The sequence below is a fragment of the Psychrobacter sp. APC 3281 genome (assembly GCF_030407815.1).
Lineage (GTDB): Bacteria > Pseudomonadota > Gammaproteobacteria > Pseudomonadales > Moraxellaceae > Psychrobacter.
The window spans coordinates 230,687-283,226 of the sequence record NZ_JASDCS010000005.1 but is presented as its reverse complement, the minus strand read 5'-3'; the positions used below and the strand labels follow the sequence as shown (position 1 = coordinate 283,226).

38 protein-coding genes and 1 pseudogene are annotated in these 52,540 nt (G+C 43.8%); 19 read left to right on the top strand and 20 right to left on the bottom strand.

The features are described 5' to 3' along the window. The 4 genes and pseudogenes from QL886_RS05540 to hppD form a co-directional block, all read right to left on the bottom strand. Positions 1–583: pseudogene (locus QL886_RS05540) on the bottom strand (Na+/H+ antiporter NhaC); the annotation flags it as partial. Between the two features lie 97 nt (positions 584–680). After that, positions 681–1,022, bottom strand: a complete 342-nt coding sequence (locus tag QL886_RS05535; protein ID WP_102092724.1) for a 4a-hydroxytetrahydrobiopterin dehydratase — start codon at positions 1,020–1,022, stop codon at positions 681–683. Between the two features lie 149 nt (positions 1,023–1,171). After that, a complete protein-coding gene (gene phhA, locus QL886_RS05530) occupies positions 1,172–2,122 on the bottom strand; it encodes a phenylalanine 4-monooxygenase (protein WP_290177911.1) in 951 nt (316 codons plus the stop codon). 132 nt (positions 2,123–2,254) lie between these two features. Next, a complete protein-coding gene (hppD, locus tag QL886_RS05525) occupies positions 2,255–3,355 on the bottom strand; it encodes a 4-hydroxyphenylpyruvate dioxygenase (protein ID WP_057759888.1) in 1,101 nt (366 codons plus the stop codon). A gap of 178 nt (positions 3,356–3,533) precedes the next feature. Between hppD and QL886_RS05520 the strand changes: the two genes are divergently transcribed. The 5 genes from QL886_RS05520 to QL886_RS05500 all read left to right on the top strand — a co-directional run bounded on the left by QL886_RS05520 (position 3,534) and on the right by QL886_RS05500 (position 9,372). Beyond that, positions 3,534–4,481, top strand: coding sequence for a LysR family transcriptional regulator (locus QL886_RS05520; protein WP_290177910.1), 948 nt, complete (start codon positions 3,534–3,536; stop codon positions 4,479–4,481). Positions 4,482–4,638: 157 nt separating this feature from the next. Next, positions 4,639–5,835: an amino acid aminotransferase gene (locus tag QL886_RS05515; protein WP_191115225.1), complete on the top strand. Its 1,197-nt coding sequence runs from the start codon at positions 4,639–4,641 to the stop codon at positions 5,833–5,835. A 296-nt stretch (positions 5,836–6,131) separates the two neighbouring features. Further along, complete coding sequence (gene fahA, locus QL886_RS05510; protein WP_290177909.1) at positions 6,132–7,433, top strand: fumarylacetoacetase; 1,302 nt, start codon at positions 6,132–6,134, stop codon at positions 7,431–7,433. Positions 7,434–7,606: 173 nt separating this feature from the next. Then, positions 7,607–8,182 (top strand): VOC family protein, encoded by a 576-nt coding sequence (locus tag QL886_RS05505; RefSeq protein WP_290177908.1) that lies wholly within the window; start codon positions 7,607–7,609, stop codon positions 8,180–8,182. Between the two features lie 137 nt (positions 8,183–8,319). After that, complete coding sequence (locus tag QL886_RS05500) at positions 8,320–9,372, top strand: TRAP transporter substrate-binding protein (protein ID WP_290177918.1); 1,053 nt, start codon at positions 8,320–8,322, stop codon at positions 9,370–9,372. Between the two features lie 45 nt (positions 9,373–9,417). Here the strand turns inward: QL886_RS05500 and QL886_RS05495 are convergent, their stop codons facing one another. Further along, a complete protein-coding gene (locus QL886_RS05495; protein WP_290177907.1) occupies positions 9,418–10,275 on the bottom strand; it encodes a helix-turn-helix domain-containing protein in 858 nt (285 codons plus the stop codon). Positions 10,276–10,432: 157 nt separating this feature from the next. On the opposite strand from QL886_RS05495, the gene maiA reads away from it, so the two are divergent. Then, entirely contained in the window at positions 10,433–11,083 is a 651-nt protein-coding gene (maiA, locus tag QL886_RS05490) for a maleylacetoacetate isomerase (RefSeq protein ID WP_290177917.1), read from the top strand. Positions 11,084–11,431: 348 nt separating this feature from the next. Continuing rightward, positions 11,432–12,610: a hypothetical protein gene (locus tag QL886_RS05485; RefSeq protein WP_290177906.1), complete on the top strand. Its 1,179-nt coding sequence runs from the start codon at positions 11,432–11,434 to the stop codon at positions 12,608–12,610. A 171-nt stretch (positions 12,611–12,781) separates the two neighbouring features. On the opposite strand, the gene QL886_RS05480 is transcribed toward QL886_RS05485, so the two are convergent. The 3 genes from QL886_RS05480 to QL886_RS05470 form a co-directional block, all read right to left on the bottom strand. Further along, positions 12,782–17,188 carry a YadA-like family protein gene (locus tag QL886_RS05480; RefSeq protein WP_290177905.1) on the bottom strand — a complete coding sequence of 1,469 codons (4,407 nt, stop codon included), beginning with the start codon at positions 17,186–17,188 and terminating at the stop codon, positions 12,782–12,784. 429 nt (positions 17,189–17,617) lie between these two features. Next, positions 17,618–19,255, bottom strand: coding sequence for an ATP-binding protein (locus QL886_RS05475; protein WP_290177904.1), 1,638 nt, complete (start codon positions 19,253–19,255; stop codon positions 17,618–17,620). A 14-nt stretch (positions 19,256–19,269) separates the two neighbouring features. Next, positions 19,270–19,956: a response regulator transcription factor gene (locus QL886_RS05470; RefSeq protein WP_057759848.1), complete on the bottom strand. Its 687-nt coding sequence runs from the start codon at positions 19,954–19,956 to the stop codon at positions 19,270–19,272. Between the two features lie 365 nt (positions 19,957–20,321). Here QL886_RS05470 and QL886_RS05465 point away from each other — a divergent pair, with 365 nt between their 5' ends. Then, positions 20,322–20,849: a Spy/CpxP family protein refolding chaperone gene (locus tag QL886_RS05465; protein ID WP_227676836.1), complete on the top strand. Its 528-nt coding sequence runs from the start codon at positions 20,322–20,324 to the stop codon at positions 20,847–20,849. A 105-nt stretch (positions 20,850–20,954) separates the two neighbouring features. On the opposite strand, the gene QL886_RS05460 is transcribed toward QL886_RS05465, so the two are convergent. Genes QL886_RS05460 through QL886_RS05450 form a run of 3 tightly spaced genes read right to left on the bottom strand, consistent with a single transcriptional unit; the run spans position 20,955 to position 25,685 of the window. Beyond that, complete coding sequence (locus QL886_RS05460) at positions 20,955–21,833, bottom strand: exonuclease domain-containing protein (protein WP_290177903.1); 879 nt, start codon at positions 21,831–21,833, stop codon at positions 20,955–20,957. Positions 21,834–21,877: 44 nt separating this feature from the next. Next, the gene (locus tag QL886_RS05455) at positions 21,878–23,470 is read right to left on the bottom strand and encodes a hypothetical protein (RefSeq protein ID WP_290177902.1); all 1,593 of its coding nucleotides are present in this window, start codon (positions 23,468–23,470) and stop codon (positions 21,878–21,880) included. 55 nt (positions 23,471–23,525) lie between these two features. After that, on the bottom strand, positions 23,526–25,685 hold the full coding sequence (locus QL886_RS05450) for a hypothetical protein (protein WP_290177901.1): 2,160 nt from the start codon (positions 25,683–25,685) through the stop codon (positions 23,526–23,528). 339 nt (positions 25,686–26,024) lie between these two features. Between QL886_RS05450 and ggt the strand changes: the two genes are divergently transcribed. From ggt to cysE, 5 genes are all read left to right on the top strand, one after another. Continuing rightward, on the top strand, positions 26,025–27,983 hold the full coding sequence (gene ggt, locus QL886_RS05445) for a gamma-glutamyltransferase (protein ID WP_290177900.1): 1,959 nt from the start codon (positions 26,025–26,027) through the stop codon (positions 27,981–27,983). Between the two features lie 294 nt (positions 27,984–28,277). After that, a complete protein-coding gene (dnaE, locus tag QL886_RS05440; RefSeq protein WP_290177899.1) occupies positions 28,278–31,997 on the top strand; it encodes a DNA polymerase III subunit alpha in 3,720 nt (1,239 codons plus the stop codon). Between the two features lie 72 nt (positions 31,998–32,069). Next, positions 32,070–32,450, top strand: coding sequence for an Hpt domain-containing protein (locus tag QL886_RS05435; protein ID WP_290177898.1), 381 nt, complete (start codon positions 32,070–32,072; stop codon positions 32,448–32,450). Continuing rightward, a complete protein-coding gene (locus tag QL886_RS05430) occupies positions 32,450–33,331 on the top strand; it encodes an RNA methyltransferase (protein WP_290177897.1) in 882 nt (293 codons plus the stop codon). The genes QL886_RS05435 and QL886_RS05430 overlap by 1 nt, the downstream gene beginning before the upstream one ends. Positions 33,332–33,520: 189 nt before the next feature. Next, the gene (gene cysE, locus QL886_RS05425; RefSeq protein WP_290177896.1) at positions 33,521–34,429 is read left to right on the top strand and encodes a serine O-acetyltransferase; all 909 of its coding nucleotides are present in this window, start codon (positions 33,521–33,523) and stop codon (positions 34,427–34,429) included. Between the two features lie 168 nt (positions 34,430–34,597). On the opposite strand, the gene QL886_RS05420 is transcribed toward cysE, so the two are convergent. The 6 genes from QL886_RS05420 to pheA form a co-directional block, all read right to left on the bottom strand. Further along, positions 34,598–35,131, bottom strand: a complete 534-nt coding sequence (locus QL886_RS05420; protein WP_290177895.1) for a 2-amino-4-hydroxy-6-hydroxymethyldihydropteridine diphosphokinase — start codon at positions 35,129–35,131, stop codon at positions 34,598–34,600. Beyond that, the gene (folB, locus tag QL886_RS05415) at positions 35,121–35,558 is read right to left on the bottom strand and encodes a dihydroneopterin aldolase (RefSeq protein WP_290177894.1); all 438 of its coding nucleotides are present in this window, start codon (positions 35,556–35,558) and stop codon (positions 35,121–35,123) included. The genes QL886_RS05420 and folB overlap by 11 nt, the downstream gene beginning before the upstream one ends. A 42-nt stretch (positions 35,559–35,600) precedes the next feature. Next, positions 35,601–36,563 carry an EamA family transporter RarD gene (rarD, locus tag QL886_RS05410; protein ID WP_290177893.1) on the bottom strand — a complete coding sequence of 321 codons (963 nt, stop codon included), beginning with the start codon at positions 36,561–36,563 and terminating at the stop codon, positions 35,601–35,603. A 226-nt stretch (positions 36,564–36,789) separates the two neighbouring features. Next, positions 36,790–39,123 (bottom strand): bifunctional prephenate dehydrogenase/3-phosphoshikimate 1-carboxyvinyltransferase, encoded by a 2,334-nt coding sequence (locus QL886_RS05405; protein WP_290177892.1) that lies wholly within the window; start codon positions 39,121–39,123, stop codon positions 36,790–36,792. Between the two features lie 110 nt (positions 39,124–39,233). After that, positions 39,234–40,376 carry a histidinol-phosphate transaminase gene (hisC, locus tag QL886_RS05400; protein WP_290177891.1) on the bottom strand — a complete coding sequence of 381 codons (1,143 nt, stop codon included), beginning with the start codon at positions 40,374–40,376 and terminating at the stop codon, positions 39,234–39,236. Between the two features lie 119 nt (positions 40,377–40,495). Continuing rightward, positions 40,496–41,668 carry a prephenate dehydratase gene (pheA, locus tag QL886_RS05395; protein ID WP_290177890.1) on the bottom strand — a complete coding sequence of 391 codons (1,173 nt, stop codon included), beginning with the start codon at positions 41,666–41,668 and terminating at the stop codon, positions 40,496–40,498. Between the two features lie 475 nt (positions 41,669–42,143). On the opposite strand from pheA, the gene QL886_RS05390 reads away from it, so the two are divergent. Both QL886_RS05390 and QL886_RS05385 read left to right on the top strand, forming a co-directional pair. Further along, positions 42,144–43,088 carry a transaldolase gene (locus tag QL886_RS05390; protein WP_290177889.1) on the top strand — a complete coding sequence of 315 codons (945 nt, stop codon included), beginning with the start codon at positions 42,144–42,146 and terminating at the stop codon, positions 43,086–43,088. A 110-nt stretch (positions 43,089–43,198) separates the two neighbouring features. Next, the gene (locus QL886_RS05385; protein ID WP_057759809.1) at positions 43,199–43,666 is read left to right on the top strand and encodes a hypothetical protein; all 468 of its coding nucleotides are present in this window, start codon (positions 43,199–43,201) and stop codon (positions 43,664–43,666) included. A 151-nt stretch (positions 43,667–43,817) separates the two neighbouring features. On the opposite strand, the gene QL886_RS05380 is transcribed toward QL886_RS05385, so the two are convergent. Further along, complete coding sequence (locus QL886_RS05380) at positions 43,818–44,384, bottom strand: adenine phosphoribosyltransferase (protein ID WP_290177888.1); 567 nt, start codon at positions 44,382–44,384, stop codon at positions 43,818–43,820. 365 nt (positions 44,385–44,749) lie between these two features. Between QL886_RS05380 and QL886_RS05375 the strand changes: the two genes are divergently transcribed. Together QL886_RS05375 and QL886_RS05370 are read left to right on the top strand one after the other, a co-directional pair. After that, complete coding sequence (locus QL886_RS05375; RefSeq protein ID WP_057759803.1) at positions 44,750–44,914, top strand: rubredoxin; 165 nt, start codon at positions 44,750–44,752, stop codon at positions 44,912–44,914. A gap of 27 nt (positions 44,915–44,941) precedes the next feature. Then, on the top strand, positions 44,942–45,991 hold the full coding sequence (locus QL886_RS05370) for an alpha/beta hydrolase (RefSeq protein ID WP_057759800.1): 1,050 nt from the start codon (positions 44,942–44,944) through the stop codon (positions 45,989–45,991). Between the two features lie 271 nt (positions 45,992–46,262). Here the strand turns inward: QL886_RS05370 and QL886_RS05365 are convergent, their stop codons facing one another. Continuing rightward, positions 46,263–47,285: a WG repeat-containing protein gene (locus QL886_RS05365; protein ID WP_290177887.1), complete on the bottom strand. Its 1,023-nt coding sequence runs from the start codon at positions 47,283–47,285 to the stop codon at positions 46,263–46,265. A 481-nt stretch (positions 47,286–47,766) separates the two neighbouring features. On the opposite strand from QL886_RS05365, the gene QL886_RS05360 reads away from it, so the two are divergent. Beyond that, complete coding sequence (locus tag QL886_RS05360; protein WP_290177886.1) at positions 47,767–48,699, top strand: DMT family transporter; 933 nt, start codon at positions 47,767–47,769, stop codon at positions 48,697–48,699. Positions 48,700–48,844: 145 nt separating this feature from the next. Here QL886_RS05360 and QL886_RS05355 read toward each other — a convergent pair whose 3' ends face one another. Beyond that, positions 48,845–50,269 carry a solute carrier family 23 protein gene (locus QL886_RS05355; RefSeq protein ID WP_191115201.1) on the bottom strand — a complete coding sequence of 475 codons (1,425 nt, stop codon included), beginning with the start codon at positions 50,267–50,269 and terminating at the stop codon, positions 48,845–48,847. Between the two features lie 801 nt (positions 50,270–51,070). On the opposite strand from QL886_RS05355, the gene QL886_RS05350 reads away from it, so the two are divergent. Further along, complete coding sequence (locus QL886_RS05350; protein WP_290177885.1) at positions 51,071–52,504, top strand: L-serine ammonia-lyase; 1,434 nt, start codon at positions 51,071–51,073, stop codon at positions 52,502–52,504. Positions 52,505–52,540: the final 36 nt, after the last annotated feature.

Here is a 52,540-nt window from a genome sequence, read left to right as displayed (position 1 = left end):
ACATCATATTGCGAATGTGCTCAAACAGATCGATACCAACAACAGAGGACGCAATGGTACAAGTATCAGACAATGGCGACATCTTATCGCCAAAGAACGCGCCTGATACTACTGCTCCCGCCGCTATCGCCACATTGGCATCAAAGGCATTGCTCATACCAATAAAGGCAACACCCAATGTGGCAGCGGTCGTCAAACTACTGCCTAGAGCAATACCGATAATAGAGGTTAAGATAAAAGCAGAGATATAGTAGTACTCAGGTGAGATCAGCTGAAAGCCTACATACATAAGCGTAGGTATAGCACCTGACATCATTAAAGCCGCAACCATCAGTCCAATAAAGAAGAACAAATAGATAGCACCAATACCGCGCATGACACCTGAGGCCATTTGCGCTTGCATGTCATCAAAGCTGAGTCCTTCGTACATACCGATAGCCAGTAGCACACAGATAGCCAAGATAAGAGATAGATGAGGCACCCAGCCAAAGCCGATCATGGTGATACCCATGATACCGATGACTATGGCGGATATGATAAAGGCGAGCTTAGCACTGATTAATGTGAGCGGTTTTGGTGGCATGACACATCCTTAAAATGCCAGTAAATACTGGCACTAAATTGGGTTTGATTTTAATGGTAGAAGTATGGTTAAAGTGATTTGCTAGTGAAGCAACTTATTACTTACCCAGTAAGTCATCGGTCTTAGCTGCCATGACGAAATCATTGCGATGCAAACCCTTGATACTATGCGACCACCAAGTGACCGTAGCCTTACCCCACTCTACCAATATCCCCGGATGATGCCCTTCTGCTTCAGCGATTTCTGCCAGTTGATTAGCAAATGCCATTGCTGAGACGAAGTTTTTAAATTTATACTGACGCTGCAACTGCTGAATACCATCCACCTCAATTAATGACCAATCAGGAATTTGCGGTAATAATTCTTTTGCTTCGGCTTCATCAACTTTCGGTGCGCCAATGCGACAAGCTTCGCAGCTGTTTTGTGATAGTGCTGTCATAATAAAATCCTTTTATAATGGCTGTTGCTAATGGTTGTTTTGATAGCTATTTTCTAATACTTGTACATTGATGTTGATATAGCTGTATTGCTATCTCAATACTTCGTACTGAAGCGATAGTTTTCATGTTTAATTTTGAATTAACGTTTTTAACGGGTTTTTTCTGGATAGGTCGGCTCAAATAGTCCAAGCGACATTGCCTTTTTGACCGCTCCCATAATGTCACTATTGACGATATCAAATAAGGTATCTAATTCATCAATGACATAGTAGATCGGCTGTATCTGATCAATACGATAAGGCGTACGCAACACATCAAGCAAATCAAACGCTCGGTGCTCAGGTTGAGACTGAGGTTGAGACTGCGGCTTATTTTGAGCGATTGAAAGCTCTTGCGGCGTCCGATCAAGTGCATAGACCGTTTCAGAAGGTGAACTTAATATACCGCCGCCGTAAATCCTACGATTTTCTATGCGACTGCCGACCAATCCAAACTCAATGGTAAACCAATATAGTCGTGCTAAAAACCAGCGCTCCTCTTTTGTTGCGCTAAGGCCAAGCTTACCATATGTTTCATTGAAGGCTGCAAACGCAGGATGGGTCAATAGCGGACAATGTCCAACGATTTCATGAAAAATATCAGGCTCTTCAATATAGTCCATGTCATCGAATCGACGAATAAACGTCGCCACAGGAAAGGATTTATTGGCGAGCAGTTTAAAAAATTTACCGAAGCTGATTAATGCAGGCACAGCAGCAGTCTGCCAACCTGTGGTCGCTTGCAATACCTCATCGATATCGTGCAACTGTGGGATATGCGTCGTCGGTAAATTTAACTTGGTCAAACCCTCTAGATATGCATTACACGCACGATTGGGTGTTTGCTCTGCTTGACGTGCCAGCAGTGCTTGCCACATCGCATGCTCATCATCACTATAGTGAATATGACCATTGCTATCTGGCTGGTGTGAGATATAGGGTTGTTTTTTATTTGTCACATTAGAGTGACTGGACACATCGTTGCTTTGCTTATTATTAGTAGCAACGCTATTGGTACCGATGGCAGTATTAAGAGAATCTATCTGTGATAGGCGTTCCATGCCTGTATTCCTTTTATCGCAATGAGAGCATTACCTTTACAGTTGTGCTTGTAGGTAATGCACCTATTAAGGACAACACAAACTCCTTTTGTCTTGTCCAATTGTTAGATGTGGTCTAAGCGTTAGATAATATTATAGGGTTTCAGTCTCTGGCTGACCGACTGTGCCGCGACGTACTTGGTCGCGCTCTATCGATTCAAACAACGCTTTAAAGTTACCTTCACCAAAGCCATCGGCGTAATCGCCTTTACGCTGAATAAACTCAAAGAATACTGGGCTACCCAAGATGGTTTCAGAGAAAATCTGTAGTAGCAGACGCGGTGCACCGCCTTCTGTCGTACCATCTAATAAGATACCGCGCGTTTGCAAGTCGGCGACATTTTCACCATGGTTTGGTAAACGCTCGCTCAGCATTTCATAGTAAGCAGCATTTGGAGCGGTCATAAGCGGAATACCAGCCGCTTTTAGCTTATCGATACTGGCAAACAAATCATCACTGGCTAGCGCAATATGCTGAATACCCTCACCATTGAAATGCATTAGGTACTCTTCGATTTGACCACCGCCCTGTTTGGCTTCTTCATTCAGTGGAATACGGATTTTGCCATCAGGTGCGGTCATGGCTTTACTGGTTAGTCCTGTGTACTCACCTTTGATATCAAAGTAACGAATCTCGCGGAAATTAAAGATACGCTCATAGAATTTTGCCCAGTACGCCATGCGTCCACGATAGACGTTATGGGTTAGATGATCGATAACTTTGAAGCCATAGCCGACAGGGTTTCTGTCGATATCTGCAAAGAACTCAAAGTCGACATCATAGATAGATTCGCCGTCTTTATAGCGGTCAATCAAATAGATTAATGAGCCGCCAATGCCTTTAATAGCAGGCAACCTAAGCTCCATCACCCCAGTTGGTACGTCAACTGGCTGCGCGCCCATTTCAACCGCACGCTCATACGCTTTTTTGGCATCTTTTACCCGAAAGCCCATGCTACAAGCACCAGCGCCATGCTCTTCAACGAAGTAACTGGCTTGGCTTTTTGGCTCGCGATTTAGGATAAGGTTGATATCACCTTGACGATATAGAGCAACGTCTTTCGAACGATGATTGGCGACATGGGCGAAACCAAGCTGCTTAAACAATGCGTCGACTGCATCAGGTTGCGGAGAGGCGAACTCGACAAAATCAAATCCATTTAGTCCCATTGGGTTGTCAAATAAATCTGCCATTGTAATTATCCTTAATTTCAATTGGTAATAGAAAATCGATGAGTAGTAAAAGTCGATTAATAGTAAAAGTCTATAAAACGATTAATAATCAATCTTTATTGTTGACGTTGTATTTATATTAGATTAGCTTTATTTATAAGACTAATTGTTTTTTATGATTTATTTATCAGGTTTTCTTATGAATATCAGTATTCGCCAATTGACCGCATTTATCAAAGTCGCTGACAACGGCAGCTTTACTCGTGCCAGCGAACAGATGTATTTGACTCAATCTGCTGTTAGTGGATTGATTAAGGAATTAGAGACTAGCCTCGGTATCGTGCTGTTTGATCGAACCACTCGCCAGTTGTCTCTGTCAGCAGTAGGACGGCATCTACTACCGCAAGCGCGGCGTATCTTGAATGAGATGCAGCTGTTTGAAAATGAAGCGAGTAGCTTGACCAGCTTAGCTCAAGGTCAGGTGCGCTTGGCGGTATCACAGTTTGCAGCATCTTCCCTACCCGCAGTCATTGCTCAATTTGCCAAAGAATACCCAAATATCGGCGTCTCACTATTGGACTGCTCAGCCGAAAATTTGCTCAAACATATCCAAGATATCGAAGTCGATTTAGGCGTTGGCACCGAGCTTGGTTTTATAGAAACTGATGATGACATCAGGGCTGACTTGTTATATCAGCTACCATTTTGCGTGGTTATGCCAGACAATCATGCACTGGCACAAAGAGACGAAATTACTTGGCAAGATTTATTAGAAACGCCACTAATTACCTTACAAGGTCCGTTCCTTGAGCAAGTAACCGCAGAGCTCGACGACTCTATCTCCGCTCATGTTCAACAAGCCCGCTACAAAGTGAACTTTATGTCTACCGCGCTTGAGATGACGCGCCAAGGTTTTGGTATTACCTTATGCCTACCCTACATGCCTGAGGTGATTGACTGGGTCAGTGCCAATGGTCTACTGATGCGCCCGCTCACACAACCGGTCAAAATGCGGCAGTTCTTTATCTATCAGCGTGCTTCACGGGCGCTCTCTCCGGCGACCATTGCTTTTAAGCAGTTTTTGCAAACGTATTTTGCGTCTCATTATAACGACCTACATCACTCTGACTCATCATCTAGCGAATGACGTATAGCATGTCAAATGCGCTTGATAGATGGATAAACAATCTATTTGGCTATTTATTTTATTAATTGCCGCATATAACCCACTCTCGTGTTGAGTTCAGCCGCGATTTGCTCTATGATTTTCGGCTGCTCGATTTATATTTTTATAAGGAAATGGCATGTTTGAACGTATCGATTATTACGCTGGTGATCCAATCTTAGGTCTTATGGAAAAATACTCAGCAGATAGCAATCCTAACAAGGTCAATTTAGGCATTGGTATTTATTATGATGAGAATGGCGTATTGCCTGTACTCGACTGTGTAAAAACAGCCGAAGAGCGTATTGCTGATCCTATCGCCCCGCGTCCATACTTGCCAATGGCAGGTCTACCAGGCCACCGTAAAGGCTGTCAGGAATTACTATTTGGTAAAGACGCCCAGATTTTAAAAGACGGCTTGGTCGCTACTATCGCTACAATCGGTGGTTCTGGCGCGCTAAAAGTTGGTGCTGAATTTATTCATGACTGGTTCCCACAAGCTAAGTGCTATGTGAGCGATCCGACATGGGGCAACCATATTGCTATCTTTGAAGGCTCTGATGTAGAAGTCGGTAAATACCCGTACTACGACAAAGCCAACAGCAGCATCAAATTTGATGAAATGATTGCGTTTTTTGAAACATTAAACAAAAACGACGTCATTTTGCTACACCCATGCTGCCATAACCCAACCGGTATGGATTTGACCCAAGCGCAATGGGACACTGTACTCAACGTCGTGAAGGCGCGTGAGCTGATTCCATTCATGGACATCGCTTATCAAGGGTTTGGCGAAGACATGGACAGCGACGCTTACGCTATTCGTAAAGCAGTTGAGATGGGTCTCCCATTGTTTGTCAGCAACTCATTCTCTAAAAACTTGTCGCTATACGGTGAGCGCGTCGGCGGCCTATCAGTTGTCTGCCCAACCGTAGACGAGACCGAGCGCGTATTCGGTCAGCTAAATGCGACCGTACGCCGTATCTACTCAAGCCCGCCATCACATGGTGGACGTGTGGTCGATATCGTTATGAACGATGAAGCACTACATGAGCAGTGGGTTGGCGAAGTTTATGCCATGCGCGACCGTATCAAAGCGATGCGCCTAAAGCTAAAGTCAGTGTTAGAGGCTAAAATCCCTAACCGTAACTTTGATTACATCACCCGTCAAAACGGTATGTTTAGCTTTACTGGCTTGACGCCTGAGCAAGTCGAGCGTTTACAAACTGAGTTTGGTATCTATATGGTTTCTAACTCACGTATGTGTGTAGCTGGCCTAAATACCAGCAACATCGACTATGTGGCCAATGCCATGGCAGACGTCTTAAAAGACTGATTGAGCCAATTTACTTAATACGTTACTCAATATGTAACTTGATAAAAAATGAACGCGGATAAGAAAGGCTGAGCGCTTGCTCGGCCTTTTTTTGTGCCTAGCATTTAATCAAAATTATTTCGTCATAACCATCTTGTCAGAGTCGTTTATTCAAAATAGTAGCAACAACTTTTAAAGTAGCCTTTTCACAAAAGACGTTGCATAAAAAACTTGCAATCCATATATCAATAAATTACATTATACGTAAGTAATTAATTATAACGTAATTCATAATTTATATTAGCAAGGAGCAAATCATGTCAACGACTGACAGCACCCTCACCTCTTTTATCGATATCGCTGCTGACTCTGACTTTTCTATTCACAATCTTCCTTATGGCATCTTTAGCGAGACCAAAGACGCTGCTGGTGATAAAAATCGCCGTGCAGGCATTGCCATCGGTGAGCATGTACTGGATCTATCTGTATTCGAAGCCGAAGGTCTATTAAGTTTGGAAGGTGGTCCGTATTTTGACCAATCCACTCTAAATGCTTTTATTGATTCTGGTCGAGACAATTGGACGCAGGCACGCACGACCATTCAAACACTGCTGTCTAGCGACACTGACACCTTACGTGACAATGCAGACTTGCAAAAAAAGGCGCTATTTAAGCAAGCAGACGTCACCATGCATTTGCCAGTGCAAGTACCGGGTTTTACCGATTTTTACTCATCGAAAGAGCACGCGACCAACGTCGGCACCATGTTCCGCGATCCAAACAACGCCCTACTGCCTAACTGGACCGAAATGCCAGTTGGCTATAACGGACGCGCCAGCACCGTTATCGTTAGTGGAACTGATATCGTACGTCCATCCGGTCAGCTAAAGCCTAGCCCTGATGAGCGTCCTATCTTCTCAGCCTGTAAGCGCTTGGATTTCGAACTAGAGACCGCCTTTGTCGTTGGTAAAGGTAATCATATCGGTCAGCCAATCGCCGTAGATGATGCCGCTGATCATATTTTTGGCATGGTGTTGCTCAATGATTGGTCAGCACGAGATATCCAAAAATGGGAATACGTGCCTTTAGGTCCATTTAATGCCAAGACCTTTGCCTCTGAGGTTTCTCCTTGGATTGTCACTATGGATGCGTTGGCTCCGTTTAAAACAGCTTGTCCAACGCAAGAACCCAAGCCACTTGCGTATCTAAACGAAAAAGCGAGCGACAACAGCTTTGATATCAATCTATCGGTTGAGTTACTGCCTGAAAATGCGGAAACAGCGACAGTCATTTGCGAGACCAATTTTAAATACATGTACTGGTCAATGGCACAGCAGCTTACCCACCACACCATCACTGGTTGCAAAGTTGAAGTCGGCGACATGATGGGCTCAGGCACGATTTCAGGGCCAACAGCTGACTCTTATGGCTCAATGCTAGAGATTGCTTGGAACGCTACCAAACCAGTCACGCTTGAAGGCGGTGAGACGCGCAGCTTTATTGAAGATGGTGACACGGTCATTATGAAAGGCTATAGCGAAAAAGACGGCATCCGTGTTGGATTTGGTGAAGTACGCGGCAAAGTATTACCAGCGCTTAGCTTTGATTTTGATAAATAGCATTTGGAAAATAGTGACTAATAAACAGTATTTAAAAAATAACACAGACAAAGAAATAGCAAAATAGGCGTGAAAATTCTCATGCAGGCGGATAGGAAGACAAACGCATTCACCTATTATCGTTATGTGAATACAGCCAAATGAGTGACACGCCTTATCAAAAGGAGTTTGATATGAGCTTTACCATTGAAAAGATTCATCATGTGGCTTACCGCTGCAAAGATGCCAAAGAAACCGTTGAATGGTATAAAAAAAATCTAAACATGGATTTTATTTTGGCATTCGCAGAAGACCATGTGCCTTCGACCAAAGCCTTTGACCCCTATATGCATATCTTTTTGGACGCTGGTAATGGAAATGTCTTAGCATTTTTCGAAGTACCCAACCAACCTGAGATGGGCTTTGATCCTAATACTCCAAGTTGGGTGCAGCACTTAGCGCTAAAGGTTAAGGACCGTGACGAGCTAATTGTTGCCAAAGAGCATTTAGAAAATGCCGGCATCGATGTCATTGGCGTGACTAATCACGGCATCTTTCACTCGATTTACTTCTTTGACCCCAATGGTCATCGTCTAGAGCTGACCTATGATGATCCAACTTCAGAAGACAAAGTATCGATGATTACAGATGCTATCAAGCAAGACATGCTAGACGAGTGGTCTCGTACCAAACGCGCGCCAGCACATACACAGTTTTTGCATAGTGATGAGTTGGCTGAAGCACGCGAAGTTGCTCCTGTCGGCGAGTAACTCCCCTATCATTCTGTATACTGCCTTTTTAAATGATCAGTTAATCATCGCTTTAATTATAAAGTAGCTAATTGACGACATACTCTAGGTAGCAATAAATAGCGAACCATATATCACCATCATGAAAGGATTCTATGATGAAAATAAGAACCCCGCTAGGAATACTTCTAGCTGCCACGATGGCAGTAACTGGCTGCTCCAATAACGACCAAGCAGCAGGCGCGTCTACAGATGCAGGTAAAGTGACGACGTTACGGTTCTCGCATTTCATGACTGCCACTGACAATATAAATACCGAAGCGTTAGAGCCATGGGCAAAGAAAATTGAAGCAGATTCAAACGGCCGCTTAAAGATTGAGATCTACCCTTCTGCAACGCTTAGCAAACCAGGGGCTACCTATGACGCTACGGCGAAAGGTAGTGTGGATATTGGTATGCAAGCGCAAGGATATACAGCAGGACGTTTTCCTTTGACTCAAATTGTAGAGTTGCCAGGTATCACAAATACCGCACAGCAGCAGAGCTGTATACTTCATAAGCTATATGATGATGGTGTCATTAAAGATGAGTATGAAGACACGCACTTGCTCGCGCTGATAGGCACTGGACAAGGTGCACTTCATACGGTTGATAAGCCTATTCGCACGCCAGCTGATATGAAAGGTCTGCGTATTCGCCAACCTTCTGCGGTTGCTAGCCACATTATCGAGGCCACTGGTGCTGCACCTGTCGGCATGCCTGCCAGTGATACTTATACCTCTCTGCAGCGCGGTGTCATTGACGGGCTCAGCTTTACTTGGCAACCCATTCAAGCGTTTCGCCTTGATGAGCTGATCAATACGCACACCAATATTCCTTTTTATAACTCCACCTTTGTGATTAGCATGAACAAGGATAAATATAACCGTTTGCCTGACGACCTCAAAAAAGTAATCGATGATAATTCTGGCGCAGAGCTGGCAGCGCATATCTCTAAAGTATTTGACGTCAGCAATGCCAAAGCAATGGCCGCTGCCAAAGAAAAAGGCGATATTATGATTGATATCCCTGATCCACTTAATGATCCAGATTGGAGAGGCCCATTAATGGAAGGTTCTCAACATTACCTTGATGAAGTGAATGCGACTGGCCTAGACGCTGACAACGTATACGAAAAAGCAAAAGCGGCCAGTAGCGCCTGTATGGTTTAGAGGATGAATTGAAGGCACGCCCTAGCTTATAGCACCACATACTGGCTAGGCAATTTGATAACGCTGTGCTATCGCCAGTATTTGCTTAACCACGTTATGTTGCTCACTCATAGGCAGTTGCTCTGTGGTTCCAATGATAGTGATGGCATATTCTAGCAATAGATCTTCACTAGCAATTTTATCACTACTCGTGGATGGTTTAGCAGTACTATTGGCAAGCTGTGGCAATATAACAGGAATTGTAATGGCATTAATCCCCATAAGCATATCGCCCGTCACTGTCGCATAGCCTTGAGTACGTATTTTGGCCTGTAGCTGAGTAAAGTGCTGCCACTTCTCGGCCATATCTGCGGCGGTATTACTCGTATGCCATTCAGCTGTGACCAATGGCTGAATGACGGCTTCAGATTGATAACTGGCAAATAACTGCCCTGTGGCCGATGTCGTCAGCGGCATACGTGAGCCAATGCGAGTAATGATGCTAATCGGACTGTCTGGCTCAACAGACTGAATGATAATTGGGCCTTCGCTAAACCATTTGGCAATTTGCACACCGCAATTTAAGTTGTCTTTGATTTCATTAGCCACTTGCGTGAGACGTGCCAAAAGATTGTTTTGGTTGAGTTCCGTATGTCCTAGTGATGCCAATGCATTGACTCTATCGCCAAGCCCATAGCGCCCATCATCAAGCTTACGCGCATAGTTTTTGCGGATGAGACTGACCAAGTAACGATGGGATTTTGCTGGATGCATTTGCATGGCTTCAGCGATGTCCTTTAGCATCATAGGTTCATTGCGGTCGATAAGCACATCTAGTATCGACAGCCCAATCTCAAGCGACTGAACTCCACTTTGGTTTTTACTGGTAATAGAACTGTCTACAAGGGTTTTGTCTGCTGGCATGATTTGCTCGATTCTGGTGTGCTTGGTTATTTTTTAATTTTTCTTGTTAGTGGTTTGTTCAATAATGACTTGCCCGATCAAATAACACTGAGATACAGACCCTACTTCATAATATTTATCTTTATAAAAACACATCTACATAAGGACATGAATCATGATGACACTTTATGGCTACTTTCGTAGTAGCACGTCTTACCGTACTCGTATCGCTATGAACCTAAAAGGCTTAGATTACGATGATATCACGATCAATCTGGCACAGGATGAACAGTTAGAATCTGCCTTCAAAGCGATTAATCCGCAAGGATTGGTACCTGTCCTACAGACTGACGATTTATTATTATATCAAAGTCCAGCTATTTTGGAGTGGTTAGAAGAGGTCTACCCTGAGCATCCATTATTGCCTAACGATGCTGCTGGGCGTATGCAGGTACGCGCGCTGAGCGCCATGATTGGTTGCGACATCCATCCAATTAATAATCGCCGCATTTTACAGTACCTACGCAATGAGCTGTCAGTAGACGAGGAAAATGTGATTGCATGGTGCAACCGCTGGATCAGTGAAGGATTTGCTGCTTTAGAGACACGCTTGGCGGCGGATAACAATCGCGGACAATTCTGCTATGGGGACAGTCCTACTCTCGCAGATTGTTATTTGATTCCGCAAGTCTCTTCTGCTCGCCGCTTCAAAGTAGATTTGAGCGCTTATCCCAATATCGTCGCCATTGATACTCATTGCCGTACACTAAAAGCGTTCGCAGATGCCGATCCTATGATGCAGCCTGATGCGCCGAAACGTGATGCCTAATTTGAGACAGTTTTTATAGGATACTTATCTTTATAGAATATTTATTTTCTCGGCCAAATATTAAGTGACTTAGAATTAACACTTAATATTTGGTCGAGCTTTATTCTTCGCTATTCTTTACCCCTACCTATTTTTACAGCTTGATTTCTAGCTTTATCGCTAAATTTAGCCTCATTGATTATTATTTATTCAATTTTTACAATATAATTTTTAATATATTCATATTAACGGTTGTATGGTGGGCAGCTGTTGGTTATTCTTTATATAAGCATTTGTCATCGCTCAAATTTGTACTTTATTAGCTATAGAAAAAGTACTGTCTTATTCATCACAATAAGGTTGAACAATATGAATGATATATCCTCAGCAGAGATAACCACCCTACCATCCGATGCAGCAAACAAGATTTATGCATCAGCAGTCATGTTTAGAGATGAAACAGAAAGCGCTAGAAAAATTGCACCCGTGGTAGTCAATAAACTTTCAAAATTTGCATTATTTAGAATGGGGCTGCCTAAATCGTTAGGAGGATGGGCAGGAAACCCAGTAGAAACGCTAAAAACTTATGAGACTTTGGCCAGTGCTGAGGCCTCCGTTGCTTGGATCGTTTGGAACAACCATTTGGCCTGTACGTTCGGTCGATTTTTGGATGAATCCAGCATGAAAGAAGTATATAGCGACCCCTCTCATATTTATGCCAATTCCGCACGTCCTGAAGGCGTGGCACAAACAGTAGATAATGGCTATATGGTATCAGGACAATGGACACTCGTCTCTGGATGCCAATTGGCTGACTGGTTTGTGTTACGTTGTCTCGTTATCTCCGAAGGCTCTCCTACGACCCTTGGTCCAGGTGCAAATTTAAAGCTATTTTTTATTCCCAAGAAAGATGTAAAAATCATTGATACGTGGGATGTGGGCGGCCTAAATGGCACAGGTAGCCACGATATAGTCGTCAAAGACGCTTTTGTCAAAGAGGCTTATGCAGTTGACTTTGATAGTCCTGTGGCTGTCGATACTGCCTACAGTCGTCTGCCTATCGGTTGTATCAATGCTGCTGGCTGTGCGGCGATGGCGCTAGGCGTATTAAAAGCCGCTATGGATGACTTGGTTGATATATGCCTTGAAAGAGTAACACCTGGTAAGAGTCCAGATCTACGCGACCGTGCAACGGTACAAGCTACCATTGCTAAGAGTAAAACAATACTAGCATCGAAACGCGCCCAACTGCATCACAGTGTAGATATATTATGGAAAGAATCTCAGCAGAAGAACACCTTTACTGATATACAGCTTGCCGATGTGTGGGCAGCGTCTTGTGAAGGCGCAAGAGAAGCTCGTGACATGCTATCTGAAATTTACGCAGTCGCAGGCACAGCCTCCCTATACAAAAAGCATAAGATAGAAAGGGCGCATAGAGATATTCATGCGATTTTGCAGCATGGCATTATTCAACCTCACTGGATGAATCAAGCAGGTATGGCCTATGTTGGACTGAAACCGAATGGCGCAATGTTCAGAATATAGAAGCCCTTAATTAGAAATAATAAGCGCTTGTAAGACACAATTTACAAGCGCTTATTTTGATTTATCGATAGCTTTATTACCTTAATTGTTTATCTTTAAACCGTAAAAAAGCAAGACATCCAATGTCTTGCTTTTTTATAGTCTATCGATAACTACAATTGAGAAGCTTTGTTAGTCAAAATGGAAGCCTGCACCAACTGCACCGCCTACGTTGCCTTGAGTATCTGCTGTACCATTTACCTTAATGACCCAACGACCGTCATTAGATAATTTAGAGAAACCAATTGCTACAGCGCTCTCTCCATTATAGGTACCAACACCGCCACCGATCAATGACTTACCTGCGATATAAGCTTGAGGCATTGCCGACATTGCCATCGCAGCGGAAATACCTGCGTTTGCATCGTCTTCTACTTCGTCGATTTTGTAGCCAAGATCGCTCATATTGTTATTGAGTCGACTATCAAGCGCGCTAAGCTGACTATAATTGACGGCGTCTGTTGCTTCGACCCCATCGGCGACACCGGTCATGCGTTGGTTACCAGCATATAGACCTTGAGACGTCATACTTGGCCCATCTTGCATACTGATGCCCTCACTATTGATAACCGTCGTCCCAACTGTGACACTATCAACGCTGATATTACCGTTTAGATCAAATTTAATACTACTACCATCTGCTGTGGTGGTGATGTTATTGCCACCAGTGAAGCTTAGGACACTACCATCGCCAATTGGTTTGTTGATATTGGCACCACTGTCTGCACCAAAATTGAGTCCAGCATTTAGCTTGTCCGTGTTGGTTTCGATATTCGTAGTATTGGTCGTGATATTGCTGGTATTCGTAGCAATATTTGTCGTATTGGTCGCGATATTGGTTGTATTAGTGGTAATGCTCTCTGTGTTAATTTGCACATTTTCACTAATTTCAATCGTGCCTTGTCTGATAGAAGCAATCGCACCATCGATATTGCTTTCACCCGTTCCACCAATGTCACTGTTGATGAAAGTACCATCTTCGGCATTGTAAACAGTGTCACCACCGATAATACTGCTGATACCAGTTCCTTGGGCATAAAGCTGACCACCATTTATAGCGTCCTGACTTGTCGCCGAAACTTCCCCATTTTGAACGTTGGTAATTTTGGTATTAGCGGCATCAATACCACTTTTCGTGATGCTTGGGCCACCTGCAATGGTCAGTCCATTATCATTCATAACCGTACCACCAGTGGTTACGCTATTCAAAGTAATATCTGGGTTCAAATCAAAGCTAATGTCATTAGCATTGGTAGGTATGGCTACAGCTTGTAGTGATGGACTACTATCGAAAGCAGCCACATCACTCACTGATTTCCTAGATACCTTGATATTACCGTCTTTACTACTGAGGTCGACAGCATCTCCTTGTTTTACCATCGTAGCGATATCACCTTGAGCGGTGATGCCCCAACCTTGATCTAAGGCAATGGCGACATCTTTTAACTGCCCAACATTGACAGCATCCGTATTTAGCACACCTTCCCCAACGTTGCGAATGGTGTTGCCTCCATTGTCTAGACCACGGCTACTCAATGAGACCTGCGAAACCATTCTATTCACGCCATTTCCAACGAAGGTAAAGCCTGCATCACTCATGATGCTATTGCCTATCTGTATACTGCCATCATCTCCGAGGTCTAACTGATTATTCAGTTTCACTTGGACGCCAGTCGCAGAAGCGACAGTAGTCAGATTGCTATCTCCTGTGACATTGATGGTATCGCCTAGCGAAAATTGCTGATCATTGGCACTATTGCCGTCACCAATTTTGATGCCTTTAGCGATTTCGTTATTGGTCGTTGTGAGCTGTGCGAAGTTTACAGCATCACTTGGTGCGACCCCTTCGCCAACTTTGATAATTCTATTATTACCATTATCAAGACCTTCTTTGCTCAAGGTAATAGTTTCATTAGAACCATCAGTAATGGTAATACCTGCATTATTGAGAACTGTGTTTACCATTCTCACGCTACCATTTTTACCAAGCATGACATCTTCAGCCAATCTAACGTTTAGATTGCCCTCTTCATCAGCGATCACACCAATATTGTTTTCAGTTAACTCTGTCGCGCCTCCTTGGAGTGTCAACGTTTGACCCAACTTGCGATTGACGACAACGGTTGTATCATCTCCTGTGAAGTTCAGTCCTAGGTCCACTGTATTGTTGGTTGCATTTAATTGTCTAACATTGACGGCATCTGTATCTCCCTGACCATCATCTACATTGACGATTCTATTGCCACCATTATCAAGACCTTCACCACTCACACGAACTGTACTATCAGCAAAGCTAGCACTAGTAAAAGTGACATCCTCTGCTGTAGCGATTTTAATACCACCATCCTCGGCACTAAGAACAATGTTATCTCCCGTTAGGAAATTAGCCGTATTATCAGTTTGGTTAAGCGTTTTGACATCAACGCCATCTATTTGAGCATAAATAGTCTGCATAGCACTATCTGCTTTAACTAGACTGGCTTTACTATCGGCACTTAAATCAACAGCGTAATCGGTCGTATTAGTTGTATCATCTTTTTTACCTGCTGTGACAGTGACGGCATCAGAGCCTGCTGAAGCAGTCACGCCATCCGCATTAACAGTATAGACATCTTGACCGTTACCACCTGTAGACTTTACAACGTCAGCCACGTTAGTACCTGCGGCGACCTCTGTTTTAGCGGCAGCAGAGGCACTGCTGAGCTGACTGACATTGACAGCGTCATTTGGATCTTCACCGTTATCAACATTGACAACCCTTCTATTACCAGCGTTGATACCACCAGACCTTGTTACGCTTGGACCACCGATAATTGTTAAACCATCCATGGTTAGAATAGTACTAGGAATACCTAGTGGACCATTTACTATAATACCTGCACCAGTAACCGCTGTACTGCCTAGCCAATTACCTGTCAAGACACCTAGGCTATTAGCAGTTGTTACAGGACCTAAGCTATAAGGAAGGCTACTACTACTTCCCATTTTTACACTTCCATTAGTACCAAGGTCTACGTTCTCAGCTAACTTTACAGTTAGGGTATTAGTACTAGCATCAGACTCTACCCCAATGTTGCCTGTAGTTAAAGCAGCAGTGGCTTCTGCACCACCTTTGATATTAAGTGTCTCACCAAGCTTACGATCCACGGGAGCTCCTCTATCACTCGCAAAGGTAATCTTGCTTTCTGATAAATCTTCAATAGATTGATTAGTAGCGTGTAGCTGACTACCATTGATAGCATCAGTACTGTCTGTATTGACTGCTCCAGCAGCAACGTGCTTGATCTGACGCTCATGTTCTACTGAACCAACAGATACTTGTGCTCCTTTATCACTTGTTACACCAGCGTAATTATAGATCTTGTTGCCGATAATAAGGTTCTTTTCCTCAGTAGCTTCACTAAGCGTAGTTGATCCTGCACCTAAAGCTACCGAACCATCTCGACTTGCTGACGCCCCCATGCCAAAAGCAGAGGATGCTGCACCTACTGAGCTTGAACGGACACCGACAGCAGTAGAAAGATTACCTTCGGACCGTGCTTTAACACCAACTGCTAAGGATGCAGCGCCGCCTGCTTCAGTATGCCCATATGGATTATTTGGATCCTCTATAAGATCACTACCAGTATATGCATTGAATAAGTCGTTAACACCATCAACATTTGCAGCAGCATCTAAATCATCACCACCAATAGCAATAGATGAATGTCCTTTTGAGACAACATTGGCACCAATAGCAATAGACTGCTCGCCACTTGCCAACGTTTGTTGTCCAGATTCCGAGCTACCAATAGCAATAGTTTGACTGCCAGTCGCCTTTGCGTTGCCACCCATGGCCATAGCGTTATAACCTGTTGCGCCATCGTTGTTGGCATTGCCAATAGCTTCAGAGTCAACACTATAATATTTAGTTTTGTTATCCTTGACTATGTTGACCAATCTGTGTAGCTGCGAGCCATTAACTGCATCTTTACTCCCTGCCATCACAGCACCATTGGATACATTGGTGATTTTGTTATTACCATTGTTTAGGCCACTATTGCTCAAAGTGACACTATTGGCTGGATTTATGGCTGTAATCTTAATGCCTGAATTATCAACTAAAGTATCACCCGTTTTGAGACTGCCATCAGCGCCTAAGTCGACATTTTCATCGAGCTTTATCGTTAGCGCTTTATCACGCCTACTAGCAGTCACGCTGATATTTTTGATATTGGGATCGCCAGAGACTGTCTCTCCACCCTGCACCGTTAGTGTTTGATGAAGGAATGAATTGGTATGTATTCTAGGTGTTGGGTCGTCTCCAACAAAGTAAGTACCCAATGCATTTGCCTGCATGCCAAAGCCAGCAGTTAGTAGCCCAAGCGCTATGGTACTCAGACGTATCGTACGGATAACGGACAGGTTAGACGCTGTATTGATGGTAGCGTTAGAGCTAACGCTAGATTTGGAAGATTTGCCACGTCCCTTCGCGTATTCACCAACGGCGGTAAAACAACTTAAGGCTTCATTCCAGATGACTTTATAGATGCGGTTCATGATGCGTACTCCCTTACAGACTTGTCAGATTTAAAAAATCAGAGATAAGATCTATGTCAGAGAGACGATGTGACAAAATAAAACGGGTTATAAGCTTATAATAACGAGACCTTGTTCAAATAATAGTTGTAATAGTCTTTAAGGAATAAGACGTTCTGTTTTGTATAATCTTTATCACTCTCTGTATATATTAGTATTACCGAATATATACAGAGAGACAATACCGTTCATCCGCGTTTTTATACCGTTCGTCTATTATATTCATATAAACGAATATAAATACTTTTAATTTTTGTCTATTTATAATAAATTACGTCGGTTTTAAAAAGAGTCAGCTTTTATCTACTACTAAATATGCGCTTATACACATTACAAATACAGGATAAACGCATATTGGTTACATAAATTATTTCTGCATTATTTATCTTTTTATCTGCTAGGTAGCACGATTTGAACCACCAACCCTTGAATACCATCTTGCCGGTTATGAGCATTGATATATCCTTTATGCGCCATGACTACAGCGTGAACAATAGCCAATCCAAGACCATAGCCGCCAGTATCACGATGCCGAGCAGTATCGAGCCGCACAAAGGGATGGAAAATACGTTCTAAGTCCTTGTCTGCCACACCGCCACCTTCGTCTGTTATATTAATTTGAACAGCTGGTACCTTATTGTCCATTTGTATTGCTTTGATTTCCGCAATCACTGTCGAACCCGCTGCCGTGTGCATAAAAGCATTGCGAATGACATTTTCAAGTGCACTATACAACTGCTCTGCATTACCTTGGACTGTCCAAAATCCTTCCAAACCATCTAGCGCTGAGGCTTCAGGCGGTTGCCATTGCCAATGTACGTCTTTATGTTGAAACTCAAAGCAGACATCCTCTCCGATATTGCTAATGATGTCAGATATATCGACTGCCTCACTCTCCAAATTATCGACGGTATATTGCTGCATTTGTAGGGACTGAATATGAATGATTTGCTCAATCAGCTCATTCATTCGTGTAGATTCTTTATCGATACGGTCTAGATAACGATTGGCATTGGGCGCAAAGTCTCGAGTCAGCTCAGTCGCGACATCCAGACGAGCAAGCGGCGAACGCAGCTCATGTGAGATATCACTAAGCATTTGCTTACGTGCAAGCTCACTATCGACGAGCCTCGTTGATAGATGGGCAACGTCTTTGGCAAGTAGCCCCAACTCATCATCGCCCATCTTGGACAGTTCTGGATTGGCTTGATAATTACCATCGATCATACGGTGTACGGTATTTTGTACACGGCCAATCCGCTGGGTTAACGTGCGACTGAGCCATATGCAGACCAATACACTAAAGATAACGATCAATAGCAAACGTATTGGAAAATTACCGTGCTGTATCTCTACCACGTCTGAAAAACGCAAGTGCGGACGCAACTGTATGATGATTGACTGACCATCAGGTAGTTCAATAGACATATCGGCCAGTTCAGGACGAGTATCGATATCAGCCACTGCTGCACTACTTGCCGTTCTTGGTGTTAGGAATTTTTGCCAAAAAGACGGCTCATCTTTTGGTATCTCATTATCACGTTCACGCAGTCTATTGTCAGCATTACGACCTTCTACACCATAAACGTTATTCTCTACTCTAGGTGGTCTAGGCGACACCGGTCGCACCGGTTGTATCGCACGATCCATTAGCTGCCGACCACTTTGCAGTTGTCCTTGCGCGCGATCGTCTTTGTCACGGTAACGCGGGAATATAATAGCGCCTTGCTCATCATAGACTCTGATTTGATTCATCAGCTGACGGTCTTGACGATACATCTGCCTGACAGACTCTACATCACCAGCCCGTAGTGACGCGACCATCTCTTCACGCTTTATCAATAGGCTATCGATTTGCACATCCATACGAGAGGTCAGCTCTTTTTCAGCCAACCAGCGCTCTACCACGATGGACAGTACAGAGGTGATTAAAATCGTCAGTAATAGGCTCAGAAACAGACGCCAAAACAGAGTAATGCGCACCTTAAACTTAGGTGCTTTTTTGAGATTCTGCTCAGCAGCTTTCATCGATATGTCCGTCATTACAGCACCAGTTGATAACCTTTTCCACGCACCGCTTTTATTGGCTCATCGTGGAAAGGTTGAAGTTTTTTGCGTAAGCGAGATACATGTACATCGAGGCTACGGTCAAATGGCTGTAATTCACGCTGCAAGACATTTTCTGACAGCCATGCTTTACTTACCACCTCCCCTTTTTGTTTGAGTAGAGCCACGAGCAGATCAAACTCTGTACCAGTGACTTGTAGCGTTACCCCATCTATCTGACAGGCGCGTTGGTTCTGATCGAGATGCAAACGACTCTCTGGCAACGGAGTATGCTCTGATGCGGTCGTATTGGTGCGTTTAATCACTGCATTGATACGCGCTAGCAGCTCTCGAGGGTTACAAGGTTTGGTAATATAATCATCAGCACCAAGCTCTAGACCAATAATACGGTCAATCTCTTCCCCTTTTGCTGTCAGCATAATGACTGGGATATCGATAATATTTGGTAATTGGCGCAGCACACTTAACCCATCTAGTTTTGGCATCATAATATCGAGCACGAGTAAATCATAAACCGTATCTTCGTGTGCCACCGCTTTGAGTCGTTGTATGACTGCTGCACCATCATGTACGCAGTCACAGCGAATGCCGTGATTGTCTAAGTACTCTTGCAATAACTGAGTCAACTCTTCGTCGTCATCGCCTATCAGGATGTTTGGCATGCTTCTCTCCTTTAATTTTTATTTATCTCTATTTACTCAATCTATAATAATCATGGCGCAATAAGTCCACGTACAAATGTCACTGTAGTATGGTTAGCGAAATTGCCGCCGTGGCATTTTTATTGCCGGTAGACTGTAGTTAAACATATTATCAGGCAAGCACTTGCCAATTCACCAGAAACGTTACCTTTCTTAATACTTCATAAATGTTCGTAACCTTTAACTGTCGTAATATACTCCTATCAACAGCAAGTATTGCATTTCTAAGATGGCTAACCATAACGAGCGATAACGTTCAACAGATGGTACTTGCAAGATAAAAATTTAGTACTTATGAAATCAAACTCAATGTAATCAAGGATATTATGATGAAAAAACTACTATTAGGCTCAGTATTAGCAGCGTCTAGCATATTTACCGTGACCGCTTGCACCAGCGTTAACGCGACTACTGATACAACGCCAACTGCACAAATGCAGAAGAACCACAAAGATGGCATGAAAAAAGGTGAGATGAGAGGCCCAATGTCAAAGCTGGATCTAACAGCGACACAGCAAGCGCAAATTAAAGCCATCATGCAAAACAAACGTGGCGATCGCACTGCTGACCGTGCAGAACATCAAGCAGAACGCGCGCAAATGGATCAGCAAATACAAGCGTTGACCAATGCCAGCACTTTGAACACTGCTGCTCTGAACCGTCTGGCTGATCAACGAGCGGCAAAAGAAAAGCAACGCTTTATCGAACGTGTACAAACACAACATGCTATCGCTCAAGTGTTGACTGCTGAGCAACGTGCAAAGATGGAACAAATGAAATCAGAGAGACAAGAAAAAGGTCGTAAGCATTCAAAAGACCGTAAAGGCCATGACAAACAGCATCAAGGTATGTAATAAGCCACTCCGGAAAAGTGTTATTTTACCCAGCTGTATACGTATAAAATAAAAAAGCGCGCCGTTAATAGGTGCGCTTTTTCTATATTCGCTTTCAAACTAATCTTAAATTTTGATTAATTTTAAGAACTCTTTTTCTGCAAGAATTTTAATATCCAGCCCACTCTGTATCAACTCTTCTACCTTTCGATGCTTACTGCTTTTTTCATGACCTGCTAGCAACGTTAGATCCTGAGAACCAACTACAAGATAATTTAACTTTTTTGAAGCCCCTGCTTTGACATTAAAACCATTTTTAGCTGCTACGTCAGCAATCTCTGCTCTACTAATACTAAGGTCTCCTGTAAAACAAATATTAAGACCTGCATATCTTCCTGACTCACTCCCTACCTTCGTGATATTACTTGGATAACTTCTACTATTAAGACGTCTTTGCTGGTGATAAATACGATTATAGTTGCTATTTGTCACCCAATCATGAATTGATAGACTATTTTCTCTAAGGATAGTTACCGTTATAAAGCCACATGCTTTAGCATCTTCAAGTGCATCATGATGGTTAAATTGGTAATTCCACTCTTTACATACATTTGCCAGACTATAGCCTTTTACTGCGAAACGATGACATGTCCTACGTACTAATACAGTTGCATCTACCCACTGTAGCTCTGGTACTGGTAGTTTGTGAGCTTCTAAGCTTTTTATCAAAGCTCTTTGATCAAAATTAGTGTAGCTAACAACAACGTTATCGCCAATAAACTTTAGTATCTGCCCATATATATCGTACATAGACGGCGCATCTCTTACCATACTGCTAGTAATCCCATGTACTTTTACATTTTGAGCACTAAAAAAAGTTTGGGGTAATACTAACGTGCAGTAGGTATCAATTAACTTACCGTTTAAGTATTTTGCTAGACCTATTTGACAGATAGACCCTGCATCGCTATTAGCGGTTTCAACATCAATGGTAACAAAGTTCACTATATATTCCTTAATACAGTAAGCCTACTCTAAATTATCTTTACCTACTCAACCGAACCAAAACGCCCTCTGACCATCGGCAACATGTTAAAGACCATCTTACCTACTGCCGTGCCATTACCATCTTGGTAGTATTGCAGCAGCTCTGGAGCATACTTTCGTAAATCAATGCTATTGCTAGCGTTCGGCGACTGCACATTACTTGGTAGGTTAGGGAACGCCAAGTCCTTAGTACTAATAGCAGAATACTGCTGCAACACATCTATCCTCATACCTTTGTTGTTATTCGCTTCGCTAGTATTGTCCAACTGACGACGTAAGTGCTCCCATTTTAGTTGGCCACGTTTATCAAACCCGTATAGCTCCTGTACTTCTGTATCGGCAACGACCTCACCTGTCGTGGCTTCCTCATTCATTTGATCTTTTATCATAGCCAGTATTTTTTGTACAACAGACTTACTGGTGAATGCCTTTGGATTTTGAATCGACTCAAACGCTGTCATCGGTTCGGGTTCTTGTACCAGCTCTGGGTATTTTTCACTGATCCGATCGTAGAAAATCTGCATATATTTCTGTTGCGACGCTTGATAATCCACAAAGCTTTGTACTCGGCGAATGACTTGATTGCTTGGTAGCATAGCCGATAACTGGTGCGCTGGCAGCTTTGGAGACAGTGAAGCAAGTGAGTTAGGAGCAACATAATTAAACTGGCTGACAGGAGCCGCGTCATAAGTCGCATCTAACGCCGCAAAGTGGCTTTTGATGACTTCACCGCCAAATCCTTTAGGCAATGTACCATCATCAATGGCTATTTTTAACCACTTGTTTTGCCATTTTGTACCGAGTTTATCGTCCAACAATTCTGAGTTTAGAATCGCAAAATTATCTGCCCATAGGTAAATATCACCGTTTTTAAAATCCATATAAATAGGCTGGTTGATACTGCTGTGATGATTACGTGCTTGATATTGCGCACTAGCGAGCATCGTAGCCTTGCCTGCCATCGGTTGATAGATCCCTTGAGAGTCGATAGAAAGCGGCTTTAGTAGATACTCCTCTAATAACTGTGCTTTCTTCACATCTAACGGTCTTTGTTTATCTTCATAATTATCAAATAGCGCTTGATAATCTGGTGCTACTTTTACATCGCTATCGTATTGATGATCATCCCATGCATGATAGGCATCTACACACTCAAAATACGACTGCCTTATGCTGTCACGCTTAGTATCGTAATCCACCGCTAAGATATCTTCGTCTTGCTGTTCGGCTTGCAGGATTAGAGCGGCGTACGCTTGGTCATGTGCCTCTTCGCAATGTTCATCTACATAGTCTGATGCCGCCATTTTCTCCGTACTAGTATCAGTATCGGCATCTGTAAATTGTTGGTTATTACCAATCTCAAGATTGCTATGGTAGCTAAATGACTGACGACGCTGTTTTTGTAGTGCTGTTTCTAGTGTCTTTTTGGCAATGCTAGGTGCTTGTTTTACAGCCGCCGTGTTGGACTGGCCCAAACTGGTAGACTGGCAACCTGTTAACAACAGCGCCCCTGTCAAAAATGCGCTGGTGACTAGCAGATTGTTTTTAGTCTTAAATGGCAGACGTTGTGCAATGGTGTGATGTACTGTTTTCATTTTTTATCCTTAATAGATATGAGCGTAAATGCAATGAGATGATGTCATTTGACTTCTATTTTTCATTCATATCATCTTGAGCATCGTCAACTCGGCTCTCATCGACAGCGTCTGTGCCATTGTCTCTATCGTTACCATACTCATCACCGCTATAAGCACCTTCGACACCGCTATCTTGATAGTCGTAGCGTGCATAGCGGGCCGTTTGTAATCTTTCTTTTTTCTCGCGCTGCGTAGCTATCCATGCATTGCCATCGATAGGAGGCGTAGCGTCTGGACCAAAAGATTCTGTAAGTAATGGTGTCAAGGCATGACGGTTAAAGCTGGCTTTATCGTAACGTACTTGGTTTAGCATGGTTGTGGTCGACCCCATAAAATCACTACCGATATTGACACGTTGCTGCTTGGCCAGCAGTCGATCTGAGCTATCTAAGTAATAGTAGTTGATTTGATTAAAAGAGATAGGACCGATAGCTTCAATCAGCTGCAATAGCGAACCGACATCCGCGCTTTGATAGCCTTTATTGTACAATTGTACTTTAGCGAGTGCTGTCTTTAATGCGGCACCATCAGGATATTTATCTGGATTGGCATCTACGTATTCTTGCAGTGATTTAGTCACATATTTGAGCGTCTTACCAATCATTTCACCGCTTTGCTGACTACCGAAATAGACTTTTACGGCGCGAGTCGCACCGACTTCTTTGGCAAAAGCATCACCACTGATATCGACTGCGCTAAAATGCTCAGGCGCGAGCTCAGCCATGCTGTTCTGTATCGCATTAAGTACCGCATCGTAGAGCACCGCTGGTGGCAACTGTGCCGTGATGCTTTCAGGCAAACCAAAGCGCACCGTATGCGAGGTCATCTGTGATGGTAGTGGCGTATTTTCAGGGTTGACAAGTGCAACAATCGGCATAATGGCCGATGGATCTACTACGACACTGCTGTTATTAAAATCAAATGCTAATGGTATCTGTATCGATGAGCTAATCGTTGGTGTGGCGTAATCGTAGCTATAGACGCTTTGTAGCTGGCGCTGCTTGGGACGGTATTGACTGACACTATTGAATGTTAAATGCTCATACTGATAAGCATTGGATGCAGCTATTTGCTCAGGAGTACGATGGAACATATCAAGTATATTGCCAATCATGCCTGTAGATGACATTGGTAGGCTGCCACGATTTACCGTCTCTGTCTTAGCTTGCTGTTTCGCCATTTGCATGGCTTCATACTTTGCAGCCATTGATTTAGGACTTAACCCTGACATCCCTGAGAGCATACCTTCAGCACCGCTACTGTATTCATCATAATTATCATAGTCGTCACTACTGTAATCATCGCTGCTATAGTCATCTGCTATATCGTAAGCATACTCGTTATCGCTGCTAGCATCACTGCTCGTCGGCTCATTCTCCCCTGCTTCAGCCAATATAGCAGCAATAGCTCTTCTCTCTGCTTCAGCTTCTGCTCTAGACTTATCATAATCACTAGGATAGTCGGACTCTATCGAATCTTTCGCGTCATCAATACCCTCTACCACACAGACTTCATAAGCATCATCGTCTTCGTTTTCATTGCATTTATTCGACTCTACACCTACCGCTGCTAATTCTGCTCTAGCCTCAACTTGCGCCTCATCATCGCTACTATCATACATACCCTCAGGCTGATACACATAGGTTTCTATGATCGTTCTGAGCAAGCTACTAGATCCTGCGTCAATACTATTTGGGTCAATGAATGGTGCTGAGCGATAATTGGCTGTGGCGACTGCCACATGCTCGGTCGCCAAGTGCTGACGAATGGCTGCTAACAAGTGCGACTTGGCTTGGTTTTCGGTACTTGGATACTTCTCTTGATCAAACAGCTGCTCATAACGCGCGGCCTGAGCGTTTTGACTGACAGTAAAAGCTTGACCTTGACGTTGACTCTGCGCGGCGTTTGCGACACTAAAGTCCATCATGGTACTAGAGGCGCTGCTATTCGACGACAGATTGGAAGTTGAGCTGGCTGGAGTTGATTGGCAACCTGCGAGTACAAGCGAGGCACTACCAACTAGCAATGCGATAGAAGTCAATTTACTAGTTGGATATAGATGACCGTTGTTATTTTTACCATTATAGTTTTTATGATCAGTGTTCGATAAACAAGCAGGCGCAGTCTCAGAGTAGCGCTGTCGATTGCGGTTATTAGTATGGTGTGATGACATAGTAATCTCTTTGTATGAATAGACAGTCGATAATGAGTGTACATTGGTACCGTTATTTATATCACAGGACGTTACAATTTAGTAATATTAGCGAATATTTTTAAAGAATTTCTTCATTCATAAATAATTTTCTCTGTATAACTGTTGTCTTATCAGTAGCTTCATTTACTTGAAAACTAGCTTCGTTTATTTGAAATACAGCTGATACAGACAAGCGCTATAAAAGCGTACACCACAAAAGATAATAAACAACTTTCTACTATTTCATATTTTCGTTACTATTTAGGCTTATCTATTTCTTAGCTCTATTCTCTCCACTCGCGTAAAAAGGACTTTGCGATGTCACAGTTATTATCTCGCCATCATCGAACCGCTCAGCAGCATAAACCAAAAATTAATACCTTACTCAAATCTAGCGTTGTGCTCATTACCAGTACACTACTGCTATCTATATCCGCACAGGCTGTAGAGCCAATGGCCTCAACAAGTAACGCCACGGTCAACAATACATCAATTAATACTAGTGCCATAAACCTGGCTATCATGGCTGATAGTCCAACGGTACTCTCTGAAACCAAGCGCATCACGCGAGCGAAGACCAATACACTTAAAACCACATCGAACAATGTTAACAATACTAATAGTGACCAAGCCATCTATTCTGAAGACGCCATTCATCATCCAGTTTGGGCAAAAAACGGCATGGTCGCTACCCAAGAAGCGCTTGCCTCTGACATCGGTTTACAGATTTTAAAGGACGGCGGTAATGCGGTAGATGCTGGCGTTGCAGTAGGTTTTGCCCTAGCAGTAACCTTGCCGCGTGCGGGTAATATCGGTGGTGGCGGTTTTATGATGATTTATGATGCCAAGCAAGGCAAAACGGTGGCGCTTGATTACCGTGAAAAAGCACCAAGTAGCGCCTCACGCGATATGTACCTTGATAAGGAAGGCAATGCTGTCAGCGACTTATCTCGTTATCATGGCTTGGCTGTTGGCGTGCCAGGGACAGTAGCAGGACTACTAAAAGCGTTAGAGGATCACGGTACCATGAGCCGCGAGCAAGTTATGGCACCAGCGATAGCACTGGCTGAAGACGGTATAGAAGTCACCGCCGGCTTGTCCGAGTCACTCACTGCGTTGAGTGATCGCTTACAGAAATGGCCAAGTACCAAAAAAGTGTTTTTTAAGCCTGATGGCAGCGCTTATCAGCCAGGCGAACGTCTAAAGCAGCCTGAGCTTGCGCGTTCGCTAAAGCGGATTTCGGTACAGGGTACCGATGGGTTTTATAAGGGTGAAACCGCTCAAAAACTGGTCGAAGCAGTCAATGAAGCAGGAGGCAGCATGAGCCTGCAAGATTTGGCCAATTATCAAGCCATCGCTCGCGAACCTGTCAAAGGCGACTATCGTGGCTATGAGATTGTCTCTATGCCACCGCCTTCCTCTGGCGGTATTCACATCGTCCAGATTTTAAATATCTTAGAAGGCTATCCGCTCAAAGACTACGGACAAAACAGCGCACAGACTATTCACTTAATGGCAGAAGCAATGCAGTTAGCGTATGCAGATCGAGCTGAGTATCTGGGAGATGCTGACTTTATCGATGTACCTGCCAGCGGCTTAACCTCACAAGCCTATGCAGACAAACTGCGTACGTTGATTGATCCCAATAAAGCTACGCCAGCAGCGACTATCAAAGCGAACAATCCTCTGCCCTATGAGAGTGATCAGACCACACACTTCTCTATCGTTGATAAAGACGGTAATGCGATAGCCAATACTTATACGTTGAATTTCTCTTATGGTACTGGTCTCGTTGCGGACGGTACAGGCATTTTGCTCAATAATGAAATGGATGATTTTTCTGCCAAACCTGGCGTACCAAATGGCTACGGTTTACTTGGTGGCGATGCCAATGCTGTGGAAGCCAATAAGCGTCCACTGTCTTCTATGAGTCCGACACTCGTATTCAAAGACAGCAAACCTTACATCGTCACGGGTAGCCCAGGTGGTAGCCGTATCATCACGACTGTCACTCAGATTATCTCCAATGTCATCGATCATGATATGAATATCGCTGAGGCAACACATGCACCGCGTATCCATGATCAATGGCTACCTGATGAGATTCGAGTCGAAAAAGCACTGAATATAGATACCGTGAAAAAGCTCGAATCGATGGGTCATACCGTCAGTCCAAAATCCGCGATGGGATCTACACAATCGATCATGCTCACACCAAACGGTGTTTATGGATCGTCTGATCCACGTATTGTCGATGCAGCGGTGGTTGGTTACTAAAAAACTGTCTTTAATTATCAGTCACATAGCCCTCTATACCTTGTTGTATTGAGGGCTTTTTGATGTTGCCTATAACCGAGTTTTTATGACGTAATGACTTAACTTACGCAGATTAAACCCTTTGAACCTGTGGCTGTCTGCGGCAAATAATGCTATTATTGACGACCCCATTTAAAACGTATCAATATGGCTATCGAGGTCTTATCGGCCTCTAGATATCAGTATAATTGATTGATAATCATCAGTTATTTTATCGGTAGCTTATTTCTTTGATCGTACCAGTAAGAGTCTTCTATGGCATTTGTACATCTTGGCATTCACAGCGAATATTCCATCACCGATTCTATCGTGCGTATTAAACCGCTGGTAAAAGCTGCTGCGGCTGACAATCAGCGCGCGTTGGCATTGACCGATTTGTCCAATTTATATGCCACGGTAAAGTTTTATCGTGCCTGCTTAGGTGCGGGTATCAAGCCTATTATTGGCAGTGAAGTCATCATGGATAATGAAGACACACGCCTTACTTTACTTGCCATGAATAACGAAGGGTATCAAAACATTACCCGTATCGTATCGCTCGGGTTTACCGAAGGTCGCGCTGATCCTATTAATCATGGCACGCCAGTTATTAAGCGCAGTCATATCTTAGAGCATGCAGCAGGTGTCATTGTACTGCTCACCGAAAAGTCAGACGTGGGTCAAGCATTGGTCGGCTCGATGCCAGAAAAAGCTGATGAACTACTTACTGAATGGCAGGCAAAATTTGATGATCGTTTATACTTTGCGATCAAGCGTACCAATCGTTCAGGCGAAGATGCTTTTATTAGAGCAGCCATCCATTCAGGTGCCAAACACAACATCCCTATCATTGCGCATAATGACGTGCGTTTCTTAGAGCAAGATGATTTTGATGCTCATGAAGCCCGCGTTTGTATTGCAGGCTCTTATGTCCTTGCTGACCCAAACCGTCCGCAGACTTACTCAGATGAGCAGTATCTAAAAACACAAGCTCAGATGGAGCAATTATTTGCTGATATTCCACAAGTCATTGACAATACTTTGCGCCTCGCTACACGCTGCAATGTTACCCTAACGCTTGGTATTAACGTCCTACCTGATTTTCCTGTGCCTGAAGGCGAGACGATTGAATCGTTTTTCCGTGCCGAGTCACAACGCGGTCTTGAGCAGCGCTTAGATAAGCTGTTTCCTGTCGAAGCACGTACGGACAATTGGAGCGACTTCCGTCAGAGATACGATGAGCGCCTTGCATATGAGTTAGATATTATTCTATCCATGGGCTTCCCCGGTTACTTCCTAATCGTCATGGACTTTATTCGCTGGGCAAAAGCCAATGGCGTACCAGTAGGCCCTGGACGTGGTTCTGGTGCAGGTTCATTGGTCGCCTATGCACTAAACATTACCGACCTTGACCCGATTCATTACGATCTGCTATTCGAGCGCTTCTTGAACCCTGAGCGTGTATCGATGCCCGATTTCGATATCGACTTTTGTATCGAAGGTCGTGACCGCGTTATTGATTATGTCGCGCAAACCTATGGTCGTGATGCCGTCTCACAGATTATTACCTTTGGTACTATGGCCGCAAAAGCGGTTGTGCGTGATGTGGCACGCGTACAAAGCAAATCGTACTTTTTAGCCAATAAAATATCCAAGCTGATTCCAAAAACGCCTGGCATCACACTGAGCCAAGCGCTTGAGCAAGAACCACAGCTCAAAGACTTGATCTCTAATCCTGACAATATGGATTATGAAGATGCCATTGAGATTTGGGAGATGGCGATTAAGCTTGAAGGCGTCTGCCGAAATGTCGGTAAACATGCTGGTGGCGTATTGATTGCTCCGCACAAGATCACTGACTTTAGTGCCATTTACTGTGATGACGAAGGTCACCGCGTCAGCCAGTTTGATAAAGACGATGTAGAAGCTGTTGGTTTGGTGAAGTTTGACTTTTTGGGTCTACGCAACTTAACCGTCATTAATGCGGCAGTTGAAAATATTAATTTGCGCCGTGCAAAAGAAAACGTACCGGCCTTAGTTTTGGAAGATTTGCCGTTAGATGACAGCAAAGCCTATAAGCTGCTGCAAGATGCCAAAACCACGGCGGTTTTTCAGCTAGAAAGTATGGGCATGAAAAAGTATCTGGCTAAACTGCAACCGACCAATATCGAAGATGTTATCGCCATGTGTGCGCTGTATCGTCCCGGCCCACTCGATGCAGGCATGGTAGAGATGTATATCGACCGTAAGCATGGTCGCGAGGAAGTCATTTATGACCATCCCAATCTTGAGCCGATTTTAGAAAACACCAATGGCGTTATTGTCTATCAAGAACAGGTGATGCAAATTTCACAGGTGATGGCAGGCTATAGTTTGGGCGGTGCTGATATGCTACGCCGGGCAATGGGTAAAAAGAAACCTGAAGAGATGGCCAAGCAGCGCGATATCTTTGTCACGGGTGCCACCTCACAAGGCATTGATGAAGTCACATCAGGCGGTGTGTTTGACTTGATGGAAAAGTTCGCAGGTTACGGTTTTAACCGCTCGCATTCTGCGGCTTATGGCGTATTGGCTTATCAAACGGCCTACCTAAAGCAATACTACCCTGCCGAATTTATGGCAGCGGTCTTAACTTCAGATATGAACAACACCGACAACGTCGTGTTCTTTATCAATGACTGCCGTGAAAACTTTGGGTTAACTGTAGTCAATCCTTCAGTCAATCGCAGTGAATGGCATTTCGTTGCCGATACTCCGACCAATATCATCTATGGTCTTGGCGCAATCAAAGGCGTGGGTGAAGGCGCGGTAGAGTCTATCGTAGATGCACGCCGCCGCGAAGGTCCTTTTAAAGACTTGTATGACTTCTGTCGCCGTGTCGATATCAAAAAAGTCAATAAGCGCACACTTGAAGCATTGGTCAGCGCTGGTTGTTTTGATGACTTTGCCGCCACGCTACGACCTGACTTGCCAGCCGATGAAGCTTACGAGATTCGCGGCGCCTTGATGAGTCAATTGCCAAGCGCCGTACAAGCCGCTGAGCAAGACCGTCAAAACCGCGAAATCGGTATGATGGATTTGTTTGGTGAAATGGACGGTGTGGTCGCAGCGCCGCCGTTAGTCATGACGCCAGAACTCATCTGGGGTGACAAACACCGCTTAAAAGCGGAAAAAAACACATTAGGACTGTACTTAACGGGACATCCAATCAATGAGTATTTGGATGAGTTAAAACGCTATACCTCTGGTGCGCGTCTCGATAAGTTAACCGATACAGGCTATAACGGCAGCTGCTATTTCTCGGGGCTTATTATAGATATTGCCAACTTTGGTAATCGTAACGTGATTACTTTAGATGATGGTACATCGAGACTCGAGGTCAGCTGCTACGCTGAGCGTTTTAATCGTGTCAAAGAACAGTTGAAAATCGATGAAGTCGTCATCATCAAAGGCAGCATCCGTGAGCGTGATGGACGTTTGTTTGCACGTCTTGATAGTGCCATGAGTATGGTAGATGCCAGACTACGTTGGCTCAAAAAAATCAGTATCAAAGTTCACGGTAGTGATATTAATTTGCTCACACGTCTACAGCCATTACTCAAATCAGCCCAAGCTGACATTATTCCCGAGCCGCGTCTGGCTTATAACCAAGAGCAAGACGAGCAAGGTAGTAGCAGTAATAGTACCTACGACCCTGCAATGGGTGGCAGTTTGTATGATGAAAACGGTAATGATTTATTGGCATTAGAGAGCGACATGAACCATGATGCGGCCAATCAAAACGGTATGCCAGCCAGTTATGCTAATAATGCCCTGAGTAATACTGACGCTTCTATCAATGATAACTGTCTGCCACTTGGACTAAGTATTTATGAAGTCTATGGCATCGCAAATGTCGGACTGTCTGAGCACTGGCGCGTTTACCCAAATGACGACAACTTGCAGACATTGAAGACTTTGGTCAGTGAAGAGAACTTACATTTCCATTACAGCTAAGACGTACATTACGTTTTAAAAATTCATTATAGTAATCTTATTGCTTTAACTTTTATAAATTGGACAACCACCATGGATGACACTACAAATAATAATATGCTCGGACAAACTGATGAAGAGATTATCAATCATGAACAGTTCGAGGACATGCGTGACCTGCTCGAAGAAGACTTTGTTGATTTGATACAAGTATATTTTGCTGATAGTAAGAAAAGAGTTGCAGCGCTGCGAATTGCTCATCAAAAAGACGATAACGCCAATGGCTTCGAAACTGCTCATGCTCTAAAAGGTGCCAGCGCCAACTTAGGTACGACTCAATTAGTTCGTCTTAGTAGCCAGTTACAAGAATACTGCCGTGAGCGCCGTATCAATGAGCAAGCCGTCCTGATCGAAGAGATTGCCATTGCATTACACCGTGCTGAACAAGAAATCAATCAGAGACTGGGACAATAATGAGTAACGACGCTTCATTAGCCGTATCATCACGCACAGTGAACGACTACCTTGACTGCCTACAAGTAGTCATGGTCAATACGACTTTGCCTGCCAATATTGGTTCGGCTGCCCGTGCGATGCATACCATGGGCTTATCTCGCTTAACGGTAGTCGATCCCAAATTACCGATTGACGAAACCAGTGTGTCTCATGCAGCGGGTGGCAGTGAACTATTATCGTCAGCTTTGATTGCACCTACTTTAGAGTCTGCCATCTCAGGCTGTCAGTTGGTGTTTGCCGCTAGCAGTCGTAGCCGTCACTTACCTCGCCCTGTCGTGACACCTACGCAAGCCGCTAAGATTATGTTTGACTTTATCGATGCACAGGCAGCTTTAAGTGCAGACGATAGTAATGTTGATAACTCATCTACCGCGACTTCTAGCAAACCAAATATTGCTATTCTATTTGGACGTGAAGACCGTGGATTGACCAATGAAGAATTGGCTTATGCCGATTATCATATTCAAATCGATGCCAATCCTGCTTACCCTGTGCTAAATGTCGCATCAGCGGTGCAAGTGATCGCCAGCTTTATTTTTGCTTATGCTCAAACGCACACTCAGACAGCTGATAGTTTAGATTCGGATACAAGCACAGACGCCCAATCAACAATCAATGTGAATTTGCGTCAGCAATGGGATGAGCCTGCTATTAATCAGCAGCAGCTGCAACAGCTCACTCAGCGCACCACTGACCTTATGGTGCAGCGTGGCCTAGCAAATAACGAACATCTAAAGTTATTGCCATCACGCTTGTCTAGACTTGGGTCACGCCTACAGCTTGATCAAAAAGAATATCAGCTATTAAGCGCTTTGATTGCAAAACTATCAAAAGACTAAAACAAGCCATAGTTTATGAGCTTGCCTTTATTTGACAGCTTTTTACTATATTTTGCGGTATAAAGCTGTTATAACTTGCAGAAGCTTAGCGAAAATATATATTCCTGATTATCCGAACTTTATGACCATAGATTAGAGACATCGCTGTTTTCGCAACGACACTCTACCGACGAATAGATAGGACGCTTTATGTCATTGCCATCCAAATTATTCAAATCGCTTATTACTATCAAAAACGATTTGAAAGAAGATATTGATGCAGTATTCACCCGAGATCCTGCGGCGCGTAATAGTCTGGAAGTGATCCTAACTTATCCGGGCATACATGCGCTTGTTTTGCATCGCGGTGCACACTGTCTTTGGAACAATGAACAGAAACTAGCCGCTCGCGTGATCTCTTACGGCTCGCGCATCATGACAGGTATCGAGATTCACCCTGCTGCTAAGATTGGTAGACGCTTTTTTATCGATCATGGTGTCGGCGTCGTCATTGGTGAGACGGCTGAGATTGGTAACGATGTGACGCTATACCATGGTGTTACTTTAGGCGGTGTGTCTTGGAATAATGGCAAGCGTCACCCAACGCTAGAAGATGGTGTAACGGTCGGTGCTGGCGCAAAAGTCTTAGGGCCATTTACAGTCGGTAAAAACGCTAAAATCGGCTCAAATGCAGTGGTAGTCAAACCAGTACCAGCAGGCGCTACGATGGTCGGCAGTGCCGCGCGTATGATCTCAGATCATCACGATGAAAAAGGCAATCCAATTGCGACAAAAGTACAAGACGCCAAGCAACAAGAAAAAGTTGCGCAAGCTGGTGAGAGCAACGATCGAACTAAAGACACCACTTCTACTGCCAAACGCACCAATACCTTCCGTGCTTATGGTATCGACCCTTATTCGCAAGACCCTGTCGCAGAAGCTTTTGCTAAAATGCTTGAACACATCCAACAATCAGAGAATCGCCTCGATCAACTGCAGTCAGCGATGTGTGATATTGATCCTAATTTTTGCAAAAAAGAATATGACAAGCTTTGTTTAGAAGATTTAGATGTGATTGGTCGTGCTGATATCAATGACGTAGATAACGAGCAGAAGTAACTACTAGAATTTCGGCAAAACAAATAAAACTAAGGGGCGTACAATATATTGTAAGCCCCTTAGTTTTATTTACTGCAAAATATTAGATGTTTTCATTATCAATTAAGATAAGTCATCTTACTAACTGTCTATTTATTATCAACTTTTCCCAAAATGCTATTTGAAAGCTTAATCGATAGATACGGCCAATTCTCTGACCCCTGTTTCCTCATGCGCTTTAAATGGATAACGATCAGCCATTATAATCCAGTTAGATATTGGTTCAGATATAAATTTTTTGCTTAGGCTATTTTCTTTATCAGCTATTTTAATCATCAAAATATCAATATCCATTGTCACTCGTTGCACTTGATTTGGCTCAGTCTGTCGACATCTATGACAATCGCCTTCAAGCGTTCTAAAGGTTTGCTGTAGTTGTTGTAGGCTCACAGGTGTGGTCAGTGCTAGATGGACACATTGATTGGTATAGTCAGGCTTTGGTAATTGGATAGTCGCGGTAAAATCAGGGTTTTGAAAAGCTGTAGATAATTGCACCTCACCTAGCGCTGCTAATCGCTGCCTAGCAAGCGGGAGATACTTGTCAGCTTGGTAATTGCTGCCTAGCGCTAACACTAGCTCTACCACAGGCTGCGCTTGTACAGTATCAGGTGCGCATTGTGTGAACGTTGCCAAATTCAAATCCACTGATGTTTTATGCATCATCAGCTTGGCTGACGTTAACTTCTTTGGCAGCTTCTTTAGTAATTAGCTCGTTGGTTGATGCTGGCGCATAGCGCGTTACTTGCACCCCTACCGCATCTGCTTGAGCAATAGCAGTAGGCTTAGCAATGCTCAACGTTATTTTTTGACAGTCATATTTTGCAAATATCTTATCAGAGATCTGACCAGCCAAATGCTCAAGCAGCTTTGCTTGAACCTCTTTGCACCATTCGCTCACATCATCGCAGACTTCTTTGTAACTCAGGGCATTGCTGACATCATCTGACACAGCAGCACGGCTAATGTCAGTCTCAAGCGCGATATCAATGAGTAATGGCTGAGTAATGGCTCGCTCCCAATCAAACACACCGATGACCGCCTCCACTTTTAGACCTTTTATAAATACAACATCAGACTGAGTATGAAACATGCTTTCATCCTTGTTTGCTAATTTTTTTCGTATTATTAATATTTACTTAACCGATTTTAGCGCTTCTTCACGTAGACGCACCGCTTTTAACACTTTACTTGGACGATGACGCCACAGGTCAATGCTGAATAATAGCAGACCTAACCAAATCAAACCAAATACTGCTAAACGATGTAAATCGAACGGTTCTTTGTAATAGAACACCGCCAAAAAGAAAATAAAGGTCGGCGTCAGATAGTTCATAAAGCTCAGAATACTGTATGCAACGAGCTTGGTAGATTTATTGAATAATAAAAGTGGTATTAGCGTAATCGGGCCTGCGATCATCAGTAGCCAAATATTTGAGCTAAACCAAAAGCTCAGTTGGTGGCTTGCCACATCAGATTGCCAAAACCACCACAGACATAACGGTACTAGCATCGCGGTCTCGACAAACATGGCATCGACAGCAGTCAATGGCGTTTGTCGTTGAATCGTCCCGTAAGTACTAAAACTAAATGCCAAAATCAACGATATCCACGGCAGACTGCCAAGCATCACCACTTGAATGACGACAGACAACAGTGCAAATCCAATAGCGACCCACTGCAAAGGACGCAAGCGCTCTTTGAATAAAATCATGGATAGTGCAACGCCAACCAATGGCCCAATAAAGTAACCCAAACTGGCCTCAAGGATACGGTCTTGATTGACCGCCCATACATAAGTCAGCCAGTTGGTTGCGATAATTAACCCAGAGACGAGTGATAGCGCGATCCATCTTGGGTTTTGCTTGAGCGTTTCTATCCACCCCCAACGTTTGGTAGCCACCAACACAATCAGTAGGCAACAAAACGTCCAAACGATTCGGTGACCAATGATCTCCGTCGCGTCATAATTAGATAGCTGTTTGAAGTATAACGGAAATCCGCCCCAAATAAAGAACGCGATCAGCGCAGTAATAATGCCGCGTCTGGTTGTAATGATTGGGGCAACGGGTTTTTTGATGACATTTTGGGTAGTCATAGTACAGGACAACTTTTTAGAGCAAAGCGCACCCTCACCTAATTCTGATTATTATTATCAATTTAGTGGTGAAAGCGCAGGGTCACTACAGTGAAATTATAAGATAAAAAGCAATGTACTCATGCCAATAGTGACATAAGTACATTGCTAACAATATTAGATTGAGCTTTTTATAGATGCTTTACAGTGCATGATCATAGGAGCGTATTGATCCACACTCACTCATTTATTCAGCATCAGTATCCACTTGAATAGACATACCAATTTGGTTAGCCAGCTCAGCAAAACCTGGGAAGCTGGTATTGACCGTCTCCGTACCCTCAATGGTAATTTGCTCAGCAGCACGCAGACTCGCAACAGAGAAACTCATCGCAATACGGTGATCATGATGCGAGACAATGTGACCACCACCAAAGACAGGCTGGCTATTATTTACATCGCCATTCTCAGTAGCAGCGCCTTTGCCTTCAATAATCAGCCCATCATCAGTGACAGTACAATCGATGCCAAGCGTCTGTAAGCCCTCTGCCATCACCGCAATACGATCCGACTCTTTGACGCGCAATTCTTTAGCACCAGTCAAGACGGTACGCCCTTGCGCACAGCTAGCCGCGACAAACAGTACAGGGAACTCATCAATCGCTAGTGGTACGAGATGCTCTGGTATCTCAATACCGACCAAGTTTGAGCTGCGAATCGTAATATCAGCCACTGGCTCGCCGCCAACATGGGTCTCATTGCTTAGGCTAATATCTGCATTCATTAATTTTAGAATATCAATGACGCCAGTACGCGTAGGGTTGATACCGACTTGCGTCAAGGTCAACTCACTATTTTGACTAATGGCGGCTGCTACCATAAAAAACGCTGCAGATGAGATATCAGCAGGAACCGCAATATCGCCGCCTGTTAGTGTGCCACCGCCAGTGACACTGATGCGATTGCCTTCTACAGTTACTGGATAACCAAAGGCTGATAGCATACGTTCGGTATGGTCACGGCTGATTTCAGGCTGTGTGACCGTTGTCGTACCCTCGGCCCATAGACCTGCTAGTAGCAGGCAAGACTTTACCTGAGCTGAAGCGACTGGCATATCATACTCAGTGCCTTGTAATGGCTTGCCCGCCGTGTCTCGACCAGTGATACTGAGCGGCGCAGTACCACTATGACCCGTGCTTTGGATGACAGCACCCATCGTGCGTAGCGGTGCAGCCACACGCTCCATCGGGCGTTTGTTTAGGCTAGTATCACCCGTTAATACGCTATCAAATGATTGCGCCGCCAAGATACCAGATAGTAGGCGCATGCTCGTACCCGAGTTACCCATATACAAAGGCGTTTTGCTTGGTTTTAGGCCATTCATACCAACACCATGAATGGTCAAGTTACCATTATCAGGACCTTCGATGGTCACACCCATATCACGGAATGCTTGCAACGTTGCAAGGGCATCTTCCCCTTCCAAAAATCCAGTCACATTTGTTACGCCTGTGGCAAGACTGCCAAGCATAATGCTGCGATGCGAGATAGATTTGTCACCAGGAATGGCAATGGTGCCAGAGACAGTATTGCTAGGGGTAATATTATAAGAAGCTGACATGGCAGAAGTATCCGTATAAGGGGTGCTGGCTAACATATGGCCGAAATGTCGCCGTGCGGCTTGTGCACGGCCCAAAAGTCCCATCAGGGCGGTTGAATCTTGATCAATAATAAGCTGGCGCATCGTCTGTAAGTAGACACCATACTCATCAAGGGCGCTAACAATCGCGCTTTGGTTGGCAAAAAATATATCATGCCACATTTTAGGGTCACTGGCGGCGATACGCGTAAAATCGCGGAACCCACCAGCGGCATAACGAAACATATCTAAATTATCATCATGGCTTGCCAATTGCTCAACCAAATTAAAGGCAAGTAAATGTGGCAAATGGCTGGTGTGCGCTAGTATGCGGTCATGATGCTCAGCATCCATTGACATGACATTTGCACCTACTGATTCCCACAATAGTCGCAACTTTGCAATAGCAGTTGCACTGGTTGTCGGTAGCTCGCAAATAATGACGCTATGATTGACAAATAAACTGGCGCGGCGCGCATGATACCCTGAATTTTCAGCCCCAGCAATTGGATGCGCTGGTACTAATCCTATCGGCAGCGAGCCGAACACTGCTTTAGCGGCATCAATGATATTGACTTTGGTACTACAGACATCCGTCATGATGCAGTCACTGGCAAGCTGTCCATTATCCATCGCTTGCTTGATATCAACGAACACTGCTTGAACTGCCTGTACTGGCACTGCAATAATGATTAAATCACTACCAGCGATAACGTCCTGTAAGTTTGCACTACCTGCATCTAGCAGACCATGCTCGATGGCTTCTGTAATACTTGGTGCATGTCTATCGACTGCTACCAGACGCGCGCTTAAGCCATTATCTTTAATAGCTTGCGCAAAACTGGCACCAATCAGCCCAAGTCCAATCACACAAACTTGTTTAAATATAGGTAGCGTAGTATTTAGAGACGATTGAAGTTTATTATTTTTCTGACTACTCACGGCTTTTCTCGTTGGACACACTAAGACATAGATAGAGCCAGTCTTAGTGTTATAAATTTTAATGGCTAATTAAGAACAATTTTTAAATTACAAAGCACTTATAGATGCGCTTAGTCTTCAGTCAAAATAGAACGCAGAGTATCAATCAAACGTAGGTTGTCTTCAGCCACACCTACTGTGATACGCAGCCAGTTAGGCAGCCCATAAGCATCCAACGGACGGACAATAACGCCTTGTTCAAGTAGTGCCTGATGGATAGAAGCAGCAGTTATATCTTCCATCTCAACCTGCACTTCGACCATAATAAAATTGGCATGCGACTTCACAAAACCCAATCCTAGCGCGTCAAACTGCTTTTCTAACCAACGCATTTGCTCATCGTTTATCAGACGAGTTTTTTCGATAAAGTCTTGATCGGCAAGTGCAGCAGCAGCGGCAGCTAAACCAACACGGCTGACGTTAAATGGCTGACGAATTCGGTTTAGTAAATCCGCCACTGCCACCGAGCTTAGAGCATAACCGACGCGTAAACCTGCCAGCCCATAAGCTTTAGAAAAAGTACGTACAATAATGACATTATCGAACTCATCCAATAATGCGCGGTTGTTACTCTCAGGACTATACTCGATATAAGCTTCATCCAGTACCACCAAGACTGAGCTTGGTACACTGGCAACGAACTGGCGCAGCTCTTTTTGCTCTAGCTGCGTACCCGTTGGATTGTTCGGATTGGCAATAAAGACGATTTTGGTATTCGGATTGTCTTGAACCGCTTGGCTCATGGCTTTTAAATTGTGGCCAAAGCGTTGAGCAGGCACTTCAATGCCCGTGGCACCTTGCATCTTCGCTAGCATAGGATATACCACAAAAGCATACTGACTATAGACGATGGCATCATCAGCACCCACAAAGCTGCGTGCTAAAATATCGAGCAAATCATCAGAGCCATTACCTAAGGTAATTTGATTGGCATTGACATCGTTAAAGTCAGCCAGCGCTTGCTTTAGATAGTAACCATTGCCATCAGGATAGCGCGACAACTGCCCTAGCTGCTCAGTCACTGCTAGCGTCACTCGTGGGGAGCATCCCATCGGATTCTCATTGCTAGCCAGCTTGACCACGTCTGAGACACCATACTCACGTGTCAGCTCTTCAATTGGCTTACCGGTTTGATAAGGTGCCAATGCCAAAATACTGTCGTAAGCTGGCGTTAACGGCGATAGATCTGACGCGGTCAATTGAGTAGTCTGCATGGTTTATCCTTAGATGGTATCTGTAAATGCTTTGTTTGAATGCTATCTGCAAAAGCTAAGACCCATCTATTATGTATGAATACCAGTGAGTAAGCCTATAGTTATCTATAGGTAGTTGTCTATAGGACAGCTTTTGGATATGAGCCCAATATGCGTAAATCCTTGACCAATGGACGAATATCATTGATGGCAGCGCTAACGTTTGGATCATTAACATGACCATTCATATCGATAAAGAATACGTATGCCCACTTGTTAGGACGCTCAGGACGCGTCTCAATACTGGTCATCGATACGCCATGATATGACAAAGGTTTTAATATTTCGATCAGTGCGCCTGCTTTATCATGAGCGGAGACGACGATAGAAGTTTTGTCTTGACCAGATGGCGCAATCGCTTCATGACCGATAATAAGGAAGCGTGTGGTGTTGCTTGGATTGTCTTCGATATTTGAGTAGAGCTTATGCAAGCCATACTCTGCAACAGCAACATCACCTGCAATCGCAGCTGAATGCCATTCGTTTTTGAGGCGGCGAGCGGCTTCACCATTGCTTGATACTGCCACACGTTCAACATTAGGGAAGTTTACATCTAGCCAATGACGGCACTGAGCAAGTGACTGCTGATGCGAATAAATACGGCTCAAGCCATCAATCTTGGTATGCTCAGCAACCAAGAAGTTTTGATGAATTGGCAATTCAACTTCGCCAATGATTTTCAAAGTAGAAGATAAGAAGCCATCTAGAGTATGGTTGACTACGCCTTCTGAAGAGTTCTCGACAGGAACCACGCCATACATCGCTGTCCCCGCTTCGACTTCGCGGAACACATCAGTAATGGTTGTCATCGGTACGGTATCCGCGGCTTTACCAAAGTGCTTGAGCGCAGCGGCATGCGTAAAGGTACCGACAGGGCCTAGAAAGGCAATACGCTGCGGCGCTTCTAAATCCAAGCATACTGACATGATTTCACGGAACAAGCGCGCCATTTTTTCATCAGCGATTGGACCTGCATTACGCTCCATGACAGCTTTTAGTACCTGTGCTTCACGCTCAGGGCGGTAAAAGATAGGATTGCTATTGTCGTCAGCGGCGATATAATTTTTCTTTACCATGGCTACTTGCTGAGCCAGCTTTGCACGGTTATTGATTAACGTTTGGATCTCACAGTCTACTGCGTCAATATTTTGGCGAATATTGTCTAAAAACTCTTTTTCAGTTGCGGTATCGCTAGCGCCTGTAGTGGTTTGATTTAGATTATCCATTGTTTGCTCTGGTGACTGCTCGCTCATTACCGCCCATCCTTTTTAGATTTTATCGCTGTTAGATATTACTATTATTTAAATATTGCTATTACATTGCTATTACTTAGGTAGCACTATTGCCAAATCTGACTGTTTTCTGTTTTTAGTTAAAGGCTAAGCCTGATAATAGAAACTATATTCAAAATCAACCTCAAAACAGTCTATCAAAAACACCCTATATTGCTAGTGCCATTTAGCGTTAATGCTATATTTACTGCCAAATACAGCAGCTTGATATATAGCCGGCTCTACTATAGCAAAAACTAAGGTCAGTGCCCATGCGTAAATGCGTATAAATATACCAACTGTTATTAATATTAGCACAGCTGAGCCAGATAACAGTGACGCATAGCATAACTATGAGGCAACACCTGCCCAAAACTGTGTTACAGTTCCAGTTCAGCTCCCTACCCTGTTATATATAAGAGGAGCATCATGTGATTAATAAGAAAAAGGATACCTGATGAGCGCATTACAACAGCTACGCACTATGACCACGATTGTTGCTGATACTGGTGACCTTGCCGCTATTGCCCGTTTAAAACCTATCGATGCAACCACCAACCCAAGCCTTATTACCAAGGCTCTGATTCATCCTGACAACCAAGGCATATTGTCAGAGACCATGAGTCGTCACAATGGTGACGTGGATGCCGTGATCGATGCGCTGACCATTCAGGTTGGCTGCGATATTTTAGAGCTGATCGAAGGCCGAGTCTCTACTGAAGTGGACGCTCGCTTATCTTACGACACTCAAGCGACGATAGATAAGGCACTGGCGTTTATGGACGCCTACCAAAAAGCAGGCGTCGATTCAGAGCGAGTATTGATCAAAATGGCGGCAACTTGGCAAGGTATTGAGGCGGCGCGCTATCTTGAGACTCAAAATATCCACTGCAACCTGACCTTACTGTTTGGACAACACCAAGCAATCGCTTGTGCAGATGCTGGCGTGACCCTGATATCACCTTTCGTTGGCCGTATTCTAGATTGGCAAAAACGCCAACAAAGCCGTCAAAACGTACCGGCTTCTGATGACATGGGCGTACAGTCAGTCAAGCTCATTTATCAGTATTACAAACAGCACGGTTACGAGACACAAGTAATGGGCGCTAGTTTCCGCTCTACCGAGCAAATTTTGGCATTGGCAGGTTGTGACTTGTTGACTATAGCTCCCAATCTCATTGATGAATTGGCAGCCATGGATACCGAGTTAACTCGCCAACTGTCTCCGAGTATGTCGATGGATATGAAAGCGATGACTCAGGTAAGCTTAACGCATGAAGAGTTTAGTGCTGCGTATCAGCAAGACAAGGTTACACAGGACTTGTTACCTAAGGGTATTGATGGCTTTATCGGGGCGCGTGACGAGCTGGCCAAGACATTAGCAGCCATTCGCGGACAATAATAGCCACACGACAGAGCACGACGGATACTGGGCTGGCACAAAAGATATTTGCCTACTAATAGTAAGTTGGCTATCATTACCTACTTCAAATGACAAGAAGCAAGGCTTATATGAAACGGCTATCAATATTATTGGCAGGCAGTGCTTTAGCGATCAGCGCCCAGGCAGTTAACTGGGTAGAGGTGTCCGAGAGCAGCTCTGGATCAATTTTTAGTATAGATTTGGATTCTATTGAAAGCTCTGACATCAGTATCATAGATGAAAAAGACGTCGAAAATATCACGGTATCTATCCTTAGAACCTATCCTAAAGACAAAGATGCCGATAAAGATGACTCGAAGGAAGAAAAAAGCAATATTGACCATAGTGAGCAGCAACTACTCATTTCATGTAAAGATGCCAGTTACTATAGACGAGCCTTCGTTAACTACGATGCTGAAGGCAAAGTAACCAAGTCATGGCAGTCAGAAAAACCAATATTGACCACAAAAGACTTTAAAGTCACCACCCCAAAGACAGTTGGTCGTACGGTGATAGAACAGTCTTGTAAAGACTACGAACAAGACGAAGAGCAATAAACACAGCCTACTTAACACAATACTAAAAAACATTAATACAGTATCAAAAAAAGCGCCCTGACATAGTATCAGGGCGCTTTTTTATTTGGAGAATCGTTTAGCTATATCGACAATACAACGTGTCTAGTAGTCAAAGAAACTGCCATTCATTTTAAGCTTTTAGTACCGTATAAACAGGTACTGGGAACTCGCCATGCAAGTCGACCAAGTCCAATAACACTAATGCACCGACCACAGTATGGTCAGCTGATTGACATAATTCGTAAGCAGTAGTCAACGTACCACCAGTTGCCAAGATGTCATCGACCAATAGTACGCGCTCAGGCGGTAGATTGTTTTGCATCTCAAGCGTGTCTTTACCATACTCCAGTGCATAGGCTTTGTTGGCAACAGGTGGTGGCAGCTTACCTGGTTTACGTAGCAAGATCATGCCTTTGCCCAGACGGCCTGCTAGCATACTGGCAAATACAAAGCCACGCGCTTCTACCGCACCTAGACAATCTACCTCGTCCATAAGCCCTTCTGGCAATGCGGCAAGCAGCGCATCGATGACAGCGTCAATATGACTGCGCAGTAACGGGGTAATGTCATAAAAATCAATGCCAGCTTTTGGAAAGTCTGGTACTGTGCGAATAATCTGCCAAAACGGATGGTCAGTATTGAGCACATGAGACGTCTCATTGTTGGTGGTGGATGTGGCGGCGGCATTGGTACTCATGATGACCCTTAGCTTATGTATTTAGATGGTTTAGTTAGTTTAGATAAGACAACAACTGGATGATATATCAGCGATAAATGCTAAGCATTACTGTGAATTTAGCGGCGATTATTATAGCATAATTGGTTTTCGTATGGCGGGCTGGCGTCCAGTCTTGTTATCAAGCGCTAATAAGGTAACGTATGTGATTGACTTGATAAAAGAAAAGTCATCTCAATATACAAGTGTAAACTTAACTATGAAAATTGCGGTTATATGCTAAACTACGTGCGTTTTTGCAGTCTAATATAATAGCTGTAATATTAAAAATGAGCGTTTATAGCACGCTGTAACTGTAATACTGGTAATGATCGATAGGACTATTTATGAAACGTTATGAATGTATTGTCTGCGGCTGGATATATGATGAGGCGCTTGGCTGCCCAGAAGAAGGTATCGCACCTGGTACTAAGTGGGAAGACATCCCTGATGACTGGACTTGCCCTGAGTGCGGTGTCGGCAAGCTTGATTTTGAGATGCTTGAGCTGTAGTAGATGACCCTCTAATTAGGACACTTCATGACAAAATCAAATGACATCAATAGTGCTAAATTGCCTGAAACGCTGGATAATAATCTAGAAGATCATCTGAATAACTACCCTACTCCTGAGTGGCGCAAATTTGGGGAGCATCAATGGCGCGACTCTGACTTGAGTAAGCACCTTCGTCAAGCAATGATTGACATCGGTGATGGTATTGAGTTGTGCGTCGAAGCTGGCGGTAATCCCAATAATCCGCCGCTGCTGATGATCATGGGGCTAGGCTCACAAATGATATTTTGGCCAGACAATTTTATTAAGCGCTTTATCGATGCTGGTTTTTTTGTGATTCGTTTTGATAATCGTGATATCGGCTTGTCTTCTAAAGTGCAGATAGAAGGCTTGCCGCGTATTAGCCAGCTTAAAATGATGGTTCGTCTACAGACAGGGCTGTCTAACAAAAGCACGCAGGTTGCTTATAACTTGACGGATATGGCTGAAGACACCGCACGTTTGATTAAAGCACTAAAGCTTGGTAAGACACACCTGCTTGGGGCTTCGATGGGCGGTATGATTGCACAAATCGTGGCCGCACGTTATCCAAGCTTGGTACAGCGAATGGCGCTTATGTTTACCACGACCAATCGTGCGTTTTTGAAGCCACCCAAGCCCAAACAGCTATACACCCTTATCAATCGACCAGAAAGTCATTCTGAGCGTGATATCGTGCGTCATAGTGTTTGGTTTATGAAGACCGTTGGTACACCAGGTCATGTGAATGTGCGTATGGTCCGTGAAATCGCTAAGATTCGCTATCAGCGCAATTTTCACCCGCTTGGTACAGTACAGCAGCTCAATGCTATCTTGGCATCAGGCTCTATCAGTCGGTTTAGTAAGCAAGTCAAAGCACCAACGATTGTATTACATGGTAGCGCTGATGGACTCCTGCCTGCCTCGCAGGGCCGAGTCGTTGCCAAGACCATTCCTAATGCTACGTTCCATCTCATCGAAGGCATGGCACATGATATTCCAGAGTATTATCAACCTTATATGGTTGACTTAATCAGCAATCATTTATCAAGCAACTAGCTTTAAAAACATCAATTTCAAAAAAAAGAGTGTAAAACCTAGCGAAGAATCACAGGTTTTACACTCTTTTTTATTGCCTATTTAATTCTAGGGCGTGTCCTCAATTCAATCGATAGTTATCTAAATGGGTTAAAAATGGCTACATCTTGCCAAATGTCGTCAAATAGCTGACTAATATCTCGATATTATCTGCACTATTTTCCTTATTTGACTGCGATTTATCTCATCTTTATCACCATTTTTAAAATGAGGACACGCCCTAGTAATTGCATCAATCACAAGCAACGCCAGCACCTTCCTTATCTATACACATTTTATTTCCGTTCTTTAGGTTACCAATCCACGCCTTACCACCTGTAAATACAAAGGATGGTTTGCCCTGATAGCTATCGTTAGCGTTCACACCACTATTAGCAAAGCGAAAAGGAATCACCAGCTCACCGCCTAAATTGACAAAGCCCCACTCTTCACCGATACGCACGCCAGCATACTCCTCAGAAAACGGACGCACTTCATCAAATGAGTACGTAATCATAGTGACATTATTGTCATCGACGAAACCCCATTTACCATCTTGCTGACGTGATTGAAGAGTCGTAAAGCGCGCTGGTACAGACTGTGATGCTGTGCTAGATTTTTCGTTAGAAGAAGTAGGTTTGTTCACTGCCTGAGTGTCATTCTGGGCATTTGGATCATTCGCTGCATTACCGTTTTTATCTACCCAACTGGTTGCACGACCTTTGCGTACACGCGCTACTCCATTACGATAATTCTCGATATCATCAATCGCTGCAGAAAACGAGATAACGATATTATTGGCTGTATTAATCACACCATAGTTACCCTCTTTTTTTACCACGATGCGCCCATCCGATACAGGCCGCGCCCAACCTTGACTCTCTGTCAATATATCGTACATGGCAGGCACGACTTCGCGGCCCTGCATATTGAGATAACCGACGCGACTGTTGCGCAGTACAGGCAACAGACCGCCTGACAGTTTATCGGCATCAACTTTTTGATAACGTGATAAATCAACGACTCGTTTGCCTTTTTTATCGATTAAAGCCACTGGCGCACCAAAGTCTTTTATCGCCAAAAAGTAACTACTACTGGCTGTGCAGGAGACGTTTTTATAATAACTTTTTGGGATTTTACAGCTGGCGGCATGTGCGCTAGGCATCAAAAACAATGCGCTAGATAGCATCGTCACGACGACACTGTATTGCGATATTTTTGGTAGCAAGCCAGACAATATATGTGGCTGTTTTTTTGATAGCAATCGTTGAAGCATAAATAAACCTAGACAAATAATATAGATTGTTTGGTATAACCAATCAGACGTTAAGTACATTATATCGTCAATCTACTATACATGTGTTGCCGCGTTAATGTCGCTTAAAGTGCTACACACATACCATCCCTACAAAGATATCACTTGTATACATTATGCTCTTTCATACTCCCACGAATCGTCGCCCTGATACAAATATTTTGATATAAGTACTATTACCCAACTGTCATAAGTCTATTGCGAAAAACGCAGCTATATCAAATACTTTGATTATTTATTTGTGTCTAACGTGCCCAATAATTTTCCGCACAGCGAGAGTATTTTTATTCACCGTAATAAATTATGGTTTTGCCATTTCATTTTGCGTTTAAAACCACGACAATATGGCTTTATGTCAACATAAGTTCTGACGTGATGCAATGATAATAAGAGTACTGTTATTCAAAATGCTGTTATTCAAATACTGTTATAAGGACAAATTATGGCTATTGCTTCAACGCGATCTGCACCTATTGGCTTAGTCATTGGTTGTATCATTTTTGGATTGGGCAGCTTAATTGTCGCTCATGTCGATATTGGTGGTTGGGCCATGTCGTTTTGGCGATTGGCTGTTTCTGGTATTGTATTTGCGGTATTGGCTAAGATAATGGGCCAACGTATGCCCAAATCAAGACGCACCATTTTTTATGCGCTACTATCAGGGGCGTTTTTGGGATTAGATTTGGCACTGTGGCATGAGAGTATTTATGCGGTTGGGCCTGGTATTTCGACGCTGCTTAATAGTCTGCAAATATTTTTCTTGGCCGCTATTGGTTTTATGTATTTTAATGAGCGTCAGTCTATCGTGCAGCTTATTAGTTTGTTTTTAGCCATGATAGGCGTGGCAATGATAGGTAGCCCTGAATTTGCACACAACACTGCTGCGACTTGGGGCTTTGTCACTGGTATTGTATCGGGTGCCATGCTGGCGGCTTCGATGACCTTTATCCGCAAAACGCATGACACTGAACCGACACCTATATTTATGCTAATGCAACTGATCAGTATTGGCGGCGTCTTAGCCATGATTATACCGATTTTTGTATTTGATACAGGTAATATCCTACCCAATACATGGTCTGAGATTGGCTGGGTGCTTATCTATGGTACGGTGATGCAGTGCTTAGCATGGGGATTGATTGCCTACTCTATTCCTAAGCTTTCTCTAGCACTGACTGGACTGCTATTGTTGACTGAGCCTATTGCAGCCCTTGTCATTGACTATAGCTGGCTGGACAAACCGATTAATATTTTGCAGTGGAGTGGCGCACTATTAACGATGTTTGCTATTTACTTAGGCTCATTGAAACCAAAACCACGTGCCCTTCGCCGCTATCGGTTTTTTTCAAGATTTTATAAGCGAGATTATAAGTAATATTAATTTTTTTCAATACGGTTGCTCACCACTGCCATACAAAAAAGCGCCCATGCTATCGATAGCATGGGCGCTTTTTGTTAGATGAGATATGCTTTGACCATCTTTATCTGATAAGCGCCAACTTCAATCTCATCAGTATTACTTATTTCGCCTCAGAACTTTGGTTAAACAAAGCGTTTAACACGATAGCGGCTAAAGTAGCAGTACCGATACCGCCTAAATCAAAGCCACCCAAATGCAAGCTAAAGTTACCAGTACCCATAATGACCGTCACTGCTGCGATGATTAGGTTGCTGTTTTTACTAAAATCAATATGGCTATCGATCCAGATTTTTATCCCAGCAACCGTGATAAGACCAAAGACAACTATAGAAGCACCGCCCAATAGAGCCGCTGGGATGGTCTGAATGATCGCACCAAACTTTGGTGAGAGTCCCAATATGATAGCAACCAAACCTGCTACGACAAATATCGTCGTGCTATACACTTTGGTAACCGCCATGACACCGATATTTTCAGCGTAAGTAGTGACACCTGTACCACCAAATCCTGCCGAAAAAGTCGTGGCTAAACCGTCCGCCAAAAATGCTCGGCCCATATAAGGAGTCACACGAGCTTTGGTCATGCCCTCTACTGCCTTAAAGTGCCCTAGATTTTCAGCCACCAAAATAAAGGCCACAGGTGCAATTAGAATAATAGCGCTCATCTCAAAGCGCGGCGTATGAATGCTTGGTAGTCCAAACCATGAAGCGGCAGCTACTGTACTAAAATCAATCGCTGTACCAAAGCCTAGAATATTGGTCATGACAAAATAAGCAACGTACGACAGTACCAAACCGACGAGTAACAACAGACGTCGCAACATACCGCGAGTAAATACTGCCACACCACTAATGAGCAGTACGGTCAAGGTGGCCATCCAAGCATCAAACTGATTGGCAGACACGCCTTGAATGGTCACTGGCGCCAAGTTAAGACCGATAATCATGACAATCGCACCCGTCACGATAGGCGGCATCAAGCGCTCAATCCAACCTGTACCCGTCTTCATCACTAGCAGACCAATCAATGCATAAATGATACCGCAGGCCATAATACCGCCTAGCGCAACATTTAGATTGTCATTGAATCCTGCGCCTGCATAAGCGGTCACCGCGATGACTGGACCAATAAAAGCAAAACTTGATCCCAAGTAACTCGGCATGCGCCCACCGGTAATCATAAAGAACATTACCGTACAGATACCAGACATCAAGATGGCTAAGTTAGGATCGAACCCCATCAATAAAGGCGCCAGCACAGTTGCACCGAACATCGCAAATGTATGCTGTATACCGAGCAATACGCTTTTTGACGGAGGTAAATAGTCGTTGATACCGACTGGATCACGATCCAAGTCGCCCTTATAAGGACGCCATGTCGGAAACCAACGGCCATTTTCAAAATCTGGATTGTGCGGGTAATTGATAGCGGCTGAATCAATGCCTGCAGAATCCAAGGCATTTTGAGTCGATAGATCTTGAGCGCTATTGTCTGACGCTGATGAAGGGTCTTTTTGAGATGGCATGCGCGCTTGTCCTATGTGAGCTAAGCTAAAGTAATAGGCTGGGGCGTGTTGAATATTCGACCATGGCACTGACAGAGACTATTTTTTAGACAGTTCGACGTTAAAAATAGTAAGTTTAGTTATTCTAAGCGTCTATTTTTAACAGTGAAATGGCAAAAAATAGCCCTGTCTCCTTCTGTTAATATTGGAGCTGATGCTAAAACTGTCCTATACCGCGTTATAAATCTAGTTAAGGCACGAACATTACCGTCGTTTTACGCCTTGCCTAGAACAGTTTTAGCAATCAGCAGTGCCTATTTGTGAATGTTCAATACGCCCTTGAATAACTGATAAAATAAGAATATTAATAAATGGACATATTTCTAAGGGCTTGTATAAATAGCAGAACGTTAAGTCCTTCTATCTATAATATGTCATCCCAATTCATTCATTTATGTTGTAATATGACAAACCAAAAGTATTATTTGGTATGATAACCATATCTTGCTAGATGTATGAATACGGATATGTCTGACTGAAAAATTCAGTCTTTTTTAATCCGTCTTATTTTACGATGATAACCAACTTACAGGATGTTACATAGTTGTTGACTGCGAGCATGATAACGGAGTTTCAAAATAAATAAAAGTTATTATTCAACTGCCCTCAGTGCTCATTTACCTTATAACCTTCATAAATAGTGTCTCGCGCCCACCTATCAATGGTGACTAGGAGCGATGGCTGTCTATTATATTTTTCATAAAAGCGCCCAATGCCATAGATAAAATAGGCTAAAGCGCTTAAAATTTTTGGTGACTTATTATGATCAGTGTTTTTGATTTATTTAAAATCGGCATCGGCCCATCCAGTTCGCATACAGTCGGACCGATGGTCGCTGCAAACTTATTTTTGACCTCGCTAACTGAGCAAATGGAACTGACTGCAGTTAAGACCATTGAGATTGAACTGTATGGCTCTTTGGCGGCGACCGGAAAAGGGCATGCAACAGATACCGCTATTTTACTAGGCCTACTTGGGCACACGCCTAGCACGATAGACACACGCATGACCAGTAGCTACCTATCTCCTATCTTCTCTGACAAAATTCTCAATGTATCAGGCACGCATACGATTGCTTTTGATACAGAGCAAGATATCTACTGGTATGATGATACTGTGCTACCTTATCACCCCAATGCATTGACGCTACGCGCTATTTCAAATGAAGGCGTTCGCTATCAGCAGACGTACTATTCAGTCGGTGGCGGTTTTGTCATCAATGAAGAAGATGCAACTAACCCAGACGAAGATCATGCCAGCCCGACCATCGATAGAGTTCCCTACCCGTTCAATAACGCGGCAGAGCTACTAGAGCAATGTCGTGAGCATGACTTGAGCATCAGCGAATTGGTACTAGCAAACGAATGTCACTTCCATGCCAAAGAAGAAATATTTGCTTACTTAGATAGTATTTGGGAAGTGATGCAAGACTGCGTCAAACAAGGCTGTGAAAATGGCGGTATCCTTCCGGGTGGATTAGATGTAAAACGCCGTGCCCAAGATTTGCATACGCAGCTGTGTGCTGAAAAAGACCAACCGATCACCAAGACTGATAAGTTAGCCGCTATGGACTGGGTCGATTTGTACGCGCTCGCCGTCAATGAAGAAAACGCCAATGGCGGCAAAGTAGTCACAGCGCCAACCAATGGCGCAGCAGGTATCATTCCTGCCGTACTGCACTACTATCGTGACTTTTTGCCCAACTACAGCCAAGATGGCGTTCGTAAATTTTTGCTAAACGCCACTGCTATCGGTAGCCTTATCAAGCAAAATGCTTCAATCTCTGGTGCTGAAGTCGGTTGCCAAGGTGAGGTTGGTTCTGCGTGTGCAATGGCAGGCTCTGCACTGGCAGAAATCATGAATGGCACGCCAGCCAAATGCTTAAATGCAGCTGAGATTGGTATTGAGCATAATCTAGGCCTTACTTGTGATCCTATTGGCGGCTTGGTACAAGTGCCTTGTATCGAGCGTAATGCGATGGGTGCAGTTAAAGCAATCAATGCAGCACGTCTAGCCTGTAGAGGTAATGGTCAACACTTCGTCTCTTTGGATAAAGCGATAGAGACGATGAAGCAAACAGGAGCTGATATGTCTGATAAGTATAAAGAAACAGCACGAGGCGGTCTGGCGATTTATGCTGACAATAGAATCCCTACGGCAACGCGAGGTGTCAGTGTAAACTACAGTCAATGCTAGTCTGACTTCTCAAAAACTAATTTACTGACAATAGAA

Bases quoted from the DNA above. Each gene is read 5' to 3' on its own strand.
- QL886_RS05535 (WP_102092724.1), bottom strand. From the start codon at position 1,022: ATGACAGCACTATCACAAAACAGCTGCGAAGCTTGTCGCATTGGCGCA.
- phhA (WP_290177911.1), bottom strand. From the start codon at position 2,122: ATGGAACGCCTATCACAGATAGATTCTCTTAATACTGCCATCGGTACC.
- hppD (WP_057759888.1), bottom strand. From the start codon at position 3,355: ATGGCAGATTTATTTGACAACCCAATGGGACTAAATGGATTTGATTTT.
- QL886_RS05520 (WP_290177910.1), top strand. From the start codon at position 3,534: ATGAATATCAGTATTCGCCAATTGACCGCATTTATCAAAGTCGCTGAC.
- QL886_RS05515 (WP_191115225.1), top strand. From the start codon at position 4,639: ATGTTTGAACGTATCGATTATTACGCTGGTGATCCAATCTTAGGTCTT.
- fahA (WP_290177909.1), top strand. From the start codon at position 6,132: ATGTCAACGACTGACAGCACCCTCACCTCTTTTATCGATATCGCTGCT.
- QL886_RS05505 (WP_290177908.1), top strand. From the start codon at position 7,607: ATGAGCTTTACCATTGAAAAGATTCATCATGTGGCTTACCGCTGCAAA.
- QL886_RS05500 (WP_290177918.1), top strand. From the start codon at position 8,320: ATGAAAATAAGAACCCCGCTAGGAATACTTCTAGCTGCCACGATGGCA.
- QL886_RS05495 (WP_290177907.1), bottom strand. From the start codon at position 10,275: ATGCCAGCAGACAAAACCCTTGTAGACAGTTCTATTACCAGTAAAAAC.
- maiA (WP_290177917.1), top strand. From the start codon at position 10,433: ATGACACTTTATGGCTACTTTCGTAGTAGCACGTCTTACCGTACTCGT.
- QL886_RS05485 (WP_290177906.1), top strand. From the start codon at position 11,432: ATGAATGATATATCCTCAGCAGAGATAACCACCCTACCATCCGATGCA.
- QL886_RS05480 (WP_290177905.1), bottom strand. From the start codon at position 17,188: ATGAACCGCATCTATAAAGTCATCTGGAATGAAGCCTTAAGTTGTTTT.
- QL886_RS05475 (WP_290177904.1), bottom strand. From the start codon at position 19,255: ATGAAAGCTGCTGAGCAGAATCTCAAAAAAGCACCTAAGTTTAAGGTG.
- QL886_RS05470 (WP_057759848.1), bottom strand. From the start codon at position 19,956: ATGCCAAACATCCTGATAGGCGATGACGACGAAGAGTTGACTCAGTTA.
- QL886_RS05465 (WP_227676836.1), top strand. From the start codon at position 20,322: ATGATGAAAAAACTACTATTAGGCTCAGTATTAGCAGCGTCTAGCATA.
- QL886_RS05455 (WP_290177902.1), bottom strand. From the start codon at position 23,470: ATGAAAACAGTACATCACACCATTGCACAACGTCTGCCATTTAAGACT.
- QL886_RS05450 (WP_290177901.1), bottom strand. From the start codon at position 25,685: ATGTCATCACACCATACTAATAACCGCAATCGACAGCGCTACTCTGAG.
- ggt (WP_290177900.1), top strand. From the start codon at position 26,025: ATGTCACAGTTATTATCTCGCCATCATCGAACCGCTCAGCAGCATAAA.
- dnaE (WP_290177899.1), top strand. From the start codon at position 28,278: ATGGCATTTGTACATCTTGGCATTCACAGCGAATATTCCATCACCGAT.
- QL886_RS05435 (WP_290177898.1), top strand. From the start codon at position 32,070: ATGGATGACACTACAAATAATAATATGCTCGGACAAACTGATGAAGAG.
- QL886_RS05430 (WP_290177897.1), top strand. From the start codon at position 32,450: ATGAGTAACGACGCTTCATTAGCCGTATCATCACGCACAGTGAACGAC.
- cysE (WP_290177896.1), top strand. From the start codon at position 33,521: ATGTCATTGCCATCCAAATTATTCAAATCGCTTATTACTATCAAAAAC.
- QL886_RS05420 (WP_290177895.1), bottom strand. From the start codon at position 35,131: ATGATGCATAAAACATCAGTGGATTTGAATTTGGCAACGTTCACACAA.
- folB (WP_290177894.1), bottom strand. From the start codon at position 35,558: ATGTTTCATACTCAGTCTGATGTTGTATTTATAAAAGGTCTAAAAGTG.
- rarD (WP_290177893.1), bottom strand. From the start codon at position 36,563: ATGACTACCCAAAATGTCATCAAAAAACCCGTTGCCCCAATCATTACA.
- hisC (WP_290177891.1), bottom strand. From the start codon at position 40,376: ATGCAGACTACTCAATTGACCGCGTCAGATCTATCGCCGTTAACGCCA.
- pheA (WP_290177890.1), bottom strand. From the start codon at position 41,668: ATGAGCGAGCAGTCACCAGAGCAAACAATGGATAATCTAAATCAAACC.
- QL886_RS05390 (WP_290177889.1), top strand. From the start codon at position 42,144: ATGAGCGCATTACAACAGCTACGCACTATGACCACGATTGTTGCTGAT.
- QL886_RS05385 (WP_057759809.1), top strand. From the start codon at position 43,199: ATGAAACGGCTATCAATATTATTGGCAGGCAGTGCTTTAGCGATCAGC.
- QL886_RS05380 (WP_290177888.1), bottom strand. From the start codon at position 44,384: ATGAGTACCAATGCCGCCGCCACATCCACCACCAACAATGAGACGTCT.
- QL886_RS05375 (WP_057759803.1), top strand. From the start codon at position 44,750: ATGAAACGTTATGAATGTATTGTCTGCGGCTGGATATATGATGAGGCG.
- QL886_RS05370 (WP_057759800.1), top strand. From the start codon at position 44,942: ATGACAAAATCAAATGACATCAATAGTGCTAAATTGCCTGAAACGCTG.
- QL886_RS05365 (WP_290177887.1), bottom strand. From the start codon at position 47,285: ATGCTTCAACGATTGCTATCAAAAAAACAGCCACATATATTGTCTGGC.
- QL886_RS05360 (WP_290177886.1), top strand. From the start codon at position 47,767: ATGGCTATTGCTTCAACGCGATCTGCACCTATTGGCTTAGTCATTGGT.
- QL886_RS05355 (WP_191115201.1), bottom strand. From the start codon at position 50,269: ATGCCATCTCAAAAAGACCCTTCATCAGCGTCAGACAATAGCGCTCAA.
- QL886_RS05350 (WP_290177885.1), top strand. From the start codon at position 51,071: ATGATCAGTGTTTTTGATTTATTTAAAATCGGCATCGGCCCATCCAGT.